The 57671-nt window shown below is 42.8% G+C and carries 44 protein-coding genes and 4 pseudogenes (1 of these 48 running past the window's edge); 26 read left to right on the top strand and 22 right to left on the bottom strand.

Annotation, left to right across the window (positions count from 1 at the left end; all coding sequences use genetic code 11):
* Window positions 1-302 precede the first annotated feature (302 nt).
* Window positions 303-1109 (bottom strand): pentapeptide repeat-containing protein, encoded by an 807-nt coding sequence (locus PUQ00_RS00725; RefSeq protein ID WP_300412170.1) that lies wholly within the window; start codon window positions 1107-1109, stop codon window positions 303-305.
* A gap of 9 nt (window positions 1110-1118) precedes the next feature.
* Window positions 1119-1760: a hypothetical protein gene (locus tag PUQ00_RS00730; protein ID WP_300412172.1), complete on the bottom strand. Its 642-nt coding sequence runs from the start codon at window positions 1758-1760 to the stop codon at window positions 1119-1121.
* 79 nt (window positions 1761-1839) lie between these two features.
* Between PUQ00_RS00730 and PUQ00_RS00735 the strand changes: the two genes are divergently transcribed.
* Window positions 1840-2004, top strand: coding sequence for a hypothetical protein (locus PUQ00_RS00735; protein ID WP_300412174.1), 165 nt, complete (start codon window positions 1840-1842; stop codon window positions 2002-2004).
* 1028 nt (window positions 2005-3032) lie between these two features.
* Window positions 3033-4937 (top strand): molecular chaperone DnaK, encoded by a 1905-nt coding sequence (dnaK, locus tag PUQ00_RS00740; RefSeq protein WP_300412176.1) that lies wholly within the window; start codon window positions 3033-3035, stop codon window positions 4935-4937.
* Between the two features lie 295 nt (window positions 4938-5232).
* Here the strand turns inward: dnaK and PUQ00_RS00745 are convergent, their stop codons facing one another.
* Window positions 5233-6258, bottom strand: a complete 1026-nt coding sequence (locus PUQ00_RS00745; protein ID WP_300412178.1) for an NB-ARC domain-containing protein — start codon at window positions 6256-6258, stop codon at window positions 5233-5235.
* Between the two features lie 431 nt (window positions 6259-6689).
* Between PUQ00_RS00745 and PUQ00_RS00750 the strand changes: the two genes are divergently transcribed.
* Window positions 6690-7307, top strand: a complete 618-nt coding sequence (locus PUQ00_RS00750; RefSeq protein WP_300412180.1) for a calcium-binding protein — start codon at window positions 6690-6692, stop codon at window positions 7305-7307.
* Window positions 7308-7636: 329 nt separating this feature from the next.
* Here the strand turns inward: PUQ00_RS00750 and PUQ00_RS00755 are convergent, their stop codons facing one another.
* Both PUQ00_RS00755 and PUQ00_RS00760 read right to left on the bottom strand, forming a co-directional pair.
* Window positions 7637-8521 (bottom strand): metal ABC transporter permease, encoded by an 885-nt coding sequence (locus tag PUQ00_RS00755; RefSeq protein ID WP_300412182.1) that lies wholly within the window; start codon window positions 8519-8521, stop codon window positions 7637-7639.
* A pseudogene (locus PUQ00_RS00760) lies at window positions 8521-9249 on the bottom strand (metal ABC transporter ATP-binding protein). Before PUQ00_RS00760 ends, PUQ00_RS00755 begins: the two are co-directional and overlap by 1 nt.
* A gap of 54 nt (window positions 9250-9303) precedes the next feature.
* Here PUQ00_RS00760 and PUQ00_RS00765 point away from each other — a divergent pair.
* The gene (locus PUQ00_RS00765; protein ID WP_300412184.1) at window positions 9304-10320 is read left to right on the top strand and encodes a zinc ABC transporter substrate-binding protein; all 1017 of its coding nucleotides are present in this window, start codon (window positions 9304-9306) and stop codon (window positions 10318-10320) included.
* Between the two features lie 356 nt (window positions 10321-10676).
* On the opposite strand, the gene PUQ00_RS00770 is transcribed toward PUQ00_RS00765, so the two are convergent.
* The gene (locus tag PUQ00_RS00770; RefSeq protein ID WP_300412186.1) at window positions 10677-10925 is read right to left on the bottom strand and encodes a DM9 repeat-containing protein; all 249 of its coding nucleotides are present in this window, start codon (window positions 10923-10925) and stop codon (window positions 10677-10679) included.
* A 269-nt stretch (window positions 10926-11194) separates the two neighbouring features.
* On the bottom strand, window positions 11195-13075 hold the full coding sequence (locus PUQ00_RS00775; RefSeq protein WP_300412188.1) for an ABC transporter ATP-binding protein: 1881 nt from the start codon (window positions 13073-13075) through the stop codon (window positions 11195-11197).
* A gap of 684 nt (window positions 13076-13759) precedes the next feature.
* Between PUQ00_RS00775 and PUQ00_RS00780 the strand changes: the two genes are divergently transcribed.
* The 3 genes from PUQ00_RS00780 (at window position 13760) to PUQ00_RS00790 (ending at window position 16366) form a co-directional block, all read left to right on the top strand.
* Window positions 13760-14782 carry a tetratricopeptide repeat protein gene (locus PUQ00_RS00780; protein ID WP_300412190.1) on the top strand — a complete coding sequence of 341 codons (1023 nt, stop codon included), beginning with the start codon at window positions 13760-13762 and terminating at the stop codon, window positions 14780-14782.
* A gap of 90 nt (window positions 14783-14872) precedes the next feature.
* Entirely contained in the window at window positions 14873-15091 is a 219-nt protein-coding gene (locus PUQ00_RS00785) for a hypothetical protein (protein WP_300412192.1), read from the top strand.
* Between the two features lie 105 nt (window positions 15092-15196).
* Window positions 15197-16366: a pyridoxal phosphate-dependent aminotransferase gene (locus PUQ00_RS00790; protein ID WP_300412194.1), complete on the top strand. Its 1170-nt coding sequence runs from the start codon at window positions 15197-15199 to the stop codon at window positions 16364-16366.
* Between the two features lie 293 nt (window positions 16367-16659).
* Here the strand turns inward: PUQ00_RS00790 and PUQ00_RS00795 are convergent, their stop codons facing one another.
* Window positions 16660-17133: a hypothetical protein gene (locus tag PUQ00_RS00795; RefSeq protein ID WP_300412196.1), complete on the bottom strand. Its 474-nt coding sequence runs from the start codon at window positions 17131-17133 to the stop codon at window positions 16660-16662.
* 787 nt (window positions 17134-17920) lie between these two features.
* On the opposite strand from PUQ00_RS00795, the gene PUQ00_RS00800 reads away from it, so the two are divergent.
* Entirely contained in the window at window positions 17921-19120 is a 1200-nt protein-coding gene (locus PUQ00_RS00800) for a Coenzyme F420 hydrogenase/dehydrogenase, beta subunit C-terminal domain (RefSeq protein WP_300412198.1), read from the top strand.
* A 134-nt stretch (window positions 19121-19254) separates the two neighbouring features.
* Here the strand turns inward: PUQ00_RS00800 and PUQ00_RS00805 are convergent, their stop codons facing one another.
* The 6 genes from PUQ00_RS00805 to PUQ00_RS00830 form a co-directional block, all read right to left on the bottom strand.
* Window positions 19255-19665 (bottom strand): hypothetical protein, encoded by a 411-nt coding sequence (locus PUQ00_RS00805; RefSeq protein WP_300412200.1) that lies wholly within the window; start codon window positions 19663-19665, stop codon window positions 19255-19257.
* Window positions 19666-19955: 290 nt separating this feature from the next.
* Window positions 19956-20909 carry an alcohol dehydrogenase catalytic domain-containing protein gene (locus tag PUQ00_RS00810; RefSeq protein WP_300412202.1) on the bottom strand — a complete coding sequence of 318 codons (954 nt, stop codon included), beginning with the start codon at window positions 20907-20909 and terminating at the stop codon, window positions 19956-19958.
* A 156-nt stretch (window positions 20910-21065) separates the two neighbouring features.
* A complete protein-coding gene (locus tag PUQ00_RS00815; protein WP_300412204.1) occupies window positions 21066-21611 on the bottom strand; it encodes a hypothetical protein in 546 nt (181 codons plus the stop codon).
* A gap of 546 nt (window positions 21612-22157) precedes the next feature.
* On the bottom strand, window positions 22158-23180 hold the full coding sequence (locus PUQ00_RS00820; RefSeq protein ID WP_300412385.1) for an alcohol dehydrogenase catalytic domain-containing protein: 1023 nt from the start codon (window positions 23178-23180) through the stop codon (window positions 22158-22160).
* A 97-nt stretch (window positions 23181-23277) separates the two neighbouring features.
* Window positions 23278-23463: a hypothetical protein gene (locus tag PUQ00_RS00825; RefSeq protein WP_300412206.1), complete on the bottom strand. Its 186-nt coding sequence runs from the start codon at window positions 23461-23463 to the stop codon at window positions 23278-23280.
* A gap of 61 nt (window positions 23464-23524) precedes the next feature.
* Window positions 23525-24589 (bottom strand): glycosyltransferase family 4 protein, encoded by a 1065-nt coding sequence (locus PUQ00_RS00830; protein WP_300412208.1) that lies wholly within the window; start codon window positions 24587-24589, stop codon window positions 23525-23527.
* A gap of 459 nt (window positions 24590-25048) precedes the next feature.
* Between PUQ00_RS00830 and xth the strand changes: the two genes are divergently transcribed.
* Window positions 25049-25831 carry an exodeoxyribonuclease III gene (gene xth / locus PUQ00_RS00835; RefSeq protein WP_300412210.1) on the top strand — a complete coding sequence of 261 codons (783 nt, stop codon included), beginning with the start codon at window positions 25049-25051 and terminating at the stop codon, window positions 25829-25831.
* A gap of 266 nt (window positions 25832-26097) precedes the next feature.
* On the opposite strand, the gene PUQ00_RS00840 is transcribed toward xth, so the two are convergent.
* Complete coding sequence (locus tag PUQ00_RS00840) at window positions 26098-27192, bottom strand: T3SS effector HopA1 family protein (RefSeq protein ID WP_300412387.1); 1095 nt, start codon at window positions 27190-27192, stop codon at window positions 26098-26100.
* Between the two features lie 43 nt (window positions 27193-27235).
* Window positions 27236-28495: an aminoglycoside phosphotransferase family protein gene (locus tag PUQ00_RS00845; RefSeq protein WP_300412212.1), complete on the bottom strand. Its 1260-nt coding sequence runs from the start codon at window positions 28493-28495 to the stop codon at window positions 27236-27238.
* 821 nt (window positions 28496-29316) lie between these two features.
* On the opposite strand from PUQ00_RS00845, the pseudogene PUQ00_RS00850 reads away from it, so the two are divergent.
* Together PUQ00_RS00850 and PUQ00_RS00855 are read left to right on the top strand one after the other, a co-directional pair.
* Window positions 29317-29712 (top strand): annotated as a pseudogene (locus tag PUQ00_RS00850) (DUF1016 N-terminal domain-containing protein); the annotation flags it as partial.
* A 93-nt stretch (window positions 29713-29805) separates the two neighbouring features.
* Window positions 29806-29921, top strand: a pseudogene (locus tag PUQ00_RS00855) (type I-D CRISPR-associated protein Cas5/Csc1); the annotation flags it as partial.
* Window positions 29922-29994: 73 nt separating this feature from the next.
* Here PUQ00_RS00855 and dpdE read toward each other — a convergent pair.
* Window positions 29995-33306, bottom strand: coding sequence for a protein DpdE (gene dpdE / locus PUQ00_RS00860; RefSeq protein WP_300412214.1), 3312 nt, complete (start codon window positions 33304-33306; stop codon window positions 29995-29997).
* A gap of 590 nt (window positions 33307-33896) precedes the next feature.
* Here dpdE and PUQ00_RS00865 point away from each other — a divergent pair.
* The 3 genes from PUQ00_RS00865 (at window position 33897) to arfB (ending at window position 35224) form a co-directional block, all read left to right on the top strand.
* Window positions 33897-34091 carry a hypothetical protein gene (locus PUQ00_RS00865; protein ID WP_300412216.1) on the top strand — a complete coding sequence of 65 codons (195 nt, stop codon included), beginning with the start codon at window positions 33897-33899 and terminating at the stop codon, window positions 34089-34091.
* A 411-nt stretch (window positions 34092-34502) separates the two neighbouring features.
* Complete coding sequence (locus PUQ00_RS00870; RefSeq protein WP_300412218.1) at window positions 34503-34757, top strand: RNA-binding S4 domain-containing protein; 255 nt, start codon at window positions 34503-34505, stop codon at window positions 34755-34757.
* Window positions 34758-34804: 47 nt separating this feature from the next.
* Entirely contained in the window at window positions 34805-35224 is a 420-nt protein-coding gene (gene arfB / locus PUQ00_RS00875) for an alternative ribosome rescue aminoacyl-tRNA hydrolase ArfB (protein WP_300412220.1), read from the top strand.
* Window positions 35225-35512: 288 nt separating this feature from the next.
* Here arfB and PUQ00_RS00880 read toward each other — a convergent pair.
* Window positions 35513-36629, bottom strand: a pseudogene (locus tag PUQ00_RS00880) (BamA/TamA family outer membrane protein); the annotation flags it as partial.
* Window positions 36630-36748: 119 nt separating this feature from the next.
* Between PUQ00_RS00880 and PUQ00_RS00885 the strand changes: the two are divergent.
* Window positions 36749-38095 carry a lipid-A-disaccharide synthase-related protein gene (locus PUQ00_RS00885; RefSeq protein ID WP_300412222.1) on the top strand — a complete coding sequence of 449 codons (1347 nt, stop codon included), beginning with the start codon at window positions 36749-36751 and terminating at the stop codon, window positions 38093-38095.
* A 91-nt stretch (window positions 38096-38186) separates the two neighbouring features.
* On the opposite strand, the gene PUQ00_RS00890 is transcribed toward PUQ00_RS00885, so the two are convergent.
* Complete coding sequence (locus PUQ00_RS00890) at window positions 38187-38909, bottom strand: response regulator transcription factor (RefSeq protein WP_300412224.1); 723 nt, start codon at window positions 38907-38909, stop codon at window positions 38187-38189.
* Window positions 38910-39217: 308 nt separating this feature from the next.
* Here PUQ00_RS00890 and PUQ00_RS00895 point away from each other — a divergent pair, with 308 nt between their 5' ends.
* The 3 genes from PUQ00_RS00895 (at window position 39218) to PUQ00_RS00905 (ending at window position 42687) form a co-directional block, all read left to right on the top strand.
* Window positions 39218-39565, top strand: coding sequence for a hypothetical protein (locus PUQ00_RS00895; protein WP_300412226.1), 348 nt, complete (start codon window positions 39218-39220; stop codon window positions 39563-39565).
* Window positions 39566-40189: 624 nt separating this feature from the next.
* Window positions 40190-41503 carry a hybrid sensor histidine kinase/response regulator gene (locus PUQ00_RS00900; RefSeq protein WP_300412228.1) on the top strand — a complete coding sequence of 438 codons (1314 nt, stop codon included), beginning with the start codon at window positions 40190-40192 and terminating at the stop codon, window positions 41501-41503.
* A gap of 59 nt (window positions 41504-41562) precedes the next feature.
* Window positions 41563-42687, top strand: coding sequence for a hybrid sensor histidine kinase/response regulator (locus tag PUQ00_RS00905; RefSeq protein ID WP_300412230.1), 1125 nt, complete (start codon window positions 41563-41565; stop codon window positions 42685-42687).
* Between the two features lie 660 nt (window positions 42688-43347).
* Here PUQ00_RS00905 and PUQ00_RS00910 read toward each other — a convergent pair.
* Complete coding sequence (locus PUQ00_RS00910; RefSeq protein WP_300412232.1) at window positions 43348-44787, bottom strand: RtcB family protein; 1440 nt, start codon at window positions 44785-44787, stop codon at window positions 43348-43350.
* 401 nt (window positions 44788-45188) lie between these two features.
* Between PUQ00_RS00910 and PUQ00_RS00915 the strand changes: the two genes are divergently transcribed.
* Genes PUQ00_RS00915 through PUQ00_RS00925 form a run of 3 tightly spaced genes read left to right on the top strand, consistent with a single transcriptional unit; the run spans window position 45189 to window position 47971 of the window.
* Window positions 45189-45383: a heavy-metal-associated domain-containing protein gene (locus PUQ00_RS00915; protein WP_300412388.1), complete on the top strand. Its 195-nt coding sequence runs from the start codon at window positions 45189-45191 to the stop codon at window positions 45381-45383.
* 43 nt (window positions 45384-45426) lie between these two features.
* Window positions 45427-47724 carry a heavy metal translocating P-type ATPase gene (locus tag PUQ00_RS00920; protein WP_300412234.1) on the top strand — a complete coding sequence of 766 codons (2298 nt, stop codon included), beginning with the start codon at window positions 45427-45429 and terminating at the stop codon, window positions 47722-47724.
* 19 nt (window positions 47725-47743) lie between these two features.
* Window positions 47744-47971 carry a hypothetical protein gene (locus PUQ00_RS00925; RefSeq protein WP_300412236.1) on the top strand — a complete coding sequence of 76 codons (228 nt, stop codon included), beginning with the start codon at window positions 47744-47746 and terminating at the stop codon, window positions 47969-47971.
* Window positions 47972-48105: 134 nt separating this feature from the next.
* Here the strand turns inward: PUQ00_RS00925 and PUQ00_RS00930 are convergent, their stop codons facing one another.
* Window positions 48106-48543: a heavy metal-responsive transcriptional regulator gene (locus tag PUQ00_RS00930; protein ID WP_300412238.1), complete on the bottom strand. Its 438-nt coding sequence runs from the start codon at window positions 48541-48543 to the stop codon at window positions 48106-48108.
* Window positions 48544-49010: 467 nt separating this feature from the next.
* On the opposite strand from PUQ00_RS00930, the gene PUQ00_RS00935 reads away from it, so the two are divergent.
* From PUQ00_RS00935 to fabD, 5 genes are all read left to right on the top strand, one after another.
* A complete protein-coding gene (locus tag PUQ00_RS00935) occupies window positions 49011-50492 on the top strand; it encodes a leucyl aminopeptidase (RefSeq protein ID WP_300412240.1) in 1482 nt (493 codons plus the stop codon).
* Window positions 50468-50674 (top strand): hypothetical protein, encoded by a 207-nt coding sequence (locus PUQ00_RS00940; RefSeq protein ID WP_300412242.1) that lies wholly within the window; start codon window positions 50468-50470, stop codon window positions 50672-50674. The genes PUQ00_RS00935 and PUQ00_RS00940 overlap by 25 nt, the downstream gene beginning before the upstream one ends.
* A 56-nt stretch (window positions 50675-50730) precedes the next feature.
* Entirely contained in the window at window positions 50731-51753 is a 1023-nt protein-coding gene (gene plsX / locus PUQ00_RS00945) for a phosphate acyltransferase PlsX (protein ID WP_300412244.1), read from the top strand.
* A 243-nt stretch (window positions 51754-51996) separates the two neighbouring features.
* On the top strand, window positions 51997-52989 hold the full coding sequence (locus PUQ00_RS00950) for a beta-ketoacyl-ACP synthase III (RefSeq protein ID WP_300412246.1): 993 nt from the start codon (window positions 51997-51999) through the stop codon (window positions 52987-52989).
* Window positions 52990-53200: 211 nt separating this feature from the next.
* Window positions 53201-54082 carry an ACP S-malonyltransferase gene (gene fabD, locus PUQ00_RS00955; protein ID WP_300412248.1) on the top strand — a complete coding sequence of 294 codons (882 nt, stop codon included), beginning with the start codon at window positions 53201-53203 and terminating at the stop codon, window positions 54080-54082.
* A gap of 5 nt (window positions 54083-54087) precedes the next feature.
* On the opposite strand, the gene PUQ00_RS00960 is transcribed toward fabD, so the two are convergent.
* Window positions 54088-57671 carry the 3' portion of an ATP-binding sensor histidine kinase gene (locus PUQ00_RS00960; protein ID WP_300412250.1) on the bottom strand. The gene runs 1789 nt beyond the window's last position, so the window shows 3584 of its 5373 coding nt (coding positions 1790-5373); its start codon lies off the right edge, out of view; it ends in the stop codon at window positions 54088-54090.

Genomic DNA, 57671 nt, shown 5'->3' on the forward strand with positions numbered 1-57671 from the left:
ATGCTGAGGCGTTTGGCATAATATTTGACTTCTCAAAACTTTTCAAACACCCTCTAAGGGATTTCCAAGAAATAAATTATCCCATCTTATGGAGTGGGCACCTTGCCCGCCCATGATTACGGGCGGGCAAGATGCCCACCCCACAATTAGTTGTATATTTTTTTATTTGGAAGTCCCTAATACCATTTCTGTATGAAGCTGTGCTAAATTATCAAAAAGGGTGTATTTGGTATCAGTTGTATAAACAATGCGGTTTCCAGACCCGATACGAGAAGTTTTAACTCTTTGGGGATTGTTGTAAACTAATCGTGCTTTGAACCGTCAGGCATAATTGCTTCCTGAAGATTTACGCCGCTGAGGTCAGCTCCTCTAAGGTCAGCTCCTCTAAGGTTAGCTCCTCTGAGATTCGCCCCTGCCAAATTCGCGCTTCTAAGGTTAGTCCAACTCAAATCAGCTTGATTCAAATCAGCTTCACTTAGGTTAGCCCGTAGCAGGTAAGCACCACTGAGGTGAGCCTGGGTCAGATTAGCTTTGTAAAGGTCAGTTTTATATAGATAAGCCCCCAACATTTCCGCTTCGTATAAAGTTGCTTCGCTGAGGTCAGCCGCAATCAAGTTAGCTTCCGTGAGGTTGGCAAAAGAGAGATTAGTCCGTATTAACTTCGCTGCACCTAAATCGGCATCTCTCAAGTTAGCGCCTCTTAAGTCAGTTCCAATTAGATTAGCATGAGCGATCGCAGCGCCTCTAAGATTCGCCTCACTCAAGTCAGCTCCAATGAAATTGGCATGACTCAAATCTGCCTGCGTAAGTATAGCACCACTCAAGTTAGCGACACTGAAGTTAGCATCACTCAGGTTAGCTTCAACGAGGAAGGCTTTGTAGAGATTGGCACTACTGAGGTCAGCACCACTGAGGTTTGCTCGCACGAGCAAAGCATTACCCAAATCCACCTTGCTCAAGTTTACCCCCTGGAGATTTGCGCCTCTGAGGTTATGCCCTTGCAGGTTTGCGGCGCTGAGGTCTGGTTTAATCTGGGGATTTTTCTTTCTCCACTCAATCCATGTAACTGCACCTGCTGTCAGTAAAGCTAGATGCTCTCGATTTGCCATTTTCTCTCCTTACTCCTGACGCCCACCCAGAGGATTTGCCCGACCAGCTACACTTTCAATCGCCGTTAACGCTCCCGCCGCACCTGCGAGAATATCTTGTTCTTTTCCACCTAAGTAAAGCCGTCCAAAGCTGCCTACAGCTTGAACTTCAAGAATGTTAATCGCCGCCGCTTTCTCTGCTTCATTCGCAGCTAGTGCGGCGTAAGCAGCAGGCTCAACTTCTAATACATACAGCGTTTGCCCTGCTAATAGTAGCTGTCCCCGGCGTGTGCGATTAATAAGTTGTGTTTGGTAAGCATCGATATTGCGGATAATCTGGCTAGAAACAACACGCGGTTTGAGACATTCATCTCTTCGGACTCCCAGTAACTCCAAAATAGCTTGACCAGCAGCTCGCGTTTCGCCTTGGGAGCTAGAATGAACTTCCAATAGTCCGTACAGTCGTTCGACTACCTGTACTCCGGGACGGACAGAGGCAGCTTTCAGGGCTACATCCGTAATTTTGTTAATTTCGATACCAGGAGAGATTTCAATCCACAGTGATGTATCCCCTGGTAATGGTAAGAAGCCTTGGGCTACTGTTCCCATATATGCTGCATGTTGAGGTTGCAGGCTGTCGAGAAATACGAAACTGCGTAGCTCTATTCCCAAGATTTTGCTCTCCAGTCATAAGGGTAAAAGTTATCTATTGCAAGATATGAGTGCCTAACTTGGGGCATTTTAGCCACAAGTGAAGGATGGAAAAACACAAAGTAGAAAAATTTTGCTGTCGATAAATCTTACACCTGAAAAGTACTTTGATAGTAAAACCGCCTTGACAATTGTACAAGCTTTATTAGACACAAATGACTGGCTGCAATGCCCAAATCAAGCAATGCTTGGCTTCACTTACTGATAAATTTGATATTACAAAAAAGTTTTTAGCTAAACTGAAGCGCAAAAAGTTCACTGAACTTGTGCTGATATCTTCAAAATGCTGTCAAAACCGCAGCCAATCAAACTGACAGTGCGACGATTTACACATTGACAAAGTAGGCAAAAAGTGCTGTAGATGGAAACAAGGAAATAACAGGCTATTCCCTAATTAGCTTTGACCAGAAATAAAAAGGTACAGAGCAAGTAAATTTATTTATGGAAAAATAAAAAATCTATTTCCAGACGTGCAACGCAAGAAATACGGAGGACGCTGACTCAGAGCAACTAAATTTATTTATAGTTACTGAGCTTGTCGAAGTATGGGGTTCAAAATTTTAACTTTTGAATGAGTGACTTTTGACTTTTGACTTCCCCGAACGCGAGTGCGTCTCCAAGAGTTGGGGCTGAAGCTCCTAATGTCGCTAACGCAAGACGCAAGGGACGCCTGAGCTGATTTGCAACAGGAGCATCTGTTTACGCCAACAGCAACAGCGCTTGAGTCTTTCAAAGTACAGTCTCTTTAAAAAATTACGGAAGCGATGCCCTTCTCTACGAGACGCTACGCGGACGGCGCAGGCTCAGGGTAAGACTTGGGTTGGGCTACACCTACAAGCCGTGTTCTACTACTCGCATTCTCAGTGTTTCTGTAGTTTGTTGCCTCTAAAGACGGCAAACACCACTCTAACGTTACGGTTCACCCTAATTACTGAAAGTATTAATTCTCATACATTAGACAAAGTGAAGGCAAATTAATCCATGAACCAACTAAAAACACAATTAAGTTAATTTAACCGTCCCAAGCAAGGTTCGGGAAACCACCCTTCATGGACTGGCTACCACTAAGCTTCAGTATATATATCAGCATAATCTGGAGTTTTAACCCCAGGAAAGCCAAACCAAAGGTATTCATGCTGAACTGGCTGATTTATTGACCTGAAAGTTGGTTCAAAATTTAGTCCTTTATATTCTCATTCATTCATTTGTAGTTATACGGAGCCAGCACCTAAAATGGCAAAAGTAGTTGGAATTGACTTAGGAACAACGAACTCCTGCGTGGCAGTGATGGAAGGTGGTAAACCCACAGTAATTGCTAATGCTGAAGGTTTTCGGACAACGCCCTCAGTAGTCGCATTTGCGAAAAATGGCGACAACTTGGTTGGTCAAATCGCCAAACGCCAAGCGGTGATGAACCCCGAAAATACGTTTTACTCAGTCAAACGCTTTATCGGACGCCGCTACGATGAAGTGAGTAACGAAGCTACGGAAGTTTCTTACAAAGTCCTCAGCAGCAACGGCAATGTCAAACTAGATTGTCCAATCGTTGGTAAACCATTTGCTCCTGAAGAAATTTCTGCAAAAGTTCTTCGCAAACTAGTTGAAGATGCCAGCAAATACCTGGGTGAAACCGTAACCCAAGCTGTAATCACCGTTCCGGCATACTTCAACGACTCCCAACGCCAAGCGACAAAAGACGCTGGTAAAATTGCAGGTATTGAAGTTCTGCGGATTATCAACGAGCCGACTGCTGCTTCTCTGGCATACGGATTTGACAAGAAGAGTAATGAAACCATTCTCGTGTTTGACTTGGGTGGTGGTACCTTCGACGTATCCGTACTGGAAGTAGGAGATGGAGTTTTTGAAGTACTAGCCACATCTGGTGATACTCACCTTGGCGGTGACGACTTCGATAAAAAAATAGTTGACTTTTTAGCTGAAAAGTTCAAGAAAGACGAAGGCATTGAGCTACGAAAAGATAAACAAGCTTTACAACGTCTGACTGAAGCCGCAGAAAAAGCGAAAATTGAACTTTCTAGCGTCACTCAAGCAGAAATCAACCTACCATTTATCACTGCTACCCAGGATGGGCCTAAACACCTGGATACAACGCTGACTCGCGGTAAGTTTGAAGAACTTTGCTCTGACTTAATCGACCGTTGCCGTATTCCTGTGGAAAACGCCCTTCGGGATGCCAAGTTAAACAAAGGTGATATTGATGAAGTGGTGTTAGTTGGTGGTTCTACGCGCATTCCCGCAGTCCAACAGATTGTGAAGCAGGTATTGGGTAAAGACCCTAACCAAAGCGTTAACCCTGATGAAGTCGTAGCAGTTGGTGCAGCCATTCAAGCCGGGGTACTAGCTGGTGATGTAACTGGCATCTTGCTGTTAGATGTGACACCCCTATCTTTGGGTGTAGAAACATTGGGCGGCGTGATGACCAAAATTATCCCCCGCAACACCACAATTCCCACCAAAAAATCTGAAGTTTTCTCCACCGCAGTGGATGGTCAAACTAACGTAGAAATTCACGTCCTCCAAGGTGAACGCGAATTCTCTAACGATAACAAGAGCTTGGGAACCTTCCGCCTTGATGGTATTCCTCCTGCACCACGCGGCGTCCCTCAAATTGAAGTTGTGTTCGACATTGATGCCAATGGTATCCTTAACGTCACCGCTAAGGACAAAGGTACTGGTAAAGAACAGTCAATCAGCATAACTGGCGCTTCCACCCTGGATAAATCTGACGTTGACCGGATGGTAAGAGAAGCTGAACAAAACGCCTCATCTGACAAAGAGCGGCGTGAGAAGATTGAACGCAAGAACCAAGCCGACTCTTTAGCATACCAAGCTGAAAAGCAGCTACAAGAATTGGGCGATAAAGTCCCGGCTGCTGACAAGACCAAAGTTGAAGGTTTGGTGAAAGAAGTCCGGGAAGCAGTTGCTAAAGAAGACGATGAGCAAATCAAGAAGCTGACCCCAGAATTGCAACAAGCCCTATTCGCCGTTGGTAGTAACATCTATCAACAAGCTGGTGGCGGTGCTGCACCAGATGCTGAACCTCAAGATGGTGGTTCGACATCTAGCTCTGGTGGCGCTGATGATGTGATTGACGCTGATTTTACAGAGAGCAAATAATTCGCTTATTTCTTTGGGGAAGACTGTTTTGTCCCACCTCATATTACCCACTCAGGCATTTGTCTGGGTGGGATTTTTTTAGGAGCTTGGGGACAAAAAACGAACTTTTTCAGGGACTATTAATCCTTTGTTTATTAGCATCACTCCCAGCTTGCGTATAAAAGGCAGAAAAAAGTTCACCTTTATACTTCGTTTCTCACAAAACCTATCGTTGACAAATGGGTTTTAACCTTAAGTTGACACTAATGGCAAGATGCCCACCCCATAAAAGTTATATAAATTTTAAATATGTAAACTAGATGTGGTTTAGCTTACCTTCAGCAATGAAACGGGCAATGTTGCCCTGATACAAATCCCGAATTGAGGTTGCGGCAATTTTCAACGCTAGGGGATTACCACGGTAACACTCAACCAGTTGGCGGGTTTCTTCCTCATTACCTGATAGCCCTTTGAGTACCAGAATTGTTTGTCCTGCTGTGACTTCTAATCCTGATAAAGTAAGGGTACGAACTGGCAAACCATCACCTTCCAAGGCAGCGATTTCAGCAGGTTTTTCCCGGCTGGTGAGCAGGATACAGCTTTGATGCCCAGTTTCTCCCAATCGCCACAACAGTTCACCATAGGATTCGTAGCCCTGGCGGTAACAGCCTGTGCGCTTGCCTTGCTGCAATAGCGTGTCGAAATTATCCAGAATCACCAAACACCGAGATTTACGGAGGTACTCGATTAAACAGGTGATTTGCTCGTGAGGGTCAGTTGATAATGTGAGTACTTGTTGACAAGAAAGGACTTTAATGCAGTCGGTCAGCTTGTCTTTGAAAAAAGGGGCGTGCCGCAGCGATCGCCAGATCACATATTGAAATTCTGTTTGCAACTGTTCTGCTAATTTTACCGAGAGTGCAGTTTTACCCATACCACCCATACCCAGTAAGGTTATTAGACGACAGTGATCGCGCATAATCCATTGGTTCAGGATTTCTAAATCAATATTGCGTCCGTAGAAGTGGGAAACGTCGATTGCCTCTCCCCAGTCTGTATGGAAAATTACGGAGGCATTTGTGCCATTTTGCCGCTGTGCGGTTCGCTTCAGGACTCCGTGCAGATTATTCTTGGTAACTTTTTCACCTAATGCTTGAGAGAGCGATCGCCATAGTTGCGAACCAACGTCTTTGATGTGACCGGGATCGTAATCGGAGTTTACAGCCATATCCAAGTATGTCTGTCCTGCCCAAGATTGACGGAAGACAATTTCTTGGACTTTTGTTAAGCGTCTCTGTGGCAATAATTGCTCGACTAGTGCGATCGCTTCTTCAACCCTCATTTATCTTTCCACGTAGAAAAACCAAGTTAACTACGATATTCGCACCATAAACTTCATTTTTTGTATAAAGTTTACGTGAATCTATCAAGAAGATCCGACTTTTTCCCGACTTTTTCCGACCGTCAAACTTTATATAAGGCTGTAGAGTATTGATGTGATTCAGTTGTAGTACAGAAATCTGCCCAATGATTAAACACAAGTAAAGTGTTTATCCAAATACTGAAAATTTTCCATCTAGTTGAGCCATAGCAGTTGTGAGCGACGATGCTGATTCGTTTGCTGATTTTTCTGACTAATGGTTGGGAATTGGGATGCGATGCCTACGGCGAACTGCGCCTACGCACTCAAGTTATCAGACTGGGGAATGGGCGACCATAGCTCAAAATTTGTTTCGGAAAACGTATCTATAAACTCTACACCTAAAATCTACTATGCCATTGAAGCTAAATGTTACTGGAGACGCTCAGACAGTTAATCTTGATTTTAACCAAGCTGCTGGTCTTAAAGCGCTTGATGTAAAAAACAAGTTTATCGGAATCGACACAAGCACTAAGGCTTTTCAAGATATCTTTAAAGGTTATCCAAGCTCTGCCTTCAGAGATGAAATCATCGGCGATGCCAAAGTCAATATCATTCACGCTGGAGATGGCGATGATGTTGTTAACGCCAGAGATGGCAACGACATCATTTTTGGCGAAGGTGGTAAAGACTCTCTCTCTGGCGAAAACGGTGACGATTTTCTGGTTGGGGGTACAGATGCCGATCTCCTTCAGGGTGGAGAAGGCGACGACTACCTTTACGGTGAAGCTGGCGACGACAACCTTTACGGTCAAGCTGGCGACAACTCCCTTTATGGTGGCACAGGAGACGACTACCTTCGTGCTGGAGACGGTAACGATAACCTATATGGTGGAACAGGTGAAGATACATTGTACGGCGGTAGCGGTCGTGATATGTTTGTGCTGGCGAGCGAGTCTGGAAGTGACACTATTTTCAACTTTACAGTTGGTAGCGATTATCTAGGTCTATTGAATGGTCTGACCTTTTAACAGATCACTATTACCCAAGGCATTGGCACTGATACCAGCAATACTCTAGTCAGGAAACAGGATGGTGAACTCTTAGCAACACTAGTTGGGGTACAAGCCAACACCTTTAGTCTGGGGGATTTCACTGATTTAGGGTAACAGTTATCGGTCATCACTTCTGTTACTGTGGCGCGATCGCTACATAATTTATTGAATACGATCGCTCTCACTTTAATCCTAGTTAGCGATCGCACTTCCCTTACACGATAATTTTCGGCGATGCCTACGGCGGTAAACTACGCATAGTCTACTGTTTATTCCTAACGAATCCTAGTTAGCGATCGCTTGGCTCATTTCGGATTTTGAGATTTGAACTGGCTAAATAGCCTAGCCCAACGATGGACTATTTCTGGTCTAGTCAAAATTCCCTGACTAGGACTAAAAAATAATGCTAATAAAAATAGTATGGAAACCACTAAAACTATAGCCGCACCTGATGGCACATTCAAATAGTAGCTAATATACATTCCAGCTACACTGCTAAACACACCAATAACTGCGCCTAATTGCATCATTTGGTGTAATTCTTTCACTAATAAATAAGCTGTGATTCCTGGGCCAATCAGCAAGGAAACAACTAAGACTACACCCACAGTTTGCATACTAGCAACAATCGTCAAGGTAATAGCACCATTTAGAGCAAAATGAATCAAGTTAACTGGTAAACCACTAGCTTGAGCGCCAAGTGGGTCAAAAGTATAAAATAACAATTCTTTGTAAAATAGTTTAATTAAAAGCAAGACAACAGCTGTAATAATTACAGTCCGCTTCACATCATCTGTGGTCACGCTCAAAATATCACCAAACAAAAATTCATGCAGGTCTAATTTGCTTTTTAGTAAAGTAACTAGCATGATGCCCAAAGCTAAAAAACCTGAAAAAACTAACGCCATTGCTACATCAACTTTGATGCGAGATTGAGATTGAATCCAGGCAATAACAAAAGTGCTAAGAGTTCCGCAGATAAAAGCACCTAAGAAAATATCGATACCTAAGAAAAAGGCTATAGCGAGTCCTGGTAAAACAGCATGAGCAATTACATCACCAAGTATTCCCATACGTTGAACAATCAGATAATTACCGACAACAGCACAAAGAATACCCAACAGAATTGCTGTGATAATAGCTCCACGCATGAACTCGAAACTTAAGGGTTCAATTAGCCAATTCAACATTAAACTACTTCTCTATTTAATATAAATATATTATCTCCATAAGCACGTTGAATATTATCTGCTGTCATGACTTCTTTTAGTGAGCCGTTAGCAATTATTTGTTTATTTAATAACAATAACTGGTCACATTTGGTCAAAGTAGTGCCTAAATCGTGAGTAACTACCAGCAAAATCTTACCTTGTGATTTTAGTTCCTCAAACACATCAAACATGATGGCTTGCGTCTTTTTATCAATCCCAACAAATGGTTCATCAAAGAATAATAATTCGGCTTGTTGTGCCAAAGCTCGTGCTAAAAATACTCGCTGCTGTTGTCCGCCTGATAATTCTCCAATCTGACGCGATCGCAACTCTAGCATCCCCACTCTCAAAAGAGCATCTTTAACTATTTCTTTAGATGCCCGTGAAGGTTTGCGAAACCAGCCTGTATGCACAGTCCGCGCCATCAGCACCACATTCTGGACTGTTATCGGATAATCCCAGTCAATCTGCGATCACTGTGGTACATACGCAACAGAACTTAATTGTTGTTTTAAAGCGCGAGATCGAAACTTTACAACTCCACTTGTTGTTGGTACTAAACCCAAAATCGCTTTCACCATTGTGCTTTTACCGGCACCATTCGGGCCAATTACACCCACAATCTGTCCCGGTAAGGAGCGGAAACTCACATCCTCAACCGCCGTGACTCCCCGGTAGTTTACAGCTAAATTTTTAACCTCTAACATAAATTTACCATTTGCATGATAATGATAATCACTATAACTTAGGTAATCAGATTTATGATATCTTACAAACTACGATTGAAATCCCTAGCGGCTCTTGCCTTAACATGCGGGGTACTTGGATGTAGTCCATCATCCCAAACCAGTCAATCGACTGCCACGCCTCCTGATAATCCGTCTGCGATTCAAACTGGGACTTCACCAGCGCCAGAAGCTAGTGGGAAAAGCTTGTTAGTAGTCGCCACCAATACCGTTGCTTGTGGCTTAACTAAAGAAATCGCAGGCGATAGCATTGATCTTAAATGTTTAATTGATCCAGGTTCAGATCCGCACGTATACCAACCCAAGCCGGAGGATAGCAAAGCAATTGAGCGGGCTAAGTTAATTCTCTATGGTGGCTACAATTTTGAACCTGGTTTAATCAAGCTAATTAAAGCTACCTCAAATCCCGCTCCTAAAGTGGCTGTAGATGAAGTTGCAGTCCCCAAACCCCAGCAGTTTGAGGATGATGGTAAAACTGTTACCGACCCCCATGTATGGCACAATGCCCAGAATGGCATAGCAATAGCACAGGTGATTTCCCAAGAATTAATCAAGGTAGTCCCAAATAATGCTGCAACCTATACCAAAAACACGCAAAAACTCACAAATGAAATCAGCCAGATAGACAGCTGGATCAAATCGCAGATTGCGACAATTCCACCCAAGCAACGCAAATTAGTCACAACCCATGATGCTTTCGGTTACTATTCCAAAGCTTATGGAATTCCAATTAAAGGCGCGCTAGGGGGTATTAGCACAGAAGAAGCGCCCACACCTGCACGGATAGGCGCACTAGCGAATGATATTAAAAAAGAGGGTGTACCGACGATTTTTGCAGAGACGACAATTAACCCGAAACTTATAGAGGCTGTAGCAAAAGAAGCAAAAGTTAAGGTTTCAGACCGAGAATTGTTTGCTGATGGTTTGGGAGAAAAAGGAACAGAAGGTGAGACATACCAAGGAATGTTAATTGCCAATACACGCACGATTGTGGAAGGTTTAGGAGGGAAGTATACAGCGTTTCAGCCGTAAATAATACCTTGATTTTTTCTCGCACCTGGGGATTTTAAGAATGATTATTCTTTAGATTAAGGCATCTAATAACAAAATATTTTTGGTGCGATAAACAGTCAGGACTCACGCAAAGAATAGCCGAAATCATGATTTTCTTCTTACGGGGAATTTATGAATTACGCCTACTAGCATGTAGTTTTTCGTAAGTCCTAACAGTAAGCAAACTTACCACTTCTCCAAACTGCTAATGTCGCTTGGGGAAGTTTTTACATAATTATATGTGAATTTCTTGCGATGCCTGCTGCGGACGTAGCCATCGCTATGTGATAAATACCTTTTTTCTCCATCTTCACCAAAAGTCGCCAAGAACCAGTTTAGTTTGCAAATAGAATCTGAAAATTGCTCTTGTTGTATATGTATTCTTTATCGCCCCAAGGAACGTAGCAGGTTTTATTTGGTGGATAGTATTTCCCTGGTGTATATTCTCCATGAACAATGGCTCTGCAAAAATATAATGTGTTCTTACCATTATTCTCAGTGCCACCTGGAACATTATTACCAACGGTCAGGGTGAACGCATCTAAATATTGATGTGCAGAACAAAGCAAGAGGCTTGAAGTCATAACCGTCAGCCAAAAAGAACCGACTACTTGAGAAGATAGTAGGGGTACATAATATAAACTCGCCATAGTATTGTCAAAAAGTACCCTCAAGAGAAAAAAGCACGCTGCACATTAGCAGGACTTACGCAACTGGCACAGCGCGATCGCAAAACTTTTCGGTCTACTGAATTTATCAAGAAGAATTCAGAACTCAGGAGTTAGAATTCGTATGAATTGGAGTCCGACTTTTTTGATCGCAGTTTTCCACCTGGGATTATTCTGAAAATATTCTAACCTCCTAACATCTGCAAATTATGTAAAGTAGCATAAAGCCCTCCTTCTTGCAGTAGTTGTTCATGGCTTCCCTGTTCGATTAATTCGCCGCGCTTCAATACAAAAATCCGGTCTACATTGCGAATCGTAGACAGGCGGTGAGCAATAATAATAGCGGTACGTCTGAGCAAAAGCTGGTTTAATGCCTCTTGAACTAAAGCTTCTGTGCCAACATCCAAACTAGCGGTAGCTTCATCTAGTACCAAAATTTGGGGATTGCGAATGGCAGCCCGCGCAAAGGCTAAAAGTTGCTTTTGACCACTAGAAATATTTGTACCCCGTTCTCGAAGTTGAGTATTATAACCTTGGGGCAATTCTTCTATAAACTGGGCAACGTTGGTTTCCTCTGCTGCTTGTTGAATCTGTTCAATGGTATAGCCATCTCCTAAAGAAATGTTGCTTTTAACATCGCCAGCAAACAAAAAGCCTTCTTGGAAAATTACTGACATGTAGCGCCGCAGTTCTGCCTGTGGTACCTCGCGAATATCGACACCATCTATGAGAATGCGTCCTTGGGTGGGTTCGTAGAGGCGGCACAAAAGACGGATGATCGAAGTTTTACCCGCACCTGTGGGGCCGACTAATGCCACTTTTTCACCAGGATGAATGGTAAAATCCAAGTCTTTAATTACGTAATCATCGTTTTTATAAGCAAACCAGACGTGATCAAAGCGAATCTCTCCTAGTTCCGGCGGCGAAGTCAAGTCTGGGGATTCTAAATTTGCAACGATCTCGTCTATGTAGCCGAATTTAGCATCAAATATTGAGAAGCGCACATTGGCGCGATCGCGGATTTCTATTGGTTCATCTAATACATCGCCTACGCGTTCAATCGCAGTGAAACCAGCTTGAATTACTGTAAATTTTTCGGCAAAATCCCGTAAAGGGTCAAATAATCGTTGGGCATACAATATAAATGCAGATAAAGTCCCAAAAGTCAAGCTTTTTCCTAACAGTAACCAACCACCCAGACACAAAACAGCTGCGATCGCAATCAGACCAATCCATTCCAAGGTTGCTGAAATAAATGAATCATAAAAGATGGTTTGATCCATTTGCTGAGTGTAGCGGTTGTTCGTGGCGCGAAACAATTCGGCATTAAATTTTTCCCTGCGGAACAACTGCACTACGTTAATGCCAACCACATTTTCTTGTAGCTGTGAGTTCAAGATAGAAAGTTCTTCCCGCCCTTTGTAATTGGCTTTGCGGTACTGTTGCTGAATGTAAACAATTAACCAGGTAACTGGTAACAACATGAATAGCAGCAAGCAAGTGAGTTCCCATTGGATGGAAAACATTAAACCCAAAATCATCAGCATGGTAAACAAATTGGACACAATGCCAATTGCCCCAGTAGAAAAGACATCGCCTAAAACTTCTACATCGCTGGTGATTCTGGTAATTAACTTACCTACGGGCGTGCGGTCAAAAAAGCGTACTGCTAGAGATGTTACATGCTCGAATAAGTCTTGGCGAATTGCGGCGGTGATTTGTTGCCCTAGCTTCTGTACTAGATAACCCTGGTAGCCTGTCAAAATCAATCGTATGGCGATCGCAATTACTAATAATCCCTCCAGGATATTTAGTCCTTGCGACAAGGGACGATTCCTGAGAAATTCGTAAACGCTTGGTTCATTGCGAATTAGGGAGATCAGTTGGCCAATCAACAACGGTTGTACCGCATTAGCTAGCGCGATCGGGATGAGTAGGCAAATCGACAGCGTTAACAGTCGTCCGCTACGACGGGCATAAGGCACTAAACGCAAAAACAACCGCCAGTCATTTTCACTCCGACGATCTTCCGTATAAGATTTTTTGAGAGATTGGTAGATGCTCATAGTAAGAGCATTATATTAATGTTTGTAAAAAAATAGGCTTGTTTAAAGTAGCATTTGGACTGCCACTCTGATACCATGCCTAAGATAGACACCACAAGACTGCTACTAAGACCCTATACTTCTCAACACCTGATGGACTTGCTTCCATTTTGAGCAACCCACCAGTTATCAGCTATTGACCTTGAAGACCTATACCTAAAGCTCAGGTCAAAGAAGTAACAAATTTATTGCTAGCCGGGCAACTAGAAGTCGCATCCCATTCGAGTTGGCATTACACCTGCACAATAAAATCAGATGCTGTGAAATTTGGCGTGCCAGTTAGAGTCCTAAACAGACAGCCACTGCCGAATTTCGTTGTAGAACAATTGCTCAGTCACAGGGTTGTAGACAATTTTCGCTGTGCTGGCTTGGCTGAAATTACTAGACTTGAAAATCACCGCGAATTCTATTCACCCTGCCTCTAAGTTGACAGCAATCATAGCTGTGTGCGCCTACGAGGGTATTTGTATTAATTGCTTCATAAATATCCCTGCAAAGTATGATTCTGTACCATACTTCTCTTTTTACGTCTTATATCTAAAGGTAGAAGATAAAAGTTAGCTCAATTTTGGGAAACCTAACCTAAGAGGGGTTCATTCCCAAAAGATGTCCTGCCTATTTATCGCAGAATGTAACTGAGGTCAGATGACGCAACCTTTAAATCAACTCAAAGAGTGGGAACAACGTCGTGATGAAGCAAACCGCTACTACCAACGGGGGAAATTTCAAGAATCTCTCGATCTTGCAACCAAGAATTTAGACTTGGCTAGAGCAATTCCAGACCGAGCTAGGGAAGGTTATACTTTGAACGACCTCGGTTTAGCTCACCTCAGTTGCTGGCAACTTCAAAGAGCATTAGAGCGCTTTCATCAGGCGCTTTCGGTTGCTGTTGAAATTGGCAACATGCCAGCCCAAGCAACTGCACTTAGCAATCTGGGTTCTACCTACAGCCGTCTTGGACGCTTTTCGCAAGCCTTGGAATATTTTGACAAAGCAGTGCCAATCTTTAGGCGATCGCAAGATACTGAAAGTGAAGTTTCTTCTCTTAATGATGTAGCGTTAATTTATACCCGCTTAGGAGAACCGAAACGGGCACTGTTGCTACAACAGCAAATTTTGAGGATGCGGCGATTGCTAGGTGACTTTTCTGGTGAAGCAATAACGCTAAATGGCATTGGGTTGGCTTACAATGTCTTAGGCAAGTTTGAGCAAGCTCTAGAATTTTTTCAAGCAGCACTTCCAATTCAACGAGCTGTCAAGAATTTGGTTGGTGAAGCAACCACTTTGAATAATATTGCCTCAATCTATAGTAATTTAGGAAAACCGAAACAAGCGCTATTGCTCTACTATCAAGTTCTTTTGACACGTCGAGCAATCAGCGATCGCTTTGGGGAGGCAACAACCCTTCACAACATTGGTTTTACCTACAGCACCCTGGCAGAGAATCGGCAGGCAATGAAGTTCTACAAACTAGCCATTGCGATTTATCGACAACTGGGCGATGGTCTTGGAGAAATTTCTACTTTGCTGAATATGGGAAACCTTTATGCCATAACAAAACGCAAAAAATTAGCGCGATCGTGCTACCAAAATGCCCAAGAGTTGGCAGAGCAAATCGAACATCAGCCACTCCTGGAAAAAGTACAACAGTTTATAGATTCTTTGTAGTTAGATACAGTCGGCCAACCAGATATTGCTCAACAGGTTACGATCAATTAAGAAGTAATAATTTTTTACGGCACCGCCAGGAGTCTCTTAATGTTCATTGATGAATTGTCACCTATAGTCAGAGAACTTATCCAGCATCCAGTCTCATTTGTGGGTGGATTATTCTCTGGTGTGCTTCGGCTCAATCTTGCAGACGATCCCGTTAAAGGCTGGCTGGATAAGCAGATCCGCTCAAATAGTTACACCAGCACCATAATAGACGCACATAACGGCAAAGCTAATGGCCCTCAGCAGATTTCGATTGACTAAATTTTTGGGCGATCACAAATCCGGTTAATCATTTTGCTGAAGTACCTACACTGTACCGTTCCGCAGGAAAGGTCAGTGTAGGCTTCCAGCGTCACTTAAGGAAATATGGAATCCCTAACCTCTCGTATGCAGGGGGTACAGTCGCCAATTATTCCTGTGGTTGGGGAACTGATTAAAAACTCTCCTGGAACAATCTCTCTAGGACAAGGTGTTGTTTATTACAACCCACCACCGGAAGCCAGAGAATTTTTAGCCAAATTCTTCGCCGAACCCGCTAATAATTTATACAAATCAGTTGCAGGAATTCCTCCGTTGCTGACAGCACTTGCAGGAAAATTGTCAGCCTTCAACGGCATTGAAATCAATGAGGAAAACTGTATTGTTGTGACGGCGGGGAGCAATATGGGATTTATGAATGCCATTCTGGCGATCACTAACCCAGGCGATGAAATTATTCTGAATACGCCCTACTATTTCAACCACGAAATGGCGATCGCAATGGCTGGTTGTCGTCCGGTGTTAGTGGCGACGGATGAAAATTACCAACTGCGAAAAGATGCGATCGCTCAAGCAATTACTCCCAAAACACGGGCTGTGGTCACAATTTCACCGAATAATCCGACTGGAGTTGTCTATTCAGAAACAGCATTGCGCCAAGTAAATCAAATTTGTGGTATGCACGGCATTTACCACATCAGCGATGAAGCCTATGAATACTTTACCTATAACGGGGTAAAACACGTTTTTCCTGGTGCATTTGGGAGAAATAGTGAGTACACTATTTCTCTGTTTAGCCTTTCCAAAGCATACGGTTTTGCCAGTTGGCGTATTGGCTATATGGTGATTCCCAAACACCTACTTGTTGCCGTCAAAAAAGTCCAGGATACAATTTTGATTTGTCCGCCAGTAATTTCTCAATATGCAGCTTTAGGGGCATTGCAAGCAAAAGAGGAGTATTTGAAGAGTCATATAGGTGCAATCGGTCAAGTGCGGCAAGTAGTACTCGACTCCCTTAACCGCCTCCAAGGTTTATGTAGCATTACACCCGCCAATGGCGCTTTCTATTTTTTCCTGAAAGTTAATACCCAGATGGATGCTTTTGAGTTAGTTAAAAGACTAATAGAGGAACATAAAGTAGCAGTCATTCCAGGTACAACCTTTGGCATGGATGATGGATGCTACCTACGTGTTGCCTATGGTGCGCTGCAAAAAGAGACGGCAAAAGAAGGTATAGAAAGATTAGTGCAAGGTTTACAAACCATCGTTAGGAGTTAAGAGTCTAGGACTAGCCCTCAGGCAACTTTATCAAACTTTGAACTTGGCTGCTGAGGATGTCATAAATGATGCGGAAACATCTCAACTTGAAGCAATTATTATTTAACCATCTTTAGAAGCATAATATCGGAAACAGCAACAAGAGGCAGAAAACATGGTTACTTATGGAGATTGAGGAGAAACGAACCACAGAGGCGCAGAGAACGCTGAGGAAGAGAGAAGAGGTGCGACAGATTTTTAAACAGTGAAAGCCCTTCGATAAGTTTACCAAAGGGCTAAAAAGAATATTTGTCCTAGAGGTGCTGTGCAAAGTTTAAATTTAAGCTTGCACAACTCTTGTAATCAAATAAATTCAAGGGGTTTGGTTCACTGTGGTTAAGAGCTTTCCATGCGCCGTATCCAACATAGCCAACTGTTGCTGTTGCAGCTAATGGAAGCAATACCGGAGCTGCTACGGCTGATCCAACCGCAGTTAAAGTTCCAGTCGCTGCCGTTACTACTGCTGATCCAACCGCAGCCCCTGCCCCTGCTAGAACTGCTGTGTGTCCCGTAGCAATCAGCGTTACCGCGCTGCCCGAAGCCATCCCACCAACAAACGCCGCAAGATTTCCACAGTTACTGCCTGACTCACAGTTGAAAAATATCACATTTCCTATTGTTGCTGCCTGAGCTGGAGCAGGTGAAATCGTCAGAGCGCTAGTCACTATGAGCAGTGTAAATAACCAAAGTGAAATTAGTCTTTTGGCATTCTGAAATATACATTGCATGGCAGTTGTGTCTTAATTTTAATGTTGATAGCTTACTTAAGCTAACTACCTTATATTAAGTAACGAATTTTACGATACCATCAGGAATTTCCGCAAATATTTAAAACTCTTCTTAGGTTAGTTGAGAAAATATACCCAAGAAAAACTAAATAATTATACCTAAAAATCCAATAATTATCTCTATCGTGCTTGAGTGATCTGCTCCCGTTGTTGATGCCCAGGCAGGAATTGGTAAAATTGTCGAAGCGATAGTAAATACAAGTAGCGTAAATAGGATCAAAGAAATTAGTCTTTTCGTACTTGGAAATATGTTTTGCATAGCAGCTATTATCTTAATCTAGTATTGATAAATTACTAAGACAATCTAACGTTAAAAAACAATACATCAACACGGCTTTCTGATATATCAGATGGTAATTATGAAAGTTCTATTTTTCCGTTCTTATACACTCCTTCAATGGATTGCAACATTAGTATGTACCAAATTTGTACTCATATAAATTATAAAGTTAATACTAAACAGATGCCGATTTGCTTAAAAACATCAAATTTTGGGGCTGCACTGGCGCGATCGCGTGTGCGTTGCTTCCCCATGTTCCAGCTGATCAGCTAACACACGCAAAGCTAATGCTTATTCTCGTGTCTACCCGTAAACCAGTACACCAGGAAAACCAATCACTTCAGCTTATTGCGTCCATTCTCTTCGTTGTTCAATATCTATCGTAAAGTTCATAGCCACTGAAGGTATTGTAATAAAAGCGATTACTGGATAAAACAAAAAATTTATATGACCTCAGTTGATTCTAGCAAGCACAAAAAAGCTAAAGCCCTCAAACCTACCAGCCGCCGCCCTGCTAAAGAACTCTGTAGCGAGTGCGGACTATGCGATACATACTATATTCATTATGTCAAGGAAGCCTGCGCTTTTATTAATCAGCAGATCGGCGAACTTGAAGCAGAAACGCACACGCGATCGCGCCATCTCGACAACCCTGATGAACTCTACTTTGGTGTTCACCAAGACATGATAGCGGCGCGAAAACAGCAACCAATCGCAGGCGCACAATGGACGGGTATTGTTAGCAGCATTGCCATTGAAATGCTCAATCGCGGCTTAGTTGAAGGTGTGGTCTGCGTACAAAACACCAAAGAAGACCGGTTTCAACCCATGCCCATTATCGCCCGGACTCCAGAAGAAATACTAGCAGCGCGGGTAAATAAACCAACACTTTCGCCCAATCTTTCCGTATTGGAACAGGTGGAAAAATCGGGGATGAAGCGACTGTTGGTAATTGGTGTTGGTTGCCAAATCCAGGCATTACGAGCCGTAGAAAAACAACTTGGCTTAGAAAAACTCTATGTTTTGGGTACGCCCTGCGTAGATAATGTTAACCGCGCCGGACTGCAAAAATTCTTAGAAACCACCAGCCGATCGCCTGATACAGTTGTGCATTATGAGTTCATGCAAGACTTCCGGGTTCACTTCAAACATGAAGATGGCTTATCAGAAACTGTGCCTTTCTTTGGCTTGAAGACCAACCAACTTAAAGATGTCTTTGCCCCATCCTGTATGAGTTGCTTTGATTACGTCAACTCCCTAGCAGATTTAGTCGTTGGCTACATGGGCGCACCCTTTGGCTGGCAATGGATTGTAGTCAGAAATGACACTGGTAAGGAAATGCTAGATTTGGTAAAAGACCAGTTAGACACTCAACCAGTGATGTCTAAAGGGAATCGTAAGGAAGCTGTACAGCAAAGTATTCCCGCTTACGATAAAGGCGTTACCCTCCCGATGTGGGCAGCAAAACTCATGGGTGTGGTCATCGAAAAAATCGGCCCCAAAGGTCTAGAATATGCGCGGTTTTCCATTGATTCTCACTTTACTCGGAACTATTTATATGTGAAGCGGAATCATCCAGAGAAATTAGAAGCGCACGTTCCAGAGTTTGCCAAGCGTATTGTTGAGCAATATAAGTTACCAGAATAGGTTTCGCGTTTGTGTGAAATATATCTGAGCCTGCTTTTGCAGGCTTTTTTGTCTAGTGGCAAACTTATATACTAAATAGTAAAAGCTTATTTGTAATTTTTGGCTGAGGCACACGACTTAATATTTAGTAATTATTAAGACTGCTGAGAAGCTAATCGCTTACGGGCTAGAGTAACTGCTTTGACATTTTCGGTAATTATAGCTACTTGACCACATAATCCAACTAGATTACCTATTCTTTCCGTTTTTCTAGGATCTTTTTCATCGTATGAAGCTATACCTATTATAAAAGCAGTGACAAATACATATCCAAGAATTTTCAGATTATTTACTCCTCTGTTGAGATAAATCATGGTAGCAAGGGGAATAAAAAATGTTAACACACCAGCAACGACAGGGCTTTTTTGTGCTAGTTCTTCAGTTCTGCTTATATCTCTTTTAGTGGGGACGAAAGGATTCCAAGGAGAATTTGGGGTTTGATTTTGATTAAAGTCAGTTGTCATTTTTTTGTTAATACTTTTAACAGCCAAGTAGTTAGCTTGCATACCTCAATAGTTCAACAAAAACATCATTCTTGGCTTCAGAGTCAACACGGTTTTTATTTACAAGTTTTTGTAAGATAGAAAGTAAAATTACTGAGGAGGATTTCAATTATTTACATCATGTTTCAAAGTAGCAAATAATTGCAAAATTCTCACTCATACCGTATGGGGTGCAATGACTGTAGGAATCATAATTAAAAAGTTCTGCGATCGCCTTGGACTTCGGCAACCGCAGTTATGCTGAGAAAAATCAATCTATATATATTTCACCTCGACAGGGCTACACCCAATCCCTAACCAATCTCTAACAATATCTTCAAAACACCGCGACTCTGAGCGTGTTCAAAAGCTGCAAGCCCTTCAATCAGGGGGTAGGTAGCATGAATCAGGGGTTGCACGTCAACTTGTCCTGTAGCTAGTAGCTGGAGGGCTGGAGCAAAGGGACCACAACGGGAGCCGATGAGGGTGATTTCATCCACTACTAAAGAAGAAGCATCCAGGCTGAGGTTGCCAGCATAAGTACTTTTAAGCACTAATGTGCCACGAGGACGTAGGGCACGACGGGCGATCGCAAATCCTTCTGGGTTGCCAGTACATTCTACTGAGATATCGAAATATCCATCTGTAACAGCGTCGGCTAGACTCGTTTTTATTCCGCGTGCCTCTAAGTTAGCTAGTTTGTCTTGATGACGTCCCACAGCTAAGAGTTCACAGCCAGTTAGGGCTAGTGTCTGGGCTACCAACTGCCCTAGTTTACCATCTCCAACTACTAGCACCCGGTCATTTGGATGCAATGGTACTTGCTGCTGAATTTCCAAAGCTGCTGCTAAAGGTTCAGTAAAAGTTGCTACTTCTGTTGGCACATTATCAGGTACTATATGCAGGTTTTCCACCGGCAAACAGAGATATTCACCAAAGGCTCCATGACGGTTGACAATACCCAGAACTGTGCGATTTTCGCAGTGAGTTGGTTGTCCGCTGCGACAAAACCGACAATGCCCACACACAGCGTTGATTTCTCCAACTACACGTTGGTTAACTAAGTGTTCTGGCCCTTGTTCGACGATGCCGACAAATTCATGACCTAAAATACCACGGTAAGGATAGTAGCCTCTGAGTAGTTCCAGATCAGTGTTACAGATACCTGCACGCAAGACACGTACCAAGGCTTCTCCCGGTGGTGGTTCAGGAATGGCAATATCTGTGCGTAATTGCAACTGGTTGTTTTCGAGCCAAAGTCCTTTCATTTTTCTTCACATCTTTTGCTTAATATTTTGTCATACTATTTTCAAAAATCTTTGCAACATAATCAATCGGCTGTAGGGGCGTACATCTGTTGTATATGAGTGTCAACCTAACATTAGGCGATCGCTTTTTGATCTAGCGGTTTAGCACTACCTAGCCTACCAAGGAGTTGCAGCAGGTTGGTCATTAATGTTAATCCAATAGCGGGTACAACGTGCTAAACCGTTTATATCGCCATAGGCTTCTGCCCAGAAACCCCATCCAATACCATCATGGAATTCTGCCATCCGATATCCAGAGGTACCACGAAGGATTTGTCCTACCTGATCGCATATATTGTCTGCAACTGCTTGAGACGTTAATTGCTTCCCTTGGATATTGGGAATTACCAAGACTGTACCACCAGACCAAGCGAAAAATCCACTGTAACCGAGCGGCAGACCTACTGGTGCGGGAGCGTTTGTCTTTTTAAAGCAGAGCAGTGAGCGATATTCGTTAACACTAGTGTCGCCTTCATAAGGATTAGTACCACCAGGTTGACCATTATCCGAACCGAACAAAACATAGGTTTTGGAGTTAATCACTAAAGGTTTTCCTAACACTTTCCAGGTCAGTGCCTTCGGGTTGGCTTGAGCGGCGGAAATTAAGACAGTTATTATTAGTCCAATTGTTGCGATACTCGTTGCGAAGATTTTGTTGAACATGGTCTTTTTTTAGGGACTTCCAAATACAAAAATATCCCAAAACTGACGCAAAATTCTCTCTATTTCTCTTCTCTCTGTGTTCTCTGTGTCTCTGTGGTTCGTTTCTTTGAATAATTTATTTCTTGGAAGTCCCTTACCTTAAACAATGCCAGATTTAAAATTACAATAAACTAAGTAATTTCTCAGACATTTTATTTTTATATTATAAAAATTAATACTTAACGTGAGTTTGAGGGACTAAAAAACAGGAGGAGTAAAAGCAGGTAAGTGTTTAGGGTACATATCAAGTTAGGGTTTTATAGGCAATTAAGACTGCCATTGTTATTTCGGCGTTCGCATTTGCTATTTCGGCGTTCGCATTTGCTATTTCGGCGTTCGCATTTGCTATTTCGGCGACTTCATTTGTTATATCAGCGACCTCATTTGTTATATCAGCGACCTCATTTGTTATATCGGCGATGTCTACGGCTGGCTACGCCTACGCATTTGTTATATCGCTAAAGTTTCTGGCAATGTTTCCTTCCTCCTACCTTTGTTTGTAAAAAACTAAGGAATCATTGCCACCTTAATAACCTGACGCGCCTTCATCTCACAAAACACCTGTTCTAAATCTTTTAACGATCGCTGTTCACTAATAAGTAACTCAAAGGGAATTTTGCGACTAGCAATCAGTGCAAGGGCCTCCCGTACATACTTTGGTGTATTATGAAATACGCCTTTAATAGTCAGTTCGCTGTAGTGTAACTGTTCTGTATTAACAGTAATGCTGGTATCCCGTGGACATCCACCGAATAAGTTGACTGTTGCACCAGGACGGGCGCAAGCGATCGCAGTTTCCCAAACACTTGGGACACCAGTGGCTTCAATCACTACATCTGCGCCCCATCCTTGAGTGAGTTCTTTCACCACACTGGGAATATCTGGGATTTGATGATAATTAAAGGTCTGGATTGCACCTAATTTTTGACCAATTTCTAGCCTGTGGTTATTACCTCCCCACAGCAAAACCTCAGCTTTCTCACTCAAAGCCGCCACAAACATCAGCCCGATCGCCCCATCTCCTAAGAGGACTACTCGATCTTTGGCTTTGACATCAGAACGGGCTACACCATGTAACACACAAGCTAAGGGTTCCGTCATGGCTGCCAATTCCCACGGCAACTCATCGGGAATCTGCAATAAATTATGCTGTACTATCGGTGCGGGAATTTTTAGGTATTCTGCAAAAGTACCATTATTCCAGGTTAAATTTGGACATAATGAATACTCTTGGCGTTGACAGAAAAAGCACCGGCAGCAGGGGGCGGAATTATTCGCGACAATGCGATCGCCTACTTGCCAATCAGTCACACCTGCACCCAAGGCAACTATTCGCCCAGCAGCTTCGTGACCAAATAGCGACGGCGGTTTCAGCATCTTGGCATGACCACCACGCCCCCAGACTTTCAAATCTGTACCACAAGTTGTTGCTACCCCCACCTGGATCACAACTTCGCCAGCCGCCGGAGTGGGGTCAGCAACTTCCTCTAAGCGTAAATCTTCTTGACCATAAAGTAAGGCTGCTAACAAAATTTGAAACCTATGAATTAGCTCCATCCGATTTTATCAGTTGGAGCTAATTCATAAGTGTAAACTCGATTTCTATTAGGCTTTATATGTCAAAAAACTAGGTATTCACCACTGGCTGGGATACTACTCCGGTGTTCCGGGTTTCCAGATTAGGCAAACGAGTAGCTGTTAATAGCGGTACTTCTTGCCGGCACGACAGGCAAAACCAATATAGTTCACCATGACGGGCATGACGCAGCAGGGAACCACCGCAACATGGGCAGGTGTTGGTTCTCGTACTCATACCAATGTGCTCCTTAAAAAAAGTTATTGTTTAAGCTGGATAAAAAAGCAGTTGATTAAAACTAGATTTTGGCAGCATGAATGCGTCCATTCGATTCTATGCGGTCTTTAATAATTTGTCTGTAAATAGCTTCATATCCGTTAACCATTTGGCTAACGCTAAAGTTGTTTTCCACATATTTTCGACAGGTTTGACGATTTAGTTCTAAAGCTAGTGGAATCATTGCCGCCATTTCTGCATAACTTTTGCAGATAAAACCTGTTCTATTGTGGGCAATTACTTCCGGCACGGAACCGAAATTCATGGCAATCACTGGTGTACCAGTTGCCATTGATTCAATCATTACTAACCCAAAAGGTTCTTGCCAGTTAATAGGGAAAAGAGTTATGGCAGCATTGCCCAGAAGTTCAGCCTTTTCGGCGTGGCTAATTTCGCCTAAATATTCAATTTGCTGACCATCAATAAGGGGGGCAATCTCTTGTTCAAAAAACTTCAAGTCTGCTAGATCAATCTTTCCTGCTATCTTCAAGCGCCAACCACTCTGTTTTGCAATAGCGATCGCATGTTGTGGCCCTTTCTCTGGCGACAAACGCCCTAAAAAGGCCAAATATGGAGGTTCTGACGGTTGGGCTACGAATGGGTAATCTGCTAGCTCAATTCCGTTATAAACCGTGCCAATATAATTGAGATCGATTTGACGCTGAGAGTTACTAATGCTGACGTATGGTTGCTTTTGGTGGTAGCTAAATGCGTGACGGTTGTCGGTTGTAAAGTTACCGTGCAGTGTGTGGACTGTAGAAGTTGCTGTTATCAAACTCGCTAAAGCTAATGCCGAAATCCCTACATGAGAATGGATAATATCGAATTGGGCAGCACTTTGGTAAACTTGGCTCAATTCCAGCATTTCGTACACTGCATACTCTTTGACATTTCGGTCTAAGCGCAATGCCTGCGAATAAACTGCTTCTAAGTGAGCTAAAGTTTGAGAATCGCCAGAGGCAAACAAAGTTACCTGATGACCGCGACGAACAAGTTCATCAGTCAAGCGACTCACTACCAGTTCTATTCCTCCATAGTTAGGAGGTGGAACCCTTTCCCATAAGGGGGCGACTTGAGCGATTTTCATAAGTTGTTTTGGTTCAGTCGATGAAATTGTCCTGTATATAATGAGCTACATCATTATATTATGAGGAAAGAGCATTTCTACTTACTCTTTTGACATTTAAATTAACCTAACAGGCTAACAAAAGCGCAATAACAGTTAACCGTACCGCAAATTTTCTCCCGACAAATCTAATGGACTATCAGCAAAACTCAACCTGTAGTTACACTTATAAGCCTATAGCTAATCTATTACTTGTTGCATCTGTCTTGGGGATCATAATGAAGTAGAATATTTTGTAGCAGAATTTACAAAATTGAATATTTTGTAGCTGAGAATACTAAAAAACTGAATGGGATCAAGTGATTAAAGCTTTGTTTAAACGTAATTGGCAAATGGAACAGAAATTATAAGTGTTAAGTAATTGTACAAAAATTACATAACGTGTAATTAGTAATTTACAAAAATTCTGACAACTAACAGATGAAAATCGCTACTTGGAACGTCAACTCAATTCGCACTCGCCTCGAACAGGTTATCGATTGGTTAACCCTGAATCCTGTTGATGTTCTCTGCTTACAAGAAACGAAAGTTGTGGATACCGAGTTTCCGCGATCGCCTTTTGAGCAGTTAGGCTATAACCTTTATATGTCAGGACAAAAATCTTATAACGGTGTCGCCCTGATTAGTCGCCAGCCGCTCCAAGACGTAAGTAGCGGGTTTCGGGCGATTTTGCCCGATTTACACCACGAATGGGATGAGCAAAAGCGGGTGATTACAGGTGTAATTGATGGTGTTCGGATTGTGAACTTATATGTTCCCAATGGCGCAGCAGTCGGAACTGAAAAATACGAATACAAACTGCGCTGGTTGACAGCGTTACACGAGTATTTGCGGTTGCTCGTGCTGTCAGAACCGGCAATTTGTGTGTGCGGAGACTTCAACATCGCACTGGAAGACAAGGATATTCACGAGCAAGTCAGTACAGAAAATCACATTATGGCAACAGAAGCAGAGCGCCAAGCCTTACGGGCTATTCTGACACTGGGATTTGCCGATGCTTTTCGCAAATTCACCACAGAAGGCGGAAATTTTAGCTGGTGGGATTATCGCGCCGCCGCCTTCCGTCGCAACTTAGGTTGGCGGATTGACCATCACTATCTCACACCCGTGATATATGAGCGTGCTAAAAGTTGCATCATCGATGTCGCACCCAGAAAATTAACCCAACCCAGCGACCATGTGCCGGTAATTGTGGAATTTTAAATTGGGCATGGGGCATGGGGCATTGGGCATTGGGCATTGGGACTTAGACAAAAAACACCCACAAAAGAGCCTCAAATGTATATATAGAAAGACTTCGATATCGTTTTGGTTACTTTATTCATATATCTGGGTTTGGGCTATTTTTGAGTATTTGGTGTATTTCCTTTACTCTGCATGGGTTTAAGGCTTGTTTCTACCTCAAAAAGGTTTAAGTCCCGTTAGGTATTCTTTCCCCCCACTCCCCACTCCCCACTCCCCACTCCCCATCAATTTAACGGCTTATATATATCCTCAGAACTGGGATTAAGATAAGGACGCTGCAAATCTATTGAGTGTCGTGCAAAGTGTTGGTCAATAACCCTCATCCGTTCCTCCATCGCATTCTTACCTTTTTGCCAAGCTTCCAATAAAGCATTAGCGACAATTTGACAACGGTTCATCCCAAAACTTTCTTGTGCTGCAAATTTTTGGATTGGTTCTTCAGCTAAACCTAATCCCGGTGCTAAAAATTTGGTAAACAAGGGAATTTCGGGCTGGAAATGGGATTGATTTTCTGGATAAATAACCTGAAGGATTGTGCGGATTGCTGGATAGTCGGGGAGTTCAAAGTAGAGTAGCCCCGAATCATAGCGTCCGTATGCAGAAGGGTTGTGGAGAACCTGAAAGCTAAAGGGAATCGAGGCTGCATTCAATCGCAGTGTCAGGCTTTCTATGAGAGCGATCGCACCAGATGCCGTAAAATTAAAGTAAATTCGCCCTGCTCCCAAATCAGCATCGGGGTTCCTCTGGCGTTCTTGTCCAACATTGCTAACTGCCAAGTAACAGCCATTTTGCAGTCGATTTTTGGGCATCCAGATTGCTACCATCTCACCCACTTTGATAGATTTCTTGGTGGATTTTAGATGGCAGTCTGGCTCAACATAAAGTGTTAAACCGCCTTTAGTTACCGCCATAGTACCATCAGGTTCTTTTCGCAACACCTGCCACTGAGGGTCAAAGTAACCTATGCCGTGATTACTGGCGTGCAATTGCTCGTAAAAGTTCCAATCAATCTCCAAAATGGAATTATCTGCTAAATTATGCTTTGGCGGGCAATTAGTACTATCAGTATTGATTGCCAAAGTACTTCGCAGGGAGCCATTGTAATAAATTCCATAGAGAAAGTTTCGCAGCAATAGAGTAAGATACTTCTGTTGTAAATCTACAGAATTTTGCTGAAATCTGTCGGCTATTTTAGTTGGCAGAGCAAAGGGTTGATAATTGGGATGGGAAATACAAAAATTTGACTCAATCTGGATATTCTTAGCAATGTCCAATAGAGAAGTTAACGGTTGATTGATAGTATTTTCTGTATTCTGTATTCTGTATTCTGTGTTGTTCTTCAAATTGTTCTGCCCCCTACCATTAACAACCACGAAGCCGAGTTTTTTCGTAATAAATGCGAAGTAACTGCGGTTCTTTTACAGGTTGAGTAAGTTTCTGGATTTTTGCGACAGTATTCAGGATTTCTGACTCTGATATCCCGAAAATAGTCAGCACAGCTTGCTCAGGCATTGTGAGTAAACTTTTAGCCACTTGGAGCATACAGATGTCAGCATTATTAAAGTATTTACGGCCGGTAATCATATCCTGAATTTGATGAATCAGCGCCAGCCCCGCAAACTGGATAACGCGCAAAATAAAGTCCCTGCGGTATTGCAAAATCATCGGGAAAGCATTTATATAAGCCCTAATTAGGGCAATAATTGAAGGTTGTAAAATCTCTAATGGTGTCAACGCCAGATGTAAAGATTCTTCTAACTCAATGGTGGGGTCTACTACCAGACTATTGAGCCAAGTTCCTAAATAGCTTGCTAGTAAAGTTCCTAAATCAAAGGCTGGGTCTCCCCAAGAACAAGCTGACCAATTAATTAGTCGTACTAGGCAATTGTCTAGTTTCTCCCACCTGGAATGAACCAAAATGTTGTTCAATTTTAGGTCGTTGTGAGTCAAGCAGCAAGGATTCCAGTCAGATGCCAAATCTGCGATCGCTGATTCCAAACTATCGTACTGTTGATAGAGAACATAGAATTTCAGTGCATCCGTGGGAACAGTCCCAAAAATCTCCGGCTCAATTGACCCTACCCCTTGCGCCGGATTGTAAAAGCCATAGCGAAACTCTCCTTGGGGAGCAGTTGCCATAAAATCCTTATATTCTCGGCAGTTGAAGGTTGCACGATGCAGTCCCCCCAAAGTAGTGCCGATGGCAGAAGCAATTTCTTGTGGAAAAATATCATTGTTGTGGTATAAGATCGCAAGCTCTTGATATTCACTCAGGTAATTGCGGACGAGGATAGAATTTTCTTCGTCAAAATGCACTACCAATGGTGCGTAGTTTACCGCCGTAGGCATTGCGGAAATATTGCCAAGAACTGGAAACTGCTGGAGCAACTGGTGAAATAGCCACTCCTGAAACAATTCATGAGGCGGCGCGTCATTGTTCTTAACGTTACGTTCTTGTTTAACGAGCAGTTTGCGATTATCTGCTAGAGTCACTACCAAATCGAAATTGTTCTTACTACTTCCTGGCAACTCAGATTTATCTGATACGCCATTTTCTGAACTGCACAGACCCGCATCTTGCAGATACTTGATCACGTTATGAGAAGACAGTGATAATACCATGTATTATTTCCTACTTCATAAATTACTTAAACTTATCTGTGTCAAATTTGCTTGGTCTTAGCAGTTTTTGGTAGATAGTAACTAATGTGTGAATAACAATAAGCATTTGTACAATCTACTAATATCCCATATTTTGGGTAAAAACCTGCCATAATGGCACCAAGTCTTTTACAATTCCTTTAAAATTTGCTCCTAGATACCGTGACATCTTTACAAATACATCTAGAGTAAATTTTGTGGTTGAGTCTCTTGATGTAGTTCCATCTACTTTTTTGTGGCAAAGAAGCATCTCCAGCAAAAATTTTATACTCAGTAGTCATCGTGAAAGCAGTGAAGAATTTCAGTAATCCTTCGCGATGGGAAGCATGACATTCAACGCTATTATTTTTATTTATCATCACAAAGCCAAAAAAACCGGACTTTTTAGGCAATTAGTCATGATTTTTTTCTTTAATTTTCCGAATTTCTGTCTGAAAACCTTGTGATTACGTCATTTGTGTGACCGACAAATTGTAGATGACTAGAGGCGACGTAGATAACAGCTACATGAGTGTATCTTATGAAACTGCATGACAAACCTCTCCCTGCCTTGAACTCAAGTTCAAGTCTGTCCCTGTTAGACTCGGAGCATCGATGAGACCTTAAGATTAAGTGCCTTTTGTCAATCAGTTAAAATACTCAAAATAGTCTTATTGAAAATGATAATTGTTAAAGGTTTTGACAACTTAAATAGGGGATGAAAAAGTACATGAGTGACTCTAAAACCGTTTAGTTTATGCGCGTCGGCTAACTGGTCATGAATAAGTTAAACCTTTTCCCCTATGAGTAACCCCATTTCAAAGGATTATAGACATTTGCTAATGGAAATAAAACAGCGTATTCGTTCAGCCCAGTACGAAGCACTAAAAGTAGTTAATCGGGAAATGATTAACCTCTACTGGGACATTGGACAGATGATTTTTACCCGACAGCAGGAAGCAGGCTGGGGTCAATCGGTAGTAGAACAGTTAGCAAAAGACTTGCAAGCAGAGTTTCCTGGAATTAGCGGATTTTCTGCCCGTAACATTTGGAGAATGCGGGATTTTTATCTGACTTACCACTCTAAAGAAATTCTGCCACCAATGGTGGCAGAAATTGGGTGGACTCACAATATAGTCATTTTAGAGAAGTGCAAAGATGACCTAGAACGGGAATTTTATATCAGAATAACTCGTAAATTGTGGTTTCAACATTACCTCAAGAATTAAAAAATCAGCTTCCCGCTCCAGAGCAAGTTGCCAAGTTGCTAGAAGGCGTGGAGTAAAAAAACGGAGTTTATACCAAAATATGAGGAGCATTTAACGCCACTCAATCAACAGAATACTTACGTAACTCCGGCGCGATCGCCCAATCATTCTACAATACCTGGAAGTCTGCTAACAACAACTAAGCTGTAGCGCATTTAATTTGCACAACTAGGGCGGGCAAGATGCCCACCCTACAGGAGATTCAAGATAATATCACTCAAATTGTACAAGCGATCGCCCAGATACAACAATGAAACCGACAGAATCAAGCCTGAGAAGCGGTTGACGAATTCCCTCTAGAATCGCTGCATTTAAAGCACTTTCTATCTTCAATTCTTCAGCTAATGTCTGATCCCAACTTTGCTGGTTCAGGCGCAAGCGTAATTGTTCGACTCGATTGTCTAATTTCTTTTCAGCAACTTGAGCAGAACTTTGGCATAAGTGAATAAAATCGGGGCGATTCGAGAGTAATTCCGAAGAAGTGTTACGCACTTGATAGCAAAAATTTTGCCATTTACTAGGGTCAACAAAATCGTCAATAATTCCCAAGCGTTCTTTTGCTAGATTGTAATCTCGTCCTTGATTATTGTTTTTATCTTTATATGGACGTTGCAAAATACTTAAGAGGGCTTTATCCTCAACAACGCGTATTTGCTCATTGCGACCATCAACATAGATAGTTTCTATAATTGGCGGAAATAGAGCATCAACACGTCGCTGCAAGATTTTGAATTGAGAATTATCTAGTTTGTAATCGATTAAAACTTGTTTGGCAATTTTTAAATTTGTCTCGACTACATAATTGAATTGGAAACCGAACCACTCCATCCTTTCTTTAGCATCCCAAGATGTATCAGTGCGCCACATCGCAAAGGCTTCACCTCGATCATCCCAGTTTACATAGTTCAAGAGTGCTTCTACAAATCCTTCCCCAACCCGAAAAAGTTTAATACCAGAATTCTGATTTGCAACTCTGCGATTATAAGTACCGAATTGGTCTAGATAACTCTCAGTAAAACGATTTTTTAACTCATTTATGGGAACCAAGGTTCGCGTTGTCGGTTGATAACGTCGCATCTCTGATGAATCTGGATTATTTTGTCCCCTGAATCCCAGCGCGTCACAAATCCAGCCTTCAATTGCTCGCTTAATTTCTAAATGGCAAGCATCGTAATTATCTAAATCTTGAAAATACTGGGTTGCTATTTCATCGTTAGCGTCAATTTCATCTAGAGTATTTTGTTCACTAATTTTCACTATTTCCGCTTCAATTTGTGACTGAATTGGCTCAATCATCTCTAACAAGCCAGCAGCACTTGATTCAAACAAAACAGTTTCTAATTCTGCAAGTTTCTCATCCACATAAAATTGTAGACTAGCAATTGATTGTTGGAAAATACCAAACCCATCTTTTAATACTTTATACCAAGCATTGTGAGGACTATCTGACAAATAGGGGCCAATCAAGGCACAGGATTGGATGCCAATTTTGCTGCCAATGCGGTCAAGTCTGCCAATTCTCTGTTCTAATTGATTCGGCGACCAAGGAAGGTCAAAATGAATTAACCAATCGGCAAATTGAAGGTTACGTCCTTCTTCTCCAGAGCGATCGCATACTAGAATAAAGCAGTTTGGGTTATTCTTGAACCTATTTATGCCTTCCTCAACCTTGTCTGGTGATTCTCCAAATTGATGGCTGGCTACTGTCTCTACACCAAAGATATTAGACAAATACCGGACAATTTCGGCACAAGTTTGCACAAAACTCGTAAATACAATAAATTTGGGGAGAATATCGCCCGTAATTGGTCTCTTGATTCTCTGCTGTATTCTCGTGATGAATTCGTTTTGATTCTTGCGAATGTTTGCAGGAATTTTGAAATATATACCTAACTGATTCAGCAGCACTGTTTTCAAATTTTCCGTCCGTTCTCCATCCTCTTGAGGTTGACGAATAATTTTTAGTAATGATTGCAGAATCTCTTCTTCCCCTACAAATTTGGGGGTTGTAGTTAATAGGTGAATATCATCTTCTTTAAACTCCTGGATGAGTTTAGAATCAGGTTTACCAGTTAAACGCGCGGCAATTACTTGCTCGAAAATGCCTAACCAAGTACCAGAAGCTAGGAATAACAACAGAAAAATTCGCTGATATTGCTTTTCATGAGGAGCAACACTACGCCATTGATTGATCAGTTCGTGAATATCAAGCGATCGCTCGTCTAAATCATACTCTTCTTTCGGCGTAAAGTTGCGGTCAAAGATCACATCTTCCACCGCAGCGCGACGGTTGCGAAGCATTCGCCGATGTAGTCGATAGATATCGCTGACATGGACGCGAATCGCTTGGACGATTTGCTCTTGCTCAGTCGAATTTGTTTGTAAACAATTTTCTAAATCATCTGCCAACTTCAGTAAATACTTATCCTCAGCAAACAGGTTTCGTAGTTGCTGCAAGTTACTTTTGAGAACAAGAGGCTCTGCACCTTCTTTAAAAGAAAGCAGAAGTTTACCAATTTGCTGACGGCTTTCAACTTTGGCACGAAAACCTGCTAAATCATCAAGTTTGTAGGTTGTCGGGTCCAGCAAATGCAACATGGCCAGAAAATCCTGCTCATGATTGAGAACAGGAGTAGCAGATAATAAAAGTAAGCGATCGCTTTTATGAGCAATATTTTTGCAAGTCTCAAAACGCTGGCGCACTGCTGCATCCTTAGAGGTTGCCATCGCCGCGATGTGATGAGCTTCATCTAAAATTAAGCAACCTATCTTCGCTTTCAGGTTGATTTTATGGATATCTTCAACCGCCAGCACCGCTACCCGTTTGGGAAAATGGGAAATGTAAAACTTGTTTTCTAACTCAGTCTGCCATTGTTTGAGCAAATATTGCGGAACTATGACCACCGCACCTTTTTTTGGCTCATCGAGAAGGAATTGACGCAGAATCGCACCCGCTTCAATGGTTTTTCCCAGTCCCACCTCGTCTGCTAGCAAGTAGCGTTGAATTGGGTCTTCCAGTACCCGCCGGACTACTTCAACTTGGTGAGGAAAAAGATTTATATTTGCCGAAATCAGTCCCGTCATCCCGCGACTCACAGCGCGTTGCTGAATCAAGGATTTCACGAAAGCCAATCTTTTGTCGTGGAAATAGGGCGTTTCGTGACCCTTCATCGCCAGAGTTTGGATGGGGTCAGTGTTGGGTAAATTGCAACGAACGTAAATTTCTTCTTCAGTAACAATTGCAGTTTTCTTATCTGGTAAATCAATTTGATACATTTCTGTGTCTTCATCCCAGATGAAAATTCTGCCAACTAGCCATTTATCCTGGGTTTGGGACTTGACATAGCATCGAGCTTGTGGTTCAAGCTTGACTTGAGAGAGCGAATTTAAAGGTAAAGTTTTTTGGAGACGTTGCCCTATGGAGCAGAAATACTCAACGATTGCATTGGTATCAGATATTTCCGTAACTTTTCCGATACCCAAATAGTTATTTTGGGACTGTACTAATAAACCAAGCTTAATCATAGATCCAGTCCCCTGAAGACACTAAAATAACCTTCCAGACTAGTTTTTTAATCCATATCTGGCAATTTTGCAGATCAACATTATAGATAATAAACTGGTATTACAGTTTTTGTCATTGCAATGTCTACGACGGGCTGTGACGCTCCACCACAGCCAATTAGTAAAATCAGCCCAAAGGTTGATTTTCGTTGTGATGTACTAAAAGTTTACCTAAGTAACCCATGCCGAATAGTCGTCAGTTTATCTCGTTAAGAGTCTCCGACGGGGAATGCCTAATCGGAGGCGGAGCCTCCCTTACTCGTGGCGGAGTCGCAATCAACAGCATTTCCAGCCAGAGGCTCTTAACGAGGTTTTAAACGAGTTTTAGCTTAAGTTGACACTAATGAGCATTGCTGTGCATTTACAACATATATGGTTCAATTAAATGAAAACTGCTGTAAATCTATATTCCTTATATCATTTCTTTGTGAGGCTGCACAAAGCTTTTTAACTTCTTATTCCTTTGCGTCCAACTCTTGGAGACTTGGCGTCCTTCTGATGCGTCCACTGCGCGTAGCTTGCTTCTCCGTAAGTTCAAAGAGGGATTGAGGGTGAGGTTTGATCTTATTAGGACTTACGCAAAATATCTCTCAAACTCTGATTTCTCCGTGCCGCGCCAGTTGCTACAACTCTTGGAACCCCCCTTCGGGTTCACCAGTCGCCTACGGCGGGAAACCCGCCTACAGCGCTGGATTCACCGCAACGCACTGGCTTCTCTGCGCCTGGAGCGGTTCGTTATTCCGTAACTCATGCGTAAGTCCTACTTATGTTTAATTACGCCTACCTATTTATAAAACATTGAAGAAGAATACATTCGTCAGAATACATTCGTCAGAATGCAATCAGTGGGGGATTCAGACCCGCCACTTTCTTGTTGACCACAAAACAAGAAAATTTGGTGGTCTTCAACCCGTTTATTCATCCACCAGTCGCACAAAATACCCAAGTTAATTCTGGCGACTGGCACCTTTATTCTGTTTGATAAAAATAAGAACCGATTTTAACTCTACATCAAGTGAGCATTTAAGCGTTTATCTTATTAATATAGAAATCCTATTTGATTTTTGAAAACAAAAGACGGCCTACTTACCAAAAGTAACCAAATCAAAAGCAGTGTGTCGGTACGATACAATTAAGGTAATATAGTTTTATTTACTATGAAGAAAATCAGAGACAACACAATTAAGTTAAATCAATTTTTAAAGTTGATGGGTATAGTGCCAACAGGAGGTCAAGCCAAGCTGATGATTCAAGGTGGCGATGTTCAAGTAAACGGTATGCTGGAAACCCGACGAGGGCGGCGACTAGTACCGGGTGATAAAGTGACAATAGAAGGACAGACTTTAGAGGTGAATTTGAACAACAATGAAGACCAAGATGTATTAACAGATTTTTCCGAACAAACCGAGTAAAGGATTTTTATTTCAAATTCAAAAGTTCCTCTTTTGCCTTGTGAGTAATGCTGCAAATTTCCAACAAAGTTATTATCCCACAGAGTGATATTGAAATTAGTGCGATTCGTTCGCAAGGAGCGGGAGGCCAAAATGTGAATAAGGTTTCCACTGCGATTCACTTGCGCTTCGATATTATGGCTTCATCATTACCAGATTATTATAAACAACAGCTTTTAAAGGTGAATGATCGACGTATTACCCAAGAAGGAGTTGTCGTAATCAAAGCGCAGGAACACCGAAGCCAAGAGAACAATCGGGAGTCAGCGTTGAGACGACTTCAAGAACTCATTCAAAGCGCAGTTGTAGTGACGATAAAACGCAAACCCACTAAACCGACTCGCAGTTCTCAAAAAAAGCGCCTTGATTACAAAAGTAAGCGCGGACAGGTTAAGTCTAACAGAGGGCAGCTCAGGAGTGCTGAGTAAAGAAGTGCTATTAGCGGATAGCTAGAATTTAACCCGTGCTGAGAAGGGTTTATCAAAGCTGAGGAACGCTCAGAAATGTTGAAAGTTACTGTCGGAGGGTGGGATGAATGCTGTTTCAGCTAAACGTGAGTTCGATGAACCTCTCCCGGACAGCCTCCCTCTCCGAAACGGAAAGGGAGGAGCAACGAAAAATTCAGCTTTTTGCTCCCCTCTCCGCGTCGGAGAGGGGCTGCTCTTGAGAGGTCAAATAAAACTTGTCGAACTCACGTCAGCTAAAGGCTCATTTTCTTAAAATCGCTGCCCGATGCCTAAATGTACTTTGCTTTCTCCCTGGTCATTAATTCCATAGTCAGCCCGAATTAAGCCCAGTGGTGAATTTACTCGCACTCCAGCCCCATAACCATAACCATAACCTGGTTTGCCCCGCACACCCGCAGGATTTCCCAATACAGTATCACCGGAACCTAAGTCTGAAGCAAAGTCGGCAAATAATACACCGCCTACGATTGGTAAGACGGGGAAGCGGTATTCTGCGGAAGCTAGCACATAACTCCGACCACTGCCAACTTCTCCAGAATCGTAACCGCGCACTGAATTGGAACCACCCAAATTAAAGCTTTCGTAAGGCGGTAAATTACCAATGACGGTACCAGCTTGAACATTCACAGCAAATACTTGTGGCTGTTTGCTGTTAAATAACTGCACTGGCAAATATTGGCTGTAGTTGGCTTTAAGGCGATTTAGGGAAATATTACCTTGACCGAGAGGCACAGATTGTTCTGTACTCAGACTCAGAATGGAACCTTGAGTTGGATTGATGGGATTATCTCGTTGGTCTTTGGTGGCGTTGAAGGATACGATAGTTAGGTCGTCAATGCCAGTTCCACTTGCAGAGAGGGGATTGCCCTGAGCGTCAGTTGGGGTAATATTACCTTGGCGATCGCGAATACTAGTTCGAGTATAGTTAAATCCTAAAGAGGTATTCCAGTCGTCAATTGGTCGCTGAAAGCTGATACCTGTGCCAATTTGACCTTCCCGCACTTTGTCGCCGTTAGCTAGCTTAATCTTGTCATCAAAGGTTTCCGAAAGTTCTCGACTACGAAAACCATTCACAGTATAGCCCAAGCGATCGCTGTTAGTTGGGCGATAGGGACTGATAAATTTGGTATTAAACTGCAAATCTCGGCTACTTACACCAACATTCGCCGCTAAAGTATCATTAATACCGCCGACATTCTGATCTTGATAGCTGATTGTACCTACCAAACCCTGATCAGCATTATAACTACCACCCAAGTTAACACCACGCGCCCCAGTTTCTTTGAGTTCGTAGACTAAATCAAGTTTTGTGGCATCCCCTTCTAAGGCAACATTCACACTCTTAAACAATACTACCTATCCGAAATTGGTGTTAGTTGTAGGGAAGTAAAGAAATAGGGATAATACTAACTTCCAGCTCTTCGCCGATTTCCCTATTTATACCTCTTACCTAAACAGACAGTTAATTTTGATGTTTTGTTTCTTATGAGTAATGTATCTCGGTTATCCCAAGCTGTAACTTCTCCTTTGCAGTTACTTGTATTAAGTAATGGTCATGGGGAAGATGTAATTGCAGTTCGGATTTTGGAAGAACTCCAACGACAATCAAACCCACCAGAGATATTTGCTTTACCTCTGGTGGGTGAAGGACGTGCTTATGAACAGTTGGATATCCCCTTCATTGGTTCAGTCCACACGATGCCTTCTGGTGGCTTTATTTATATGGATGGACACCAATTGGTGCGGGATGTACGCGGCGGTTTAGTGCAACTGACCCTCAGCCAGATTAAAGCTGTCCGCCGTTGGGTGAGTTCCCAAAAAAAATTAGGTAATAAAACAGCGATTTTAGCTGTGGGAGATATTGTTCCCCTGTTGTTTGCAACTTTCAGTGGCGCTAATTATGCTTTTGTCGGTACGGCAAAATCTGAATATTATGTGCGGGATGAAGCTGGATTATTACCACGGAAATCCAAAGGTGCGCGTTGGGAAAACTTTTCCGGTTCAGTTTACCATCCTTGGGAACGTTGGTTAATGAGTCGTCGCCGTTGTAAAGCGGTGTTCCCTAGAGATGCACTGACGACGGAAATATTAAAACAATGGCCAATTCCAGCTTTTAATTTGGGTAATCCGATGATGGATGGTCTGCAACCGACGTTTTCACGCCAACAATTTTATAGTAAGAATAGTCAACAGCAAGAGACAGTTCGACCCTTTATGGTGACTCTTCTTCCTGGTTCGCGTCCGCCAGAGGCATATACCAACTGGGAAACAATTATGATTGCCGTATCTGCTTTGATGGCAAGTTTGCAGCAGAGGGATTCGGTGTTTTACACTTCTGGCACAGTGGTATTTTTAGGTACGATCGCACCTAGTTTAGACTCTAATATTTTATCCCAAAGTCTGCAATCCCAAGGCTGGCGTACTGAATCGGCATCTCCTATTCAACTTCGCGATCCAAATATATTGACATTTAAACAAAGGAATGCATATCTACTGCTGACACAACAAGCCTATAATGATTGCTTGCATTTGGGAGATTTAGCGATCGCAATGGCAGGTACAGCCACAGAACAGTTTATCGGTTTAGGGAAACCTGCGATCGCGATTCCCGGCAATGGACCACAATATAACCCTGCCTTTGCTGAAGCTCAAAGTCGTCATTTAGGCTCATCTTTGATTTTAGTCGAGCAGCCAGCAGAAGTTCCCAAGATCGTACAGTCCCTCTTCAAAGATCCTGATATTTTGCAAATTATTGCCGAAAATGGTCTGCGACGCATGGGCAAACCGGGAGCCGCACTACGCATTGCGGAATGTTTACAGGAACGATTTTGAATGGGCATTGGGCATTGGGCATTGGGCATTGGGCATTTATTATTCCTCCCCTGCTCCCCCTTGCTCCCCCTGCTCCCTCATCCCTACTCCCTCACGCCACCAACCCAGAACGTAGCGCCCTCACAGCCGCTTGAGTACGGTCATCGGCACACAGTTTATTTAGAATATTACGAACATGGGTCTTCACAGTACCAACTGTAATGTAGAGTTTCTCGGCAATTTGCCCATTGCTACACCCAGCTACAATCAACTCTAGGATTTCCAGTTCCCGTTGAGTCAGGGGGTATGTTTCCAAAACTTGTTCGTATTCTGTCGCCAGCGCTTCAATTTTTACAGTCTTCGGCTTGTCAGAATTTTGGCTCTCCCCAGGAATACCTTGCCGCATCTTCCGCAGTACCACGTTGGCAATTGCCGGATCAATCCAAGAGTTACCGGCGTGAGTTGCTTGTATTGCCTCAGTTAATTTACTGATGCTTGTTTCTTTCATGTAGTAAGAATCAGCACCCGCCGCAAAGGCTGCAAGTACAGCATCCTCTGTATGATCCATTGTCAAGATCAGAATCTTTGTAGTCGATTGCCCAGTTTCAGCTTGGTAGCGTTTGAATTTACGGGTCAGTTCGATGCCATCCATATCAGGCAAGCCAATATCTACAACAGCGACATCGGGCTTTGCCGTTTCTAAAAGTTTTAATCCTTGGGTAGCATTTGCCGCTTCGCCAATTACTTTTAAGGCGCTGTGAGACTGTAATGCTGCTCGTAGCCCCATTCGCGTTAAGTCATGATCTTCAATTAAAATAATGCTAATTTCATTCATCGCTACACTCACTTTTGTGCTGTTTACCTCTTTCAATGTATTCCCTTCTGTAAGTGTTACCTCTTATTTTCCCATACCAAAGATAGATGATATTTCAAAACCTCTGCATCCACCGAGAGAAATAATAAATACTTGATTTTTCATATTTCGATAGATGACAAATCTAGCTGAAGATATATGATACTTGCACAAAAAGTATGAAATATTAAAAAGAATGCCAAGTTGTTCCCCTTTGCTTAGAATTCAACTTTGAGTTGGGATCTTCCATTACTTAATTGTATATAAAGCTTTCCGAAAAACTTCCAAAAATGGATAAATTACAAAAGGTCAAAGTTGCCTTACGAGAAAGTGAACAATGGTTTCGAGCTATTTTTAACCAAACTTTTCGATTCATCGAATTGATTGAGCCAATAGGAATCATCATGGAAGGGAATCACACTGCCTTAAAATTTGGTGGAATCGCCAGCAGTCAAGTAATTCGTTGTTTTTTGTGGGAAGCTTGTTGGGCTGACTTTTCACCGGATGTGGAAGACTTCTCTGCTTCTGAGGGAGAGGCTTGGAATTTTCGCTTAACCCTTTTAGGGAAGGTTGCTCAAATGCCAGAAGGTTTGGAAAGAGTTGGTATCATTCCGAAAATTCACCAGAGGTATTGGTAATTTTTCAAACAGTATAAGTCCGCGATCGCTAGGAAAATAGTAACACAGGACTGGCGATCGCTAAGAAAATTGTCGAAATTTTAGGAAGTAGGATTACTTTAGATTCACAAATAGGTATAGGCAGTATTTTCTTTTTCATCTGGTCTAAGCAATCTGATGGTTAAAACTGCTCAAGCTTATGGTACACAATATCGTGTGTAACTCTCACCAAGGGGTGACGACGGTCGCTTATTCACTCATTTATAATTGTTTTAAGCTTAGTAAAGTATTCTATTTTACTTTATATCTAGCTATGTTTGCTGTATTCAGATCAAGAGTTTTCAGTTTGTTAATTGCTAATTTTGTGAAAGCCATTGGTTATTTGCTAAGAGTTTAATTTCAATGCTCTGGTAAATTAACTAGATTGAGCATACAACAGACTGAATTTGCCTTTGACCTTTTCTAACTTTGTAGAGGTGATGGCAACGCTCAATAATTATTGGATATTGTGCGAAATGCCTTAGTCAATCAAGTTACAGATTTTAGATGTCCGAAAATCTTATATTATTTATATTATTTACTTGGATAATCTGAAAAAAGAAATGTTATATATCAACCTATGTTTGGCGGCGAAAATAAAAATCGATGGAACAGACGCTGAAAATTCTAGTTGTAGACGCTGACCAAGAAGATCGGATGGCAGTCCGTTCTGCCCTGACTAAAGCAGGTGTTCAAATGGAACTGTCTGAAGTAAGCGATGGCAATGATGTGTTTTCTGTCTTAAACGCTACTATTTATGATTGTGTTTTCCTCGACTATCGCTTACTAGACCAAAATGGACTAACCTTTATTCAACAGCTACGTTCTTCGGAAATTAAAGTTCCTTTAGTAGTCTTAACTGGTGAAGGAGATGAAGAAATTGCAGTGCAATTATTGAAAGCTGGTGCAACAGACTATCTCTTAAGGTGTAGAATATCTCCAGAAACCTTAGGGCAGGTTTTACGGAGTGCGATTCGGGTTTATCGGGCTGAAATGCAGGTAGCTTTAGCAAACCAGCAGTTCAGAGAAATTCATGAACAACTCATTCGTAAGAACCAAGAATTGGAGAGACAACAGCAACATATTCAAATGCAAAACTTCAACATATTGGAGGCATCACAGCTAAAATCAGATTTTTTGGCAACTATCTCCCACGAACTGAGAACGCCGATGAATGCGATTATTGGTTTTTCGCAGATACTGCTACGTCCAAAGTTTGGTCAACTAACGCATCAACAAGCAGATATGATTGAGCGCATCTTGAATAATGGGAAGCATTTGCTGATGCTGCTAAATGAAGTTCTTGACTTTTCCAAGCTGGAGACACGACGATTAGATTTAAAGGCAGAAATATTTGATCTATCAAAGGTAATAAATCTTGCTGTTAGTGAAATGCATTCCCTAGCTGGCGTCAAAAATCTATCATTGTTAGTGCAAACCGATTTGCAAAATCCTTTGGTATTTAATGACCCAGTTCGTGTTAAACAGATTTTAATGAATTTGCTTTCCAACGCCATTAAGTTCACCGAGTCTGGTGAGATTTGGGTTGAGATTAAAGAAGTAGCTGAAAATCGAGTGTTAATTCTGGTTGGGGATACAGGTATTGGCATAGCACCCAAAAATTTTAAACGTATTTTTGAAGCATTTCGGCAAGTCGATCAAACTATCACTCGCAAATATCCAGGTACAGGTTTGGGTTTGGCAATTATAGATTCGCTGGTACGAATGATGGGCGGCAAAATTTTTCTTGAGAGCAAATTGGGGATCGGTTCAATGTTTAAAATTGAATTGCCACGTCAAATCACATTATCAACTGTAGCAGCCGATGCTCCAGCTTCCCAGTTAGATGCTGACGAGGTTTTTTGCTCTGCTAAAAATCAACATCACTCATCTTCTCAAGCCAGTAAAGCATCAATCTGATATCCTAAATTTAAACTATAAATTACTTCCCCAAAAAAACTGATAAAAGTTGATAAATCATGTCTGAAGTTGAAAATAATAAAATTTATCGTATCCTCGCAGTTGACGATATTCAAGATAATCTCATTTTGGTTCAAGCAATTTTAGAAAGTGAGGGGTATGAAATTGTTTTGGCTTCAGATGGAATAAAGGCTTTGGGGCAAATTGAACAATCTCCATTCGATCTGATTCTGTTAGATGTGATGATGCCAGGAATAGATGGTTATGAAGTCACACGTCGGATTCGGAAGAACCCTGCAATCTCTTATATTCCAATTCTGCTGATTACTGCCTTTCACGAATCCAGCGTTGTCAAAGGTTTGGATGCTGGTGCTGACGATTTTATTCGTAAACCATTTGATACTGATGAACTATTGGCAAGGGTGCGATCGCTGTTGCGTCTCAAGCACAGTCTGGACGAACAACAAAAAATGGCCCGCCAACGGGAAGATTTTGTTTCCCGTCTAACTCATGATTTGCGAACTCCCCTAGTAGCCTCTGATCGCATGTTGAATTTGTTTGAAATGGAAACATTCTGCAAAATTTCGCCGGAAATGAAACAGGCGATCGCAGTCATGATTCGCAGTAACCAAAATTTGATGGACATGGTGAATACCCTTTTAGAAGTCTATCGCTTCGAGGCAGGTAAAAAAACGTTGAATTGGGAGATATGCGATTTAGGTGAGATATCTCAAGAAGTAGTCAGCGAACTAAGTCCTCTAACTAATGAAAAAGGCTTAACTCTAGAAATAGACACCGGTGAATTAGAACCATTGGGTAGAAATGCTGGTATTATTATGGGCGATCGCTTGGAACTACGGCGCGTGCTAAACAACTTGATCGCAAATGCCATCAAATTTACAGATACAGGCGGCATAACAATCCGCATTTTGGAAACATCACCTCATCCAGGAAATTCAGATTCGGTAACAATTCAGGTACAAGATACAGGATATGGGATTGCGCCAGAAGATCAGGCAACAATTTTCGAGCGATTTCGCCAAGGTAGAAATAAACGCTCAGGCAGTGGCTTAGGACTACATCTATCCCACCGGATTGTAGAAGCGCACGCCGGAACTATCCAGGTCGCCTCTGAACTAGGTAAGGGTAGTTTGTTCACTGTGCAACTACCTAAAAACACTTAAGTCTAATTATTAGCGATCGCCAGATTATTTTTAGGAGATTCTCCCATAAATTAGATTCAATTTAAGTTCTGTTTTTACTGTAAAGAAGAGATTAGTATCAGATTACAGAATGTTTGACCTGATACTAAAGGAATAAAAAATATCATCAAAATCTGCTGGGTTAGTGTTAGAAAATACCATTTATAAATAGACCAAGCAACAAAAACCACTAATACCATAATATATCGCTCAATATTCAGATCATTCTATGGATAGTAGAAATAACTATTTTACAGAGTTATTATTCAACCTGTTAATGCCTCAAAAACGTGTATGCACCCTGGAATAATACCAGGGTCTTTTTTTAGAAAAACTCAGATAAATGAAAGTGTAGACTTTCATCGAAGTAGAGGTAAACTGATCGTCGATATTGTTATCCACTCGATTTATGAGAAAAAATAAAGGCATCAGAAAGAAGCGTAAGTGTAGCCCGTCGTAGATATCGCTCTCATGCCTGATGCTTGGTAAATTCCTATCTAACTAGCTGATTGCAAAATCATCATCAACATTATGCGGTAATTGCATTACTAGGGATTTACCATAGCTTCACAGATGCGATTGTAATATCAGGGAATAAAGATGGATGCCCCTGGCGTTGACCAGGGGTTTTTTATTTAGCAGCTATGCCTTAAACGTCAATATCGGACTCAACCGCGCCACAACGTCCACCATTTCTGCCTCAACCTGCACATCAATCACAGACTGAATGGGTTTGTAGGCTGCGGGTGCTTCCTCAATTCGGCGTTCTTCACGCAGGGTAATGCAGTCTACCCCAGTTAATCCCAGTTCCGCCTCACTTTGAGATGCACCTCTACGATTGAGGTCGAAGCGAGAACGAATTCTTCCCGCCCCATGTGAGGCAGAATTACAAAATGCTGGATTGCCTTTACCCACCATCAGATAAGAATAAGCACCCATTGAACCAGGGATAATCACTGGTTGCCCTAGATGGGCGGGACAAGCACCCTTGCGTGTTACCCATCCGTGACCTTCTGGCAAGGTGATGTTATGCGGTAAGTCATAAATTAGAGGTGCTTCCACATCTTTGTATACTTCCCGCAAACGCAGACGCAGCAGTTCCGCTAACAGCAGGCGATTGACAAAGGCATAGTTAGCAGCAGTGGCCTCAGCTTGCAGGTAACTGGCAACTAGTTCGGGGTGAGAAGAAGTAGAGAGAGGAAAAATCTGAGAATCAGGATACTTCAAACCTTTTTGCCAAGTCGCCTTAGCTTTATCTCGCCACATTCCTCCAATATACTTACCCACGTTTCGAGAACCAGAGTGAATCATAAAAGCTAGCTGTCCCTCCCGCACTCCCCAGGCGTGGGCAAGTGTGCGATTTTCGACTTTATCAACCCGTTGCACTTCTACAAAATGATTACCCCCGCCAATGGTTGCCAGTCCGCCATCGCGTACTAGTCCGGTATCGAGAACCAATTCTTCAGGCGCAAGTTTCCAGTCACCATCCATTGAACCACCTAAGAAGATGCGATCGCTCTCTTGGGCAAGTTGTTGCAAATCAGACTTGACTACACTCCCTGTAGGCTGATTTAGGATGGCATCCAGCCAACCAGCAACTCCGTACTGAAATAGCGATCGCATTGTCTGAGCAGTCATCGTCACATCACGCGTACCGAAGAAGTAATCTCCCTTCATTCGTTCTACGAATTGGTCACGCTTTGCCAGGAATTCCTCTATTGTCAAATCAACAACATGGAGGCGCATCCCACAATTGATGTCAGAACCGACAGCGCCAGGGATAACCTGACCCACAGTTTCTACAACTGAACCAATAGCAATACCCGCATCACCTGGGTGAAAGTCAGGCGTAGCACAGGCACGACAAACATATCCACCTGATGGGTGGCGGACGCTTGCCAAATTCGCTAACTGCTTGAGTGCCTTAGCTTCTACGGGAAAGTCTTCTGCCAGTAGCACTTCTGCTACAGGAGCATCAGGAGAATTAACTAGACGGATAGAATAAGTGCAATTGTTGTAAGTTACATCCAAACCCTGCCGCTCTAAGGCACGCAGGAGACGTTTGAGATTTTTTGGCTGCATGACAACTCCAAATAAGGTCTTAAAAAAGACCCTTTATTGTGAAGAGATGAGGAGACTTGGGTTCAGCAGCCGCGTCTCAAGTGGTGCGGAGGGTCATTTTCCCAGAACTGTGGGGAAAACAACAGGTTATATAGCCTTAATAACACACACTTTTATTGGATGACAAGTGTTTTGTAGTACGTTGTATTTTTGATGGGTAACGGTGACTCAGCCAAAGCAAAGTTATAAAGAAATTTGAAGTTTAGCGAAAAACTTTTAAAATTCTCTAGACTCTCCAGTCGGCTAGAGAGTCTAGGATGAATTCAAGGCGACTTTCTTTCCAGTTATTTCTGACTGTTGACGGTTGTCCCTCAGTCATCCAGTTTGGTCTGGCTAGGTTGTTCATTTTATCCCGTAAATCTATGACTCTCCAACTCACAGTTCCCAATATGGCTTGTTCTGCTTGTGCAAGCACCATCACCAAGGCACTTCAGGCAGTCGATGCCAACGCTAGCATTCAGGCTGATCCAACAACCAAGCTTGTCAGTGTCCAAACTCAAGCATCAGAAACAGCAATTAAGGAAGCGTTGGCTGCTGCTGGCTATCCAGTTGCTTAATCTTTAAGATCCTCCCACATCAATCACGGCAGTTCATCTAGTAATGGATACTCTCACACTCAAACTTCGAGGCATGAGTTGTGCCGCTTGCGCCAACAACATCGAAAAGGCAATTCGCTCTGTTTCTGGGGTGATTGACTGCAACGTTAACTTTGGAGCAGAACAAGCCACGATCAAGTACGATCGCTCTGTAGCCAATTTGGAGAAAATCCAAGCTGCTATAGATGCTGCGGGATACTCTTCCTACTCACTCCAAGAAGAAATACTCTCCGAAGAAGATGATACCGAGAAAGCGGTTAGGCGAGCATTACAACGCAAACTCTCTCTCAAGGTAGTGGTGGGAGGTGTAATCAGCATTTTCCTACTTTTAGGGTCGTTACCCATGATGACTGGGCTGAACTTACCCTTAATTCCAAGTTTTCTTCAGAATCCTTGGGTACAGTTAGTGCTAACAACACCCGTGGTGTTTTGGTGTGGTGGATCTTTTTACCGGAATGGCTGGAAAACCCTTAAGCGGCATACGGCGACGATGGACACGCTGATTGCTTTGGGCACAAGTGCAGCGTATCTATATTCTTTGTTTGTGACTGTTTTCCCGAAATTTTTTATTGCTCAGGGCTTGATACCTCATGTTTATTACGAAGTTGCTGCGATTGTCATTACCTTAATTTTGTTGGGGCGGTTGTTGGAAAATCGCGCTAGGGGGCAAACTTCTGAAGCCATCCGCAAACTCATTGGACTGCAAGCCAGAGATGCTAGAGTTATGCGCGATGGTAGAGAAATTGATGTTCCGATCGCCGAAGTCAGAATCAACGATGTGATTTTGGTGCGTCCTGGTGAAAAGATTCCCGTAGATGGCGAAGTGATTGCAGGCGCTTCGACGGTAGATGAAGCGATGGTGACGGGTGAAAGTTTACCAGTCAAAAAGCAGCCAGGAGATGAGGTAATTGGGGCGACGATTAACGGTGCGGGTGCATTTCAGTTTCGGGTGACACGAGTCGGAAATGATACGTTTTTGGCTCAAATCGTCAAACTAGTGCAACAAGCACAAGGTTCTAAAGCACCAATTCAGCGCTTGGCAGATCAAGTCACAGGATGGTTTGTACCAGCTGTGATTGCGATCGCGATCGCCACTTTCGTGATTTGGTTTAATTTCACGGGCAACCTTACCCTAGCAACAACGACAACAGTAGGTGTACTGATTATCGCTTGTCCTTGTGCTTTGGGTTTAGCTACCCCCACATCTGTAATGGTGGGGACGGGCAAAGGTGCAGAAAATGGCATTTTGATTAAAGGCGCCGACAGCTTAGAACTAGCACACAAAATAAAAACCATCGTCCTAGATAAAACTGGCACTTTGACTCAAGGGAAACCGACAGTTACAGACTTTGTGACTGTCAACGGCACAGCTAATGGTAATGAAATCAAGCTTTTACAGTTAGCAGCAACCGTGGAACATAATTCTGAGCATCCCTTAGCTGAAGCGGTTGTAAAATACGCTCAGTCTCAAGAGGTGAGTTTAACAGAGGCAAAGAACTTTCAAGCGATCGCAGGTAGTGGTGTGCAAGCAGTTGTTTCAAATCAGCTTGTGCAAATTGGTACACAACGCTGGTTAACAGAACTTGGAATTAACACCATAACTCTCCAGCAGTATAAAGATGCCTGGGAAGCGGCTGGTAAAACAGTTATTTTGATTGCTGTAGATGGCAAACTACAAGGAATAATGGGTATCGCTGATGCCCTCAAACCTTCATCAACAGCAGTAGTGAAAGCACTACATAAGTTAGGTTTAGAAGTAGTAATGCTCACCGGAGACAATCGAAAAACTGCCGAAGCGATCGCTCTACAAGTTGGCATCCAGCGAATCTTTGCCGAAGTCCGGCCAGATCAGAAAGCGGCGATTATCCTATCTATACAAGGGGAGATAGAGAGATTTCCCAAATCCAAAATCCCAAATCCAAAATCTAAAATTGTCGCAATGGTAGGTGATGGCATAAATGATGCGCCAGCCCTAGCCCAAGCTGATGTAGGAATTGCTATTGGTACGGGAACAGATGTGGCGATCGCAGCTAGCGATATCACCCTAATTTCTGGAGATTTGCTCTTAATTGTCACAGCTATTCAACTTAGTCGCGCCACCATCAATAACATCAGGCAAAATCTCTTCTTTGCCTTTATTTACAACGTCATTGGTATTCCCATTGCGGCAGGAATTCTGTTCCCCATCTTTGGTTGGTTACTCAATCCAATTATCGCCGGAGCTGCAATGGCTCTTTCTTCACTCTCTGTTGTCAGCAACGCCCTCAGATTGCGTAACTTTCAACCAAAAGCTATCTCATAATTGCAGGTTAATTTAGCAAATGTTCAGTCAAAAAATGCTTTGGGGAAGCCTTACAGCTTTAGTGCTACTCACTGGAACATCAGGTGTAACATTAGCAAAAATGCCAGCCCACTCGTCAGAGCAAACCAGTCAATTTCACGGCATTGAGCAACCTTTGGGCTTAAAAGTGGGTGTTGCGATCGGTGGTTTAACATTAATTGGACTAGAGTTGTGGTGGTTCCTTCTCTATAAAAGTTCTGAATCCTAAATAAAGAACGAAAATTCCTAGCAAATTCTCTGCGTCCCTCTGCGCTCCTACCCTGCGGGAAGGCGTTCGCGTAGCGTCTCGTAGAGAAGCGCCTATGCGTTTAAATTTCACCCCTCAATTCGCCACGAGCCTACTTAAACCTGACTCCTACTACAAGTCTTATTTTGAATGATCGGACAAATTGTTTCCTCATGGTGGTCGCTGATATTCTTCCAGCCTGAAAGTAATCCCTTGATTTCAGAGCGTAAAGTTAACAACTGATCAATTTGGTGATCAATCTCTAAAACCTTCTCTTCAAGTTTTTCTTTGATTTCACCACAGGGAGTTTGTCCTTGGTCATAAACCTGAAGAATATTTCCAATTTCTTCTAGACTAAGACCAAGATTTTGCGCCCTTTTAATGAATGCTAGACGAGTTAGCACATCCAATGAAAACTGGCGAAAGCCTCCCTCTGTACGTCTTGACGATTTAATTAAGCCTAAACTCTCGTAATAACGAATTGTCCTGATGGGGATTTTGCTTAAATCTGTTACCTGACCAATTAAAAGCAATTTTTTATCTTGAATTAACACGGTAGATTTTCCCAAATCTTGTAATTATTATCGAAACAGAATTCAGAATTTAGAATTTAGAATTTAGAATGAATTTTGTACAACTCGCGACACAGCTTACTATGCTATTAGTGGCGGATCTGAATCCCCTACTAATACCACAGCCTCAACTCTTGGACAGGTTGCCACCAACAAGTAGGCTTCTCCGGCTCCGCTCCTGGATTCTGACTCAATAGCTTTTCCACATGACGTAAAAAGTCCGATTGGGGCATGGGGCACGAAGCAGGAGGTAAAACAGTGAAGTTCTGAACTAGATGAACGAGTATCAAAAACTTATTAACAAGTCCTATTTATATCAATTTGTTAAATTATAGCTACTGCGCTCTGCTCCCCATCTTCCCCACTCCCGACTCCCTACTCCCCTCACCATAAAACAAGAATTTTAAGCAATACTGGTACAAGAAGGAATATTTACACAAAATCCCAACATGACAATTCAACCTAGTGATAAGCCTTTGCTAGAGTGGGCAGGCGATAGTTTGGCAATTGGATTATTTGAAGATGCAGTAGAGTTAACCGGAGAACTAGCAACTTTAGATCAAAAGTTTTCTGGAGTCTTAAAAGAACTGATTGCTGAAGAACAATTTAAAGGTAAAGCCAACAGTACAATCTTCACTCGTGTAAATGCTGGTAGCCCAGTACGTAAATTGATTTTGGTAGGTTTAGGAAAACCAGAAGCACTAAACCTAGACACTTTGCGCCGCGCTGCTGCTGCTGTAGCCAGAGTAGGAAACAAGCAAAAAAGCAAAATTCTGGGATTTAGTTTTCCATTATGGAACAACGATCCAGCAGCTAGTGCCCAAGCGATCGCAGAAGGTGTGGAATTAGGACTTTACGAAGATATTCGTTTTAAATCAGAACCAGAAGACAAAGGTTCACAAATAGAAACCGTAGATTTACTAGGTTTCGGTGGACAAGAAGCCGCAATCACCCGCGCCAATCAAATCGTTTCCGGGGTAATTTTGGCACGGCAATTAGTAGCAGCGCCAGCTAACGCAGTCACACCCATTACTTTGGCAGAAACTGCTCAAGCGATCGCCAACCAGCACGGTTTACAACTGCAAATTCTGGAACGGGAAGACTGCGAAAAGCTGGGCATGGGTGCTTTTTTGGGAGTAGCCCAAGCCTCCGATTTGCCACCTAAATTCATTCACTTGACTTACAAACCAGAAGGTACACCCAAAAAGAAACTAGCAATTATTGGCAAAGGTTTAACCTTCGACTCCGGCGGACTCAACATTAAAGGTGCTGGTAGCGGCATCGAAACGATGAAAATTGACATGGGCGGTGCAGCAGCAATTTTGGGTGCAGCAAAAGCAATTGCTCAAATTAAGCCAGATTCGGAAGTTCACTTTATCTCCGCAGCGACTGAAAACATGATTAGCGGTCGCGCCATGCGCCCAGGAGACGTTCTCACAGCATCAAACGGCAAAACAATTGAAGTGAACAACACCGACGCTGAAGGACGTTTGACCCTAGCAGATGCCTTAGTGTATGCCGACAAATTGGGCTTGGATGCGATCGTGGATTTAGCCACCCTAACCGGTGCCAACGTCGTTGCCTTGGGTGAGGATATTGCTGGGTTATATACTCCCGATGATGCTGTCGCTTCCCAGCTAGAGAAAGCTGCCCAAACTTCAGGGGAAAAGATTTGGCGGATGCCAATGGAAGAAAAATATTTTGAAGGGCTAAAGTCTGGGATCGCGGACATGAAGAATACAGGCCCGCGTCCAGGTGGTGCAATTACCGCCGCCCTTTTCCTTAAGCAATTCGTCAAAGAAACCCCTTGGGCACACTTAGATATTGCTGGGCCAGTGTGGACAGATAAAGAAAATGGTTATAACGGCGCAGGGGCAACCGGCTACGGCGTTCGGATGCTAGTTAATTGGGTCGTGGAGAGTGGGGAGTAGGGGGAGCGGGGGGAGATGAGGGGGACAAGGGGATAAGGAGAATATCCAATGCCCAATGCCCAATGCCCAATGCCCAATGCCCAATGCCCAATGCCCAGTCACGAACAATTCGTGCTATCTTGAGCTTGCCAGCAAAAATTGTTGCAATCGTAACAGAATTAATTTGGCGGTCAGAAAGTTAAGCTTTTTCGGCAAAGCCATCTGGTAAAATTTGTAAGGTTTCTAGAAACTGTGAGCAATGGGATCGACTCGCGTAAGGATCGCAATTGACGCAATGGGAGGGGATCACGCACCCGGTGAAATCGTTGCTGGCGCACTGCGAGCACGGGAAGAATTGGGTGTAGATATATTGTTAGTTGGTGATCCCCAACAAATAGAAGCTGCCTTGCCGCCAAAAACGAATTTAGGGCAGGCGGAGATCGTGACTGCTGAGGAAGCGATCGCAATGGATGAGGAGCCTTTAAACGCAGTTAGACGTAAACGCAAGGCTTCTATCAATGTGGCTATGGATTTGGTCAAGCAGCAGCAGGCAGATGCCGTATTTTCTGCTGGCCACTCTGGAGCAGCTATGGCATCCGCTTTACTGCGCTTAGGACGATTGCCGGGAATTGACCGCCCAGCTATCGGGACAGTTTTTCCCACGATTATTGCTGGTAAACCAGTGCTGGTACTTGATGTCGGCGCGAATGTAGATTGCCGCCCCAAGTTTTTAGAGCAGTTTGGCGTCATGGGATCGGCTTACAGTCAGTATGTCTTGGGTACAACCGAACCGAAGGTGGGTTTGTTGAATATCGGTGAAGAAGACTCTAAGGGCAATGATGCAGCCGTCCGCGCTCACCAAATGCTACGCGAAAATTCCCAAATTAATTTTATTGGCAATGCCGAAGGGCGTGATGTGCTTTCTGGTCGCTTTGATGTGATTGTCTGCGATGGCTTTGTGGGCAATGTATTATTAAAATTTGCCGAAGCAGTCGGAGAAGTGATTCTGCAAATTCTGCGGGAAGAATTACCGCAAGGATTGCATGGTCAAATCGGTTCAGCACTCTTAAAACCAAACCTGAAGCGGGTTAAGCAGAGGATGGATCACGCAGAACACGGCGGCGCTTTGCTGTTAGGTGTCGCAGGAGTTTGTTTTATCGGTCACGGTAGCTCACAAGCTCCTTCAATTTTTAATGCAATTCGTATGGCCAAAGAAGCGGTTGACAACCAGGTGATACAACGAATTCAGTCCCAATATATCCTAGAGCGCGAGAGCGGTTAGTCATTGATCATTAGTCATTAGTCATTAGTCATTAGTCATTGGTCATTAGTCATTAGTCATTTGTAAAGGACAAACGACAACTGACATAGACGCGCCAGTGGCTTGCCGCAGGGTAGGACAACTGACATAAACGCGCCAGTGGCTTCCCGCAGGGTAGGACAACTGACATAGACGCGCCAGCGGCCTCCCGCAGGGTAGGACAAAAGACAAAGGACAAAAAGCTGATAGCTGGGGAGATTAGGAGTGCAAAATTTAGGCGTAGCAATTACTGGAAGTGGCTCGGCGGTACCAGCAACTTCTCTACACAACCAGACATTGAGTGAAGTAGTTGAAACATCAGATGAGTGGATAACTACAAGAACTGGAATTCGTCAACGACGATTAGCGCTGCCATCTGAGTCCTTGAGTGTACTCGCTACTGCCGCTAGCACTCAGGCGATCGCATCTGCAAGAATTAAACCAGAAGACCTAGACCTGATTCTGCTAGCGACTTCCACCCCTGATGATCTGTTTGGTAGTGCTTGTCAAGTACAGGCTAAATTGGGAGCCACCAACGCAGTAGCTTTTGACTTGACAGCTGCCTGCTCCGGTTTTGTGTTTGGTCTGGTTACAGCCGCCCAATATATTAGAACAGGTGTCTATAAAAATGTACTGTTGATCGGGGCAGACATCCTCTCTCGCTGGGTAGATTGGGAAGATCGGCGCACTTGTGTATTGTTTGGTGATGGTGCAGGGGCAGTAGTATTGCAGGCAGACAAAAGCGATCGCTTATTGGGATTTGCACTTAAAAGTGATGGTACTCAAAACCATTACCTCAATCTTGCATATACAGGCGTTTCCGAAGAACTGCTCCCCGGTGTAAATATCACTAAAGGCACTTATCAACCCATTACTATGAACGGCAAAGAAGTTTACCGCTTTGCTGTGCAAAAAGTGCCAGAAATCATTGATAAAGCCTTGTTTCAAGCCAACCTCAATGTTGACCAAATAGATTGGCTACTCTTGCATCAAGCTAATCAGCGAATTATCGATGCAGTTGCCCAACGCCTGAATGTCCCAGAACATAAAGTTATCAGTAATCTCGCCCAGTACGGTAATACCTCTGCTGCTTCCATTCCCTTAGCTTTGGATGAAGCAGTGCGGCAAGGTAAAATTAAACCCAATGACATCGTTGCTGCATCCGGCTTTGGTGCCGGTCTTACTTGGGGTGCGGCAATTTTTCAATGGGGAAGGTGACTGGATTTTGGATTTTGGATTTTGGATTTTAGATTTTAGATTGATCCCACACATGAATGTACACCCGCGATCAAGAATTTTAGATTTTAGATTTGTTCTGGCGTTGAAATTCGTTTGCTCTCAGACCTTGTTAAATTTTGGATTGAATAATCCAAAATCCAAAATTTAAAATCTAAAATTCGGTAAATATTTTGTTCTTTGTTAATGACCAATGACTAAAACTGCATGGGTGTTTCCCGGACAAGGTTCCCAAGCGCTGGGAATGGGAATGGACTTATTAGATATACCGTCCGCTAAAGACAAGCTTGCCCAAGCCAAGGAAATTTTGGGCTGGTCTGTAACAGAAATCTGTCAAAATCAAGAAGAAAAGTTATCACAGACGCTATACACCCAACCAATTCTTTATGTGATAGAAAGCATTCTTGCTGACCTTCTCCGAGAACGAGGACATCAGCCAGATTTAGTTGCTGGTCACAGTTTGGGAGAATATACTGCCCTTTACATTGCGGGTGTCTTTGAGTGGTCGGCTGGTTTATATCTAGTAAAACGTCGTGCAGAACTCATGGATAGTGCTGTCGGTGGGATGATGGCGGCTTTGATCAACTTTGACCGCGAACAGTTAGAAAAAGTCATTGCCCAAACGCCTGATGTGGTGCTAGCAAATGATAATAGTTCGACTCAGGTGGTAATTTCAGGCACGACTGAGGCTGTGCAAGCCGTGATCTCTGAAGTTAAAGTAAAGCGTGTTATTCCCCTAAAAGTTTCTGGAGCATTTCATTCACATTTAATAGCACCAGCAGCTGCCGAATTCCAAGACATTCTAGAATCTGTGGAATTTCAGCCAGCTATTGTACCAGTGTTGTCTAATGTCGAACCAATTCCGTCTGTTGATGCCGAAATTTTGAAGCAACGTCTGAACAAACAAATGACTGGTTCGGTACGCTGGCGAGAAATTTCTCTGCAATTACCAGCTAACGGTATCCAGCGAGTAGTAGAAATTGGCCCCGGTAAAGTGCTAACTGGCTTGGTTAAACGTAGTAGCCCTGATTTAATATTAGAAAACATCCAAACTATTGCTGATTTGCCTGTTTAATTTTTTTAGAACTTCATTTCAATTACAAATTTTGTACCCTGACCCAGAACAGAGTTAAAACTCAATTTACCACTGTGGGTTTCTTCGACAATAGACTTGGCGATCGCTAATCCCAGTCCCGTCCCTTTACCCACATCTTTTGTAGTAAATAAGTGGTCAAAAATCTTTTGTTTAACTGATTCATTCATCCCTTTACCATTATCAGTAATAGCAATTTTTACACCTTCATTTTCCAGGGAAGTTTTAATTGTAATTTGGTTCGGATTGGCCTTAATTTCCTTAAAACTCCGTCCTATATTTGATTCATCTAGTGCATCAATGGCATTAGCCAGAATATTCATAAATACCTGATTCAATTGTCCAGCAAAACACTCAATCTTAGGTAAATTGCCATAGTCAGTTATCACTTCAATTGCTGGACGTTGTTCGTTTGCTTTCAGGCGATGTTTGAGAATTAAAATTGTGCTATCAATGCCTTCATGAATATTAAATGGCACTTTGTAATCTTTATCAGCGCGGGAAAAAGTTGTTAAACTTGTGCTAATGTTGTGAAGGCGATCGCACGCCATTGTCATAGAATCAATTATCTTGGGTAAATCTTCTAAGCTATAATCCAAGTCGGTTTTTTTGGCATGGTGGATAATTTCATCACCTGGATTGGGAAGACTTTCTTGATAAAGTTTCAAGTGTTCAACAATATCTGCAAGGCTAGGTTTAGCTTGTTGAAGGCTAGCATAAATAAATCCCAAAGGATTATTCATTTCATGTGCTACCCCTGCGACTAAGTTACCCAGTGCCGACATTTTCTCACTTTGGACGATTTGTAATTGTGCCTGTTGTAAATCTTGTAATGCTTGCCCAGCTTGTTGATAAAGTCGAGCATTTTCCAAGGATATTGCAGTTTGGGAAGAAAGTAGATTGATAACTTGCAGACGTTCGTTAGTAAATACCTCGCTTGCGAGTTTATTTTCTAAGTAAAGAATCCCCACCAAATGCCCTTGATTAATAATTGGTGTGCATAAAATACTTTTGGGTTGATACTCTAACATATATTCCTCAATTACTCCAGGAATATCTGTTTGGCAATTATTTATAACAATTGTTTCTTGAGTATGTTTAACATAATTGATAATTTTTATGGGAATATCTTGACAAGTATCTAGTAATTGTGGCTCAACTATGGTTTGTATTTTCTGATGATGAATCAAGGTAATTGCTCGGACTTGCCAAGTGTTTTCTTGAGGAAGCAGCAGTACAGCTTTTTTGGCGCCAGAGTTTTCTAAGATAATCTGGGTAAGACTGGCAATGAGTGTATCTAATTCCAGAGAACTGGAAATAGCTTGAGCGGCTTTCAGGGCAGAGGTAAAATCTAAAACGTCGGAAATATTGGTGCTGCCAGTAGTATTCGTGCGGGTAGATGAGAAAGTCCCATGAAACGCAAGAGTTTCTTGGGAGTTGGGGTTGAGTCGTTGCTGTTGCAGGATGACTTGAAGTAATTCGGGATAGCGTTGTTCTAGATCGGCAATTTTGGCTTTTGCTCCCCACCGAGAATAAGCATAGTAGGCTTCAATCAAATAATCTTTGGCAATGCGTTCTTTGCCCCATTCAAGATAAAATTTTGTGGCGAGTTCGTTGGCGATCGCTTCTTCGTTGAGGTATTCGTGTTCCTTGGCAAGGGCGATCGCGCGATCGTAGTTTTCTATTGCTTCGGCTCTAGCCCCCAAAACCCGACAGCGTTCTGCGACAATCAAGGCGCAGCGGTGAGCCTGATTACTCGGTGCATAAGCTGCCCACCCATTGAGTTTTTCCAGGTTGGTAGCAACCCGTTCTAGAATGCTTGATTGGTCTGTTTCGCTGGCATCTGGATAAAGCGCTAATTGTACTAGCGCATCGTAGAAATAGAAAATCGGAACGCTCATCAGTCCTGCCGTTCCACCCAAATACTGGGCTGCTTTATTGGCGTTTTCCAATGCTTGTTCATAGTGTTGGAACAGGTAGCAAAGTACCAGCTTATGGCGATAAACTTGGTGCAGTGCGGTTACTTCACCCGTTTTCTGGTAAAGCTGAATTATTTTACGCTCATCGCAGTATTCGCCAACCAACCGATGTGGCTCTGTTGATGCCCCCAACAGATTCACGACTACCTGATGGTAAAGACTTTGCATGTAGAGATAGGTATGCTGGCGCAGTTGCTGCATCACCTTGCGATGTTCTTCCATCACTAGCTTCAAAGAAGACAGTTCCTGTCCAGAGAAATAGGCATTAGAGTCATACACCAGCAGGCTGAGTGCTGCAAGATTGAGATTACCAATTTCTAATCCACTGGCATAAGCTTGCAGTAGTCCTGGCAGGCAGGTTTTTGCAGGTTCTTTCCAGTGTTTAAAGAAGCAGTTAAAGTCAAAAAAGGCATCAGCAACATGGTTGGGTGAGTGAACGTGTTGCAGAAGGTTTATCTCCAGTTGCCCAAAGCAATAGCCCGTTTCAATATCACCCAATATGGCAATCAACATTAACCCATAGAGACCATAGGCATGAATCGATTCTGGTGCATTTCCGTACTGCAACGATAGATCGAACTGGGCAAAGACGACCAGGGGCATCAGGTTTGGGGCAGCTTGATAGGCAGGCGACATGATGGTGGACAGAATCATGATTGCGGCTTTTTTGTCCGGCGCAGTCATTTGGGGTAAATGCAACAAAGATTCCATCGATCTGTTGCTGAGTTGGATTTGGGTGTTCTGGAGTGCCTGCTTGATGTCTGCTGGGGTAGGCTGTTCTGGCAAATGCACTCCTAGAGGTTCCAGCACGAACCGTGCCAACTGCAACGCTTCTAAAAGCTGGTTTTGAGCCATGCAAGCCCGAATCTTCGTATTGTAAACATTAATTCGATCAAGCCAAGAGCGGGCATGAGTGAGCACAACTTCAGCGAACTGTTCCATTTGTTCAAAGTTAGCACTGAGGAAAGCAGAATTAGCTGCACCTTCATACAAAACGAGGGTGAGAGTATAGTGGCTCTGCCAGCAATTGTCCCTCAACAAAGAAATGCCCGTGTTGAAATAATTTAAAGCCGCCCCATAAGCCGTTGTACCCTTAGCTTTCTGGCCAGCTATCAGGTTTAACTGGACGAGTTCCTGTTGCTCCGTCTCATCCTCAATCAGAGATATCCCCTTGTTGAGGTGGTTAACGATCGCAAAAATCTGCTTATCCTGTTCACTCCCACTCGTTGCTTGTTGCAGCAAACGTCCAATATTCAGGTGGGTGATTTGCTTTTGCTCTTCTGGAATCAGGAAATACGCCGCTTGCTGAACGCGATCGTGCAAAAAGCGATAAGTTGGATTAGCTGCTGCATCAGAAACCGACGCACTGTCAAACTGAATAAAAAACTTATAGATTTCCGTATTCGGAAAAATCAAACCTTCTTGTAATGCTTTCCACAGTGCCGCAGCCGTATCTTCAGGAAACTGCTGGGACACGATCGCCAATGTCGTCAAATCAAACTCTGCTCCAATACAAGCCGCCAACTTCAACACATCCTGAGTTTGTATCGGCAGCTTCTGCAATTGCAGTGCCATAAACTCGACGACATCAT

Origin of the sequence: Nostoc sp. S13, assembly GCF_029379315.1 — a bacterium.
Classification (GTDB): domain Bacteria; phylum Cyanobacteriota; class Cyanobacteriia; order Cyanobacteriales; family Nostocaceae; genus Nostoc.

Bases quoted from the DNA above. Each gene is read 5' to 3' on its own strand.
- PUQ00_RS00725 (WP_300412170.1), bottom strand. From the start codon at position 1,109: ATGGCAAATCGAGAGCATCTAGCTTTACTGACAGCAGGTGCAGTTACA.
- dnaK (WP_300412176.1), top strand. From the start codon at position 3,033: ATGGCAAAAGTAGTTGGAATTGACTTAGGAACAACGAACTCCTGCGTG.
- PUQ00_RS00745 (WP_300412178.1), bottom strand. From the start codon at position 6,258: ATGAGGGTTGAAGAAGCGATCGCACTAGTCGAGCAATTATTGCCACAG.
- PUQ00_RS00750 (WP_300412180.1), top strand. From the start codon at position 6,690: ATGCCATTGAAGCTAAATGTTACTGGAGACGCTCAGACAGTTAATCTT.
- PUQ00_RS00755 (WP_300412182.1), bottom strand. From the start codon at position 8,521: ATGTTGAATTGGCTAATTGAACCCTTAAGTTTCGAGTTCATGCGTGGA.
- PUQ00_RS00765 (WP_300412184.1), top strand. From the start codon at position 9,304: ATGATATCTTACAAACTACGATTGAAATCCCTAGCGGCTCTTGCCTTA.
- PUQ00_RS00770 (WP_300412186.1), bottom strand. From the start codon at position 10,925: ATGACTTCAAGCCTCTTGCTTTGTTCTGCACATCAATATTTAGATGCG.
- PUQ00_RS00775 (WP_300412188.1), bottom strand. From the start codon at position 13,075: ATGAGCATCTACCAATCTCTCAAAAAATCTTATACGGAAGATCGTCGG.
- PUQ00_RS00780 (WP_300412190.1), top strand. From the start codon at position 13,760: ATGACGCAACCTTTAAATCAACTCAAAGAGTGGGAACAACGTCGTGAT.
- PUQ00_RS00785 (WP_300412192.1), top strand. From the start codon at position 14,873: ATGTTCATTGATGAATTGTCACCTATAGTCAGAGAACTTATCCAGCAT.
- PUQ00_RS00790 (WP_300412194.1), top strand. From the start codon at position 15,197: ATGGAATCCCTAACCTCTCGTATGCAGGGGGTACAGTCGCCAATTATT.
- PUQ00_RS00795 (WP_300412196.1), bottom strand. From the start codon at position 17,133: ATGCAATGTATATTTCAGAATGCCAAAAGACTAATTTCACTTTGGTTA.
- PUQ00_RS00800 (WP_300412198.1), top strand. From the start codon at position 17,921: ATGACCTCAGTTGATTCTAGCAAGCACAAAAAAGCTAAAGCCCTCAAA.
- PUQ00_RS00805 (WP_300412200.1), bottom strand. From the start codon at position 19,665: ATGCAAGCTAACTACTTGGCTGTTAAAAGTATTAACAAAAAAATGACA.
- PUQ00_RS00810 (WP_300412202.1), bottom strand. From the start codon at position 20,909: ATGAAAGGACTTTGGCTCGAAAACAACCAGTTGCAATTACGCACAGAT.
- PUQ00_RS00815 (WP_300412204.1), bottom strand. From the start codon at position 21,611: ATGTTCAACAAAATCTTCGCAACGAGTATCGCAACAATTGGACTAATA.
- PUQ00_RS00825 (WP_300412206.1), bottom strand. From the start codon at position 23,463: ATGAGTACGAGAACCAACACCTGCCCATGTTGCGGTGGTTCCCTGCTG.
- PUQ00_RS00830 (WP_300412208.1), bottom strand. From the start codon at position 24,589: ATGAAAATCGCTCAAGTCGCCCCCTTATGGGAAAGGGTTCCACCTCCT.
- xth (WP_300412210.1), top strand. From the start codon at position 25,049: ATGAAAATCGCTACTTGGAACGTCAACTCAATTCGCACTCGCCTCGAA.
- PUQ00_RS00845 (WP_300412212.1), bottom strand. From the start codon at position 28,495: ATGGTATTATCACTGTCTTCTCATAACGTGATCAAGTATCTGCAAGAT.
- dpdE (WP_300412214.1), bottom strand. From the start codon at position 33,306: ATGATTAAGCTTGGTTTATTAGTACAGTCCCAAAATAACTATTTGGGT.
- PUQ00_RS00870 (WP_300412218.1), top strand. From the start codon at position 34,503: ATGAAGAAAATCAGAGACAACACAATTAAGTTAAATCAATTTTTAAAG.
- arfB (WP_300412220.1), top strand. From the start codon at position 34,805: ATGCTGCAAATTTCCAACAAAGTTATTATCCCACAGAGTGATATTGAA.
- PUQ00_RS00885 (WP_300412222.1), top strand. From the start codon at position 36,749: ATGAGTAATGTATCTCGGTTATCCCAAGCTGTAACTTCTCCTTTGCAG.
- PUQ00_RS00890 (WP_300412224.1), bottom strand. From the start codon at position 38,909: ATGAATGAAATTAGCATTATTTTAATTGAAGATCATGACTTAACGCGA.
- PUQ00_RS00895 (WP_300412226.1), top strand. From the start codon at position 39,218: ATGGATAAATTACAAAAGGTCAAAGTTGCCTTACGAGAAAGTGAACAA.
- PUQ00_RS00900 (WP_300412228.1), top strand. From the start codon at position 40,190: ATGGAACAGACGCTGAAAATTCTAGTTGTAGACGCTGACCAAGAAGAT.
- PUQ00_RS00905 (WP_300412230.1), top strand. From the start codon at position 41,563: ATGTCTGAAGTTGAAAATAATAAAATTTATCGTATCCTCGCAGTTGAC.
- PUQ00_RS00910 (WP_300412232.1), bottom strand. From the start codon at position 44,787: ATGCAGCCAAAAAATCTCAAACGTCTCCTGCGTGCCTTAGAGCGGCAG.
- PUQ00_RS00915 (WP_300412388.1), top strand. From the start codon at position 45,189: ATGACTCTCCAACTCACAGTTCCCAATATGGCTTGTTCTGCTTGTGCA.
- PUQ00_RS00920 (WP_300412234.1), top strand. From the start codon at position 45,427: ATGGATACTCTCACACTCAAACTTCGAGGCATGAGTTGTGCCGCTTGC.
- PUQ00_RS00925 (WP_300412236.1), top strand. From the start codon at position 47,744: ATGTTCAGTCAAAAAATGCTTTGGGGAAGCCTTACAGCTTTAGTGCTA.
- PUQ00_RS00935 (WP_300412240.1), top strand. From the start codon at position 49,011: ATGACAATTCAACCTAGTGATAAGCCTTTGCTAGAGTGGGCAGGCGAT.
- plsX (WP_300412244.1), top strand. From the start codon at position 50,731: ATGGGATCGACTCGCGTAAGGATCGCAATTGACGCAATGGGAGGGGAT.
- fabD (WP_300412248.1), top strand. From the start codon at position 53,201: ATGACTAAAACTGCATGGGTGTTTCCCGGACAAGGTTCCCAAGCGCTG.